Source organism: Bradyrhizobium sp. cf659 (genome assembly GCF_900113725.1).
Classification (GTDB): Bacteria; Pseudomonadota; Alphaproteobacteria; order Rhizobiales; family Xanthobacteraceae; genus Bradyrhizobium.
This window is the reverse complement of record NZ_FOQJ01000001.1, coordinates 225,252-281,483: the sequence shown is the minus strand read 5'-3', so window position 1 is coordinate 281,483 and position 56,232 is coordinate 225,252. Positions and strand designations below refer to the sequence as shown.

Annotated in this window: 55 protein-coding genes (2 of these 55 running past the window's edge); 31 read left to right on the top strand and 24 right to left on the bottom strand. The window is 65.1% G+C overall.

What is annotated here, in order from left to right; all coding sequences use genetic code 11:
• Window positions 1–258, top strand: partial view of a substrate-binding domain-containing protein gene (locus BM118_RS01370; RefSeq protein WP_092181209.1) — the final stretch only. The gene continues 540 nt to the left of window position 1, outside the view; only the last 258 of its 798 coding nucleotides appear in the window; the start codon falls outside the window, past its left edge; its stop codon occupies window positions 256–258.
• A 168-nt stretch (window positions 259–426) separates the two neighbouring features.
• Here BM118_RS01370 and glsA read toward each other — a convergent pair whose 3' ends face one another.
• The 4 genes from glsA to BM118_RS01350 form a co-directional block, all read right to left on the bottom strand.
• A complete protein-coding gene (glsA, locus tag BM118_RS01365) occupies window positions 427–2,301 on the bottom strand; it encodes a glutaminase A (protein ID WP_092181206.1) in 1,875 nt (624 codons plus the stop codon).
• A gap of 108 nt (window positions 2,302–2,409) precedes the next feature.
• On the bottom strand, window positions 2,410–3,615 hold the full coding sequence (locus BM118_RS01360) for an MFS transporter (protein WP_092181203.1): 1,206 nt from the start codon (window positions 3,613–3,615) through the stop codon (window positions 2,410–2,412).
• Window positions 3,615–4,463 (bottom strand): 3-deoxy-8-phosphooctulonate synthase, encoded by an 849-nt coding sequence (kdsA, locus tag BM118_RS01355; RefSeq protein ID WP_092181200.1) that lies wholly within the window; start codon window positions 4,461–4,463, stop codon window positions 3,615–3,617. The genes BM118_RS01360 and kdsA overlap by 1 nt, the downstream gene beginning before the upstream one ends.
• A 123-nt stretch (window positions 4,464–4,586) precedes the next feature.
• A complete protein-coding gene (locus tag BM118_RS01350; RefSeq protein ID WP_092181197.1) occupies window positions 4,587–4,913 on the bottom strand; it encodes an NIPSNAP family protein in 327 nt (108 codons plus the stop codon).
• Between the two features lie 197 nt (window positions 4,914–5,110).
• Between BM118_RS01350 and BM118_RS01345 the strand changes: the two genes are divergently transcribed.
• The 3 genes from BM118_RS01345 to BM118_RS01335 all read left to right on the top strand — a co-directional run bounded on the left by BM118_RS01345 (window position 5,111) and on the right by BM118_RS01335 (window position 7,932).
• Window positions 5,111–5,785, top strand: a complete 675-nt coding sequence (locus tag BM118_RS01345; protein ID WP_092181194.1) for a response regulator — start codon at window positions 5,111–5,113, stop codon at window positions 5,783–5,785.
• Window positions 5,782–7,158, top strand: a complete 1,377-nt coding sequence (locus BM118_RS01340; protein ID WP_092181191.1) for a sensor histidine kinase — start codon at window positions 5,782–5,784, stop codon at window positions 7,156–7,158. The genes BM118_RS01345 and BM118_RS01340 overlap by 4 nt, the downstream gene beginning before the upstream one ends.
• Before the next feature lie 111 nt (window positions 7,159–7,269).
• Window positions 7,270–7,932: a class I SAM-dependent methyltransferase gene (locus tag BM118_RS01335; RefSeq protein WP_177233927.1), complete on the top strand. Its 663-nt coding sequence runs from the start codon at window positions 7,270–7,272 to the stop codon at window positions 7,930–7,932.
• A 4-nt stretch (window positions 7,933–7,936) separates the two neighbouring features.
• On the opposite strand, the gene BM118_RS01330 is transcribed toward BM118_RS01335, so the two are convergent.
• The 3 genes from BM118_RS01330 to tpiA all read right to left on the bottom strand — a co-directional run bounded on the left by BM118_RS01330 (window position 7,937) and on the right by tpiA (window position 11,017).
• Window positions 7,937–9,568, bottom strand: coding sequence for a CTP synthase (locus BM118_RS01330; RefSeq protein WP_011087573.1), 1,632 nt, complete (start codon window positions 9,566–9,568; stop codon window positions 7,937–7,939).
• A 166-nt stretch (window positions 9,569–9,734) separates the two neighbouring features.
• Window positions 9,735–10,121 carry a preprotein translocase subunit SecG gene (secG, locus tag BM118_RS01325; protein ID WP_027545834.1) on the bottom strand — a complete coding sequence of 129 codons (387 nt, stop codon included), beginning with the start codon at window positions 10,119–10,121 and terminating at the stop codon, window positions 9,735–9,737.
• A gap of 140 nt (window positions 10,122–10,261) precedes the next feature.
• Window positions 10,262–11,017 (bottom strand): triose-phosphate isomerase, encoded by a 756-nt coding sequence (gene tpiA, locus BM118_RS01320; protein WP_092181185.1) that lies wholly within the window; start codon window positions 11,015–11,017, stop codon window positions 10,262–10,264.
• A gap of 223 nt (window positions 11,018–11,240) precedes the next feature.
• On the opposite strand from tpiA, the gene BM118_RS01310 reads away from it, so the two are divergent.
• Genes BM118_RS01310 through moaC form a run of 4 tightly spaced genes read left to right on the top strand, consistent with a single transcriptional unit; the run spans window position 11,241 to window position 15,531 of the window.
• Window positions 11,241–13,139 (top strand): SurA N-terminal domain-containing protein, encoded by a 1,899-nt coding sequence (locus BM118_RS01310; protein ID WP_092181179.1) that lies wholly within the window; start codon window positions 11,241–11,243, stop codon window positions 13,137–13,139.
• 14 nt (window positions 13,140–13,153) lie between these two features.
• Window positions 13,154–14,167: an anthranilate phosphoribosyltransferase gene (gene trpD / locus BM118_RS01305; RefSeq protein WP_092181176.1), complete on the top strand. Its 1,014-nt coding sequence runs from the start codon at window positions 13,154–13,156 to the stop codon at window positions 14,165–14,167.
• A gap of 7 nt (window positions 14,168–14,174) precedes the next feature.
• Window positions 14,175–14,996, top strand: a complete 822-nt coding sequence (gene trpC, locus BM118_RS01300; protein ID WP_092181174.1) for an indole-3-glycerol phosphate synthase TrpC — start codon at window positions 14,175–14,177, stop codon at window positions 14,994–14,996.
• Window position 14,997: 1 nt separating this feature from the next.
• The gene (gene moaC / locus BM118_RS01295) at window positions 14,998–15,531 is read left to right on the top strand and encodes a cyclic pyranopterin monophosphate synthase MoaC (protein ID WP_092181172.1); all 534 of its coding nucleotides are present in this window, start codon (window positions 14,998–15,000) and stop codon (window positions 15,529–15,531) included.
• Window positions 15,532–15,539: 8 nt separating this feature from the next.
• On the opposite strand, the gene BM118_RS01290 is transcribed toward moaC, so the two are convergent.
• Window positions 15,540–15,728 carry a Flp family type IVb pilin gene (locus BM118_RS01290; protein WP_092181169.1) on the bottom strand — a complete coding sequence of 63 codons (189 nt, stop codon included), beginning with the start codon at window positions 15,726–15,728 and terminating at the stop codon, window positions 15,540–15,542.
• A 284-nt stretch (window positions 15,729–16,012) separates the two neighbouring features.
• Here BM118_RS01290 and BM118_RS01285 point away from each other — a divergent pair, with 284 nt between their 5' ends.
• Window positions 16,013–18,733, top strand: coding sequence for a bifunctional diguanylate cyclase/phosphodiesterase (locus BM118_RS01285; protein WP_177234121.1), 2,721 nt, complete (start codon window positions 16,013–16,015; stop codon window positions 18,731–18,733).
• Here the strand turns inward: BM118_RS01285 and BM118_RS01280 are convergent.
• The 8 genes from BM118_RS01280 to BM118_RS01245 form a co-directional block, all read right to left on the bottom strand.
• The gene (locus tag BM118_RS01280; RefSeq protein WP_092181163.1) at window positions 18,730–19,341 is read right to left on the bottom strand and encodes an RNA polymerase sigma factor; all 612 of its coding nucleotides are present in this window, start codon (window positions 19,339–19,341) and stop codon (window positions 18,730–18,732) included. The genes BM118_RS01285 and BM118_RS01280 overlap by 4 nt on opposite strands.
• A 357-nt stretch (window positions 19,342–19,698) precedes the next feature.
• Window positions 19,699–20,184 carry a hypothetical protein gene (locus tag BM118_RS01275; RefSeq protein WP_143099396.1) on the bottom strand — a complete coding sequence of 162 codons (486 nt, stop codon included), beginning with the start codon at window positions 20,182–20,184 and terminating at the stop codon, window positions 19,699–19,701.
• A 167-nt stretch (window positions 20,185–20,351) separates the two neighbouring features.
• Window positions 20,352–21,128, bottom strand: coding sequence for a cytochrome c3 family protein (locus BM118_RS01270; RefSeq protein WP_441299743.1), 777 nt, complete (start codon window positions 21,126–21,128; stop codon window positions 20,352–20,354).
• A complete protein-coding gene (locus BM118_RS01265) occupies window positions 21,128–21,835 on the bottom strand; it encodes an iron reductase (RefSeq protein ID WP_092181156.1) in 708 nt (235 codons plus the stop codon). Before BM118_RS01265 ends, BM118_RS01270 begins: the two co-directional genes overlap by 1 nt.
• Window position 21,836: 1 nt before the next feature.
• The gene (locus BM118_RS01260) at window positions 21,837–23,786 is read right to left on the bottom strand and encodes a 2Fe-2S iron-sulfur cluster-binding protein (RefSeq protein ID WP_092181153.1); all 1,950 of its coding nucleotides are present in this window, start codon (window positions 23,784–23,786) and stop codon (window positions 21,837–21,839) included.
• Between the two features lie 23 nt (window positions 23,787–23,809).
• Entirely contained in the window at window positions 23,810–24,661 is an 852-nt protein-coding gene (locus tag BM118_RS01255) for a Spy/CpxP family protein refolding chaperone (protein WP_092181150.1), read from the bottom strand.
• Window positions 24,639–25,052 (bottom strand): DUF1622 domain-containing protein, encoded by a 414-nt coding sequence (locus tag BM118_RS01250; protein WP_092181147.1) that lies wholly within the window; start codon window positions 25,050–25,052, stop codon window positions 24,639–24,641. Before BM118_RS01250 ends, BM118_RS01255 begins: the two co-directional genes overlap by 23 nt.
• Window positions 25,049–26,269, bottom strand: coding sequence for an OpgC domain-containing protein (locus tag BM118_RS01245; RefSeq protein WP_244550028.1), 1,221 nt, complete (start codon window positions 26,267–26,269; stop codon window positions 25,049–25,051). The genes BM118_RS01250 and BM118_RS01245 overlap by 4 nt, the downstream gene beginning before the upstream one ends.
• 218 nt (window positions 26,270–26,487) lie before the next feature.
• On the opposite strand from BM118_RS01245, the gene BM118_RS42640 reads away from it, so the two are divergent.
• Window positions 26,488–26,988 (top strand): hypothetical protein, encoded by a 501-nt coding sequence (locus BM118_RS42640; protein WP_349527665.1) that lies wholly within the window; start codon window positions 26,488–26,490, stop codon window positions 26,986–26,988.
• A gap of 71 nt (window positions 26,989–27,059) precedes the next feature.
• Entirely contained in the window at window positions 27,060–27,203 is a 144-nt protein-coding gene (locus BM118_RS39865; RefSeq protein WP_177233925.1) for a hypothetical protein, read from the top strand.
• An 82-nt stretch (window positions 27,204–27,285) separates the two neighbouring features.
• Here the strand turns inward: BM118_RS39865 and BM118_RS01235 are convergent, their stop codons facing one another.
• Complete coding sequence (locus BM118_RS01235) at window positions 27,286–28,623, bottom strand: S41 family peptidase (RefSeq protein ID WP_092181144.1); 1,338 nt, start codon at window positions 28,621–28,623, stop codon at window positions 27,286–27,288.
• 307 nt (window positions 28,624–28,930) lie between these two features.
• Here BM118_RS01235 and BM118_RS01230 point away from each other — a divergent pair, with 307 nt between their 5' ends.
• The 8 genes from BM118_RS01230 (at window position 28,931) to BM118_RS01195 (ending at window position 35,567) form a co-directional block, all read left to right on the top strand.
• Window positions 28,931–30,064, top strand: coding sequence for an alpha-hydroxy acid oxidase (locus tag BM118_RS01230; RefSeq protein WP_092181141.1), 1,134 nt, complete (start codon window positions 28,931–28,933; stop codon window positions 30,062–30,064).
• Between the two features lie 14 nt (window positions 30,065–30,078).
• Complete coding sequence (locus BM118_RS01225; RefSeq protein WP_092181138.1) at window positions 30,079–30,705, top strand: HAD family hydrolase; 627 nt, start codon at window positions 30,079–30,081, stop codon at window positions 30,703–30,705.
• Between the two features lie 167 nt (window positions 30,706–30,872).
• A complete protein-coding gene (locus tag BM118_RS01220) occupies window positions 30,873–31,079 on the top strand; it encodes a hypothetical protein (protein ID WP_092181135.1) in 207 nt (68 codons plus the stop codon).
• Window positions 31,080–31,307: 228 nt separating this feature from the next.
• A complete protein-coding gene (locus tag BM118_RS01215) occupies window positions 31,308–32,519 on the top strand; it encodes a molybdopterin molybdotransferase MoeA (RefSeq protein ID WP_092181132.1) in 1,212 nt (403 codons plus the stop codon).
• A gap of 175 nt (window positions 32,520–32,694) precedes the next feature.
• Window positions 32,695–33,396: a transcriptional repressor LexA gene (lexA, locus tag BM118_RS01210; RefSeq protein WP_092184170.1), complete on the top strand. Its 702-nt coding sequence runs from the start codon at window positions 32,695–32,697 to the stop codon at window positions 33,394–33,396.
• 178 nt (window positions 33,397–33,574) lie between these two features.
• Window positions 33,575–33,778, top strand: coding sequence for a hypothetical protein (locus BM118_RS41060; protein ID WP_177233924.1), 204 nt, complete (start codon window positions 33,575–33,577; stop codon window positions 33,776–33,778).
• A gap of 193 nt (window positions 33,779–33,971) precedes the next feature.
• Entirely contained in the window at window positions 33,972–34,406 is a 435-nt protein-coding gene (locus tag BM118_RS41055) for a hypothetical protein (protein WP_177233923.1), read from the top strand.
• Window positions 34,407–34,625: 219 nt separating this feature from the next.
• On the top strand, window positions 34,626–35,567 hold the full coding sequence (locus tag BM118_RS01195) for a GAF domain-containing protein (protein ID WP_092181129.1): 942 nt from the start codon (window positions 34,626–34,628) through the stop codon (window positions 35,565–35,567).
• Window positions 35,568–35,576: 9 nt separating this feature from the next.
• Here BM118_RS01195 and BM118_RS01190 read toward each other — a convergent pair whose 3' ends face one another.
• Together BM118_RS01190 and BM118_RS01185 are read right to left on the bottom strand one after the other, a co-directional pair.
• Window positions 35,577–37,856 carry a ComEC/Rec2 family competence protein gene (locus tag BM118_RS01190; protein WP_177233922.1) on the bottom strand — a complete coding sequence of 760 codons (2,280 nt, stop codon included), beginning with the start codon at window positions 37,854–37,856 and terminating at the stop codon, window positions 35,577–35,579.
• Window positions 37,857–37,951: 95 nt separating this feature from the next.
• Window positions 37,952–38,185, bottom strand: coding sequence for a DUF2171 domain-containing protein (locus BM118_RS01185; RefSeq protein ID WP_092184168.1), 234 nt, complete (start codon window positions 38,183–38,185; stop codon window positions 37,952–37,954).
• Window positions 38,186–38,561: 376 nt separating this feature from the next.
• Here BM118_RS01185 and BM118_RS01180 point away from each other — a divergent pair, with 376 nt between their 5' ends.
• Entirely contained in the window at window positions 38,562–39,890 is a 1,329-nt protein-coding gene (locus BM118_RS01180; RefSeq protein ID WP_092181123.1) for an MFS transporter, read from the top strand.
• A 64-nt stretch (window positions 39,891–39,954) separates the two neighbouring features.
• On the opposite strand, the gene BM118_RS01175 is transcribed toward BM118_RS01180, so the two are convergent.
• Window positions 39,955–40,317: an SPW repeat domain-containing protein gene (locus BM118_RS01175; protein ID WP_177233921.1), complete on the bottom strand. Its 363-nt coding sequence runs from the start codon at window positions 40,315–40,317 to the stop codon at window positions 39,955–39,957.
• Window positions 40,318–40,553: 236 nt separating this feature from the next.
• Here BM118_RS01175 and BM118_RS01170 point away from each other — a divergent pair, with 236 nt between their 5' ends.
• Together BM118_RS01170 and glnA are read left to right on the top strand one after the other, a co-directional pair.
• Window positions 40,554–40,736, top strand: a complete 183-nt coding sequence (locus BM118_RS01170; RefSeq protein ID WP_028171775.1) for a hypothetical protein — start codon at window positions 40,554–40,556, stop codon at window positions 40,734–40,736.
• A gap of 126 nt (window positions 40,737–40,862) precedes the next feature.
• Entirely contained in the window at window positions 40,863–42,293 is a 1,431-nt protein-coding gene (gene glnA / locus BM118_RS01165; protein ID WP_092181114.1) for a type I glutamate--ammonia ligase, read from the top strand.
• Window positions 42,294–42,339: 46 nt separating this feature from the next.
• Here the strand turns inward: glnA and BM118_RS01160 are convergent, their stop codons facing one another.
• Both BM118_RS01160 and BM118_RS01155 read right to left on the bottom strand, forming a co-directional pair.
• Window positions 42,340–42,726, bottom strand: coding sequence for a YybH family protein (locus BM118_RS01160; protein ID WP_092181111.1), 387 nt, complete (start codon window positions 42,724–42,726; stop codon window positions 42,340–42,342).
• Window positions 42,727–42,735: 9 nt separating this feature from the next.
• Window positions 42,736–44,415, bottom strand: a complete 1,680-nt coding sequence (locus tag BM118_RS01155; RefSeq protein WP_092181108.1) for a glutamine--tRNA ligase/YqeY domain fusion protein — start codon at window positions 44,413–44,415, stop codon at window positions 42,736–42,738.
• Between the two features lie 154 nt (window positions 44,416–44,569).
• Between BM118_RS01155 and gltX the strand changes: the two genes are divergently transcribed.
• The 9 genes from gltX (at window position 44,570) to BM118_RS01110 (ending at window position 54,639) form a co-directional block, all read left to right on the top strand.
• A complete protein-coding gene (gltX, locus tag BM118_RS01150) occupies window positions 44,570–45,997 on the top strand; it encodes a glutamate--tRNA ligase (protein ID WP_092181105.1) in 1,428 nt (475 codons plus the stop codon).
• A gap of 169 nt (window positions 45,998–46,166) precedes the next feature.
• Window positions 46,167–47,471 carry a citrate synthase gene (gene gltA, locus BM118_RS01145; RefSeq protein ID WP_092181102.1) on the top strand — a complete coding sequence of 435 codons (1,305 nt, stop codon included), beginning with the start codon at window positions 46,167–46,169 and terminating at the stop codon, window positions 47,469–47,471.
• Window positions 47,472–47,512: 41 nt separating this feature from the next.
• Complete coding sequence (locus tag BM118_RS01140) at window positions 47,513–48,277, top strand: hypothetical protein (protein WP_092181099.1); 765 nt, start codon at window positions 47,513–47,515, stop codon at window positions 48,275–48,277.
• Window positions 48,278–48,449: 172 nt separating this feature from the next.
• Window positions 48,450–49,628: an ROK family transcriptional regulator gene (locus BM118_RS01135; RefSeq protein ID WP_177234117.1), complete on the top strand. Its 1,179-nt coding sequence runs from the start codon at window positions 48,450–48,452 to the stop codon at window positions 49,626–49,628.
• 58 nt (window positions 49,629–49,686) lie between these two features.
• The gene (locus tag BM118_RS01130; protein WP_092181093.1) at window positions 49,687–50,973 is read left to right on the top strand and encodes an ABC transporter substrate-binding protein; all 1,287 of its coding nucleotides are present in this window, start codon (window positions 49,687–49,689) and stop codon (window positions 50,971–50,973) included.
• Window positions 50,970–51,899, top strand: coding sequence for a carbohydrate ABC transporter permease (locus tag BM118_RS01125; protein WP_177233920.1), 930 nt, complete (start codon window positions 50,970–50,972; stop codon window positions 51,897–51,899). The genes BM118_RS01130 and BM118_RS01125 overlap by 4 nt, the downstream gene beginning before the upstream one ends.
• On the top strand, window positions 51,892–52,749 hold the full coding sequence (locus BM118_RS01120) for a carbohydrate ABC transporter permease (protein WP_177233919.1): 858 nt from the start codon (window positions 51,892–51,894) through the stop codon (window positions 52,747–52,749). Before BM118_RS01125 ends, BM118_RS01120 begins: the two co-directional genes overlap by 8 nt.
• Before the next feature lie 10 nt (window positions 52,750–52,759).
• Window positions 52,760–53,875, top strand: coding sequence for an ABC transporter ATP-binding protein (locus BM118_RS01115; protein WP_092181087.1), 1,116 nt, complete (start codon window positions 52,760–52,762; stop codon window positions 53,873–53,875).
• Window positions 53,872–54,639: an SDR family NAD(P)-dependent oxidoreductase gene (locus tag BM118_RS01110; protein WP_092181084.1), complete on the top strand. Its 768-nt coding sequence runs from the start codon at window positions 53,872–53,874 to the stop codon at window positions 54,637–54,639. Before BM118_RS01115 ends, BM118_RS01110 begins: the two co-directional genes overlap by 4 nt.
• A 119-nt stretch (window positions 54,640–54,758) precedes the next feature.
• Here BM118_RS01110 and lpxB read toward each other — a convergent pair whose 3' ends face one another.
• Window positions 54,759–55,937, bottom strand: coding sequence for a lipid-A-disaccharide synthase (gene lpxB / locus BM118_RS01105; protein WP_092181081.1), 1,179 nt, complete (start codon window positions 55,935–55,937; stop codon window positions 54,759–54,761).
• Window positions 55,934–56,232, bottom strand: the 3' end of a protein-coding gene (locus BM118_RS01100) for an LpxI family protein (RefSeq protein WP_049823630.1). 559 nt of this gene lie beyond the right edge of the window; only the last 299 of its 858 coding nucleotides appear in the window; its start codon lies off the right edge, out of view; its stop codon occupies window positions 55,934–55,936. The genes lpxB and BM118_RS01100 overlap by 4 nt, the downstream gene beginning before the upstream one ends.

The window sequence follows — 56,232 nt, the reverse complement described above, 5'->3', positions numbered from 1 at the left end:
GGCGAGATCGTCGCGCATGGTGAGGCCGAACTGGGCTTTCAGCAGATCAGCGAACTGAAGCCCGTGAAGGGCATCGATATCGTCGGACCGCTGCCGAACGAATTGCAGAAGATCACGATCTTCTCAGCCGGCATCGCCACCGGTTCGAAGGAGCCCGAGGCCGGCCGGGCCTTGATCAAGTTCCTCGCCTCCCCCGCCGCCCGCGACACGATCATCGCGAGCGGCATGGAGCCGATCCCCGCTGGTGGAGCGAATTAACGCAGGCCGGAACCTCATTCGTGTCCCGGACGCGGTGCAGCGTGAAACGCTGCTCCGCAAAGCCGGGAGCCAGCGCCACAATGGACCCCGGATCAGCAACGCACCGCGCCGCAAGTGCGGCGCGCTGCGCTGCATCCGGGGAACGAGCCGCCGATTGTCCGTGGCGGGTCAATACGCGCTCAGCAAATCCACCTTCGCATTCGCGAGCACCAGCCGCCGCGCCAGGATCGCGGCGAGGTTGCGCATGATCTTGAGCGACGTCTCCGGGTGCACGCGGCGGTAGTCGGCAAAGCTGTCGAGCGGCAGTTCGAGGCAGGCAACTGGCGTATCGGCAAACACGTCGGCGCTGCGGGTTCTCTCCAGGATGGCCATCTCGCCGAACTCCATGCCGGGGCCGAGCGAGGCCAGCCGCACGCCGCTCCGCAGCTTCACGCTGACCATGCCACTCTGGAGGAAGAACAGCGAATTGGCGGGCTCGCCGGCGGCGACGATGCGCTGGCCGGCGGTGTAGTGGCGCGTGGTCGATAGCTTCACGATGGCGGCGATCTCGTCCGCGTCGAGCTCGGCCAGCAGCGCCTGCTCGCCGAGATGCGCGCTCTCCTTCACGTCGGTGAAGCCGCCGAAGCGGTAGATCACCTGGTCCTCGGCCCATTCGATGGCATCGTCAAGCAGCGCGAAGCGGCGCAGCCGGCGCGGATCCCCGATCCGCGCGGAGATCGCGGCCCAGACCGCGGAGGTCTCCTCGAGGCCGGACAGAATCGTCGTGACGCCGGCATTGCCGAGCGCCGTCAGCGTCTCGCCGAGAAGCTCCGCACCGGCCGCGGTGATGTCGGGCACGCGGCGGAAATCGATGATCAACAGCGGCGCGTTCGGCGGCTCGCTGCTGAGTCTTCGCGTGACGTAATCGATGGTGCCGAAATTCAGCGCGCCGACGAGCTCGAGGATGCGGATGTCGCTGTGACGCTCGTCGAGAATCTGCTGCTCGTGCGGCTGGCGGCTGCGACGCGAGGAGATGCCGTAGACGTCGTAGTCCGCCATGATGCTGGTGCGGACGTCGGCGTTGCGGTTGAGCATGTGCAGATCGAACCGCGCCGACAGCGCCTCGCAGACCTTCAGGCCGCGCACGCTGTTGAAGTGATTGTCGAGCAGCGGCGAGAAGGTGCCCAGTCCCAGTTGCGAGGGCAGCGCCGCGACGATGCCGCCGCCGACGCCGCTCTTGGCGGGGATGCCGACGCGATAGGTCCACTCGCCCGCATAGTCGTACATGCCCGAGCTCGTCATCACCGACAGCGTGCGGGCGACGATGTGCGGCGTGATCACCTGCGCGCCCGTCACCGGATTGATGCCGCGATTGGCGAGAGTTGCCGCCATCACCGCCAGGTCGCGCGCCGTCACCAGGATCGCGCATTGGCGGAAATAGACGTCGAGCACTGCGTCGACGTCGTCCGGCAGCACCGCGTAGTTACGCAACAGCCACGCGATCGCGCGGTTGCGGTTGCCGGTCGCGGTCTCGGAGGCATGCACGGCCTCGTCGACGCCGAGCTCGCGCCCGGCGAACTCGCTGAGCTTTGAGCGGACGCGTTCGAAGGCGCCCTTGCCGTCCACCTCGTAGATCAGGCCCGAGCAGGCAATCGCACCGGCATTGACCATGGGATTGAAGGGACGGTTGTCGTTGGTGAGCCGGATCGAATTGAAGGCCTCGCCGCTCGGCTCGACGCCGATGGTGGCCGAGACGCGCTCCTCGCCCACCGTCTCCAGCGCCAGTGCGAACACGAAGGCCTTCGAGACCGACTGGATCGTGAACGGCACCGCGCTGTCGCCGACCTCGTAGACATGGCCGTCGATGGTGACGAGCGCGATGCCGAAATGATCGGGGTTGGCGCGCTTCAGCTCGGGAATGTAATCGGCAAGCTCGCCCGAACCGTCGCTCCTGAACTCCTCGTGGCAATCGGTCAGGAAACGCCGCAGTGGCGGCCTGGTGGGATATCCGGCCGACCGGGTCGCGCCGGCTACGCTGGGCAAACGGTTGGGCTGGGCGTCCACGGTCTCGCACCTCGATTTGCCCAGAATAAAAGCAATTCGTGTGCCATGTATACGAGGCCGACGGTGTCGTGGTGGGGGACGATCCCCCCTAAGGGACCGAATAGTGTCTCAGCGCGCGTCGGATGGTGCACGCGGCTTGAGCAACCGGGCGCAGACGATGCCGAGGACCACCATGATCGCGGCGCTCGCGAACAGCGTCGGCATCTTGCCGCCGTGCTGGAGGCCGAAGCCGTAGGCGAGCGGCCCGACCGTCTGTCCCATGAAGAAAAAGAACGAATGCAGCGACAGCGCGGTGGCGCGCGCCTCGACCGACAGCTCGCTGGCGAACACCTGGAGACAGCCATGGGCGATGTAGAAGCCCCAGCCCATGACGACGAGGTTCAGCGCCTGCACTTCCCAGCGGGGACCGAAGGCCACGGCGACGAGCTGCGAGGCCACCAGCGTCATGCCCGCGATCATCATTCCCTTCATGCCGAGCCACGGCAGCAGGCGCGACACCGTCAGCGTGTAGAACAGGCCGCCGACCGCGAAGCCCGCGATGACGATGCCGGCGATCGAGAGCGAGGTCTGGCCGAGCTCGAACAGGAACGAGGCGATGTAGGGAAACAGGCCGAGCACGCAGCAGCCTTCGACGAACACCGCCGAATAGCACACATAGGCATTGGGGTTGGTGAAGATGGTGCGATAACCGGCCTTCAGCGCCGACAGGCTCGTCTTCGGCGGATGCTTGACCTTGGCGCCGCGAAAGCCGGCGGCGACCGCGATCGAGGCAACGATCACGAGCACGCCGAGCACCGCCAGCACGCCGCGCCAGCCGAGGAAGTCGCCGATCAGGCCTGAGGCCGAGGCACCCAGCAGATTGCCGGTCATGGCGCCGGCGAGCGTGCGGCTGATCGCGACCTGCCGCTTCTCCGGCCCGACCAGATCGCTGGTCAGGCTGAGCGCCACCGGAAACACGCCGCCGGAGCCGATGCCGGCAAGGATACGGGTCGCAAACAGAACCGAGAACGAGGTCGAGAGCGCGCCGAGAATATTGGCAAGGCCGAGCAGCGCGAGGCAGCCGATCATCAGCCGCGTCTTGCCGAACAGATCGGCGGCCGCGCCGACAATCGGCTGGATGATCGAGAAGGTGAAAGCGAACACCGCGGCAAAGCCCGCGGCGGTCGCGATGCTGACGCCAAAATCCTCGGCGACATGCGGCAGCACCGGATCGAGCGCACGCGCCGACAGCGCCGCGGCGAAGCTCGCGCCGGAGATGACGTAGAGCGCGGCCGGCAGACCGTGATCGTGCGGCCGCGCCTCGCCTTGCTGCATCAGCGCAGGTTCTTTGCGAGCGCGTCGAACGCCATCAGCCTGCGGATCAGCCCTTCGAACTCGCGCAGCGGCACCATGTTGGGGCCGTCGGAAGGTGCGCTATCGGGATCGGGATGGGTCTCGATGAAGACGCCGGCGACGCCGACCGCGACCGCCGCGCGCGCAAGTACCGGCACGAATTCGCGCTCGCCGCCGGAGGACGTTCCCTTCCCGCCCGGCTGCTGCACCGAATGGGTGGCGTCGAAGATCACGGGCGCACCGGTGGTGCGCGCCAGGATCGGCAGCGCGCGCATGTCGGAGACCAGCGTGTTGTAGCCGAAGGAGGCGCCACGCTCGGTGACGAGCACGTTCGGATTGTTCGCGCTCGTGATCTTGGTCACGACGTTCGCCATGTCCCAGGGTGCCAGGAACTGGCCCTTCTTGACGTTGACGACCTTGCCGGTCGCGGCCGCCGCCAGCAGCAGATCGGTCTGCCGGCACAGGAAGGCCGGGATCTGCAGGATGTCCACGGCCTGCGCCACCTCGGCGCATTGCGTGGCCTCGTGCACGTCGGTCAGCACCGGCAGGCCGAGCGAGGATCGGATCTCCGCGAAGATCGGCAGCGACTGCGCGAGCCCGAGCCCGCGCGCCGCCGACGCGCTGGTGCGGTTGGCCTTGTCGAACGACGTCTTGTAGACGAGGCCGACGTTCAGCCGTGCGGCGATCTCCTTCAGCGCAGAGGCCACCTCCAGCGCATGCTGGCGGCTTTCGAGCTGGCAGGGTCCGGCAATGATCGAGATCGGCAGATCATTGCCGAATTTGACCCGACCAATGGTGACAACCGGCGCCGCTGACGTCGAAGAGCTCAAGGCAAATCCCTCGTTTCCGCGCGACCATAACCGCCATCGGGGTCGGATCAACCCTATTCGGCCGGGCCGTCAGAATATCAGGGTTGCGCCAGGGTTCCCCGGCGCGCCCCTTGCGGGAAGCCGCTACCTGACCGCCGAGAAGGCGGTCGGCGCCAGGAGCTGGCTGACGATATTGCCGACGATCTGGCCGTCGGCCTCCGACTTCGCCCGCGCCTCGAGCCAGTCCGGATCGGTCATGAATGCGCCCCACTTCTTCTCGCGCTCGGCGAGCGACTCCCAGGCGAGGAAATAGGTCAGCTCCTGGTTGGATTCACCGATCAGCGTGGTGAAGAATCCGGCCTGGCGGATGCCGTGCTTCTCCCAGATCTTCAGCGTTGCCGTCTCGAACCGCTTGAGCAGCGCCGGCAAGCGGCCGGGCACGCAGCGATAGATGCGCATTTCGTAGATCATTCTGACTTCCTCCCCGAACGGATGGGGCGGTTATAACGGTTGGCCATGATGGTGTCTTGCGCTCTGCCCGATCGCCCCCGTGGCGTTTCGCGCATGGCTCGACAGCCCTTCGGCAACGCACCTCATCCGGCTCTCGCAATGCTGCCGCAATGATCGGGCCGCTAGAATGGCTTTGGTTGAAGCCCAGGTGCCGGATCATGCGGATTTTGCTCGTCGAGGATGAGGCGGAGATGGCCGGCGCGCTGGCGTCAGCGCTGAAGCGCTACGACATGGTGGTAGACCATGCCCCTACACTTGCCGAGGCGGAAGAGGCCATTTCCGCCGACGTCCATGTCGCGGTCCTGCTCGACCGCCAGCTCCCCGACGGCGACGGCCTTGCACTGATTCCGAAGCTCCGGGCGCGCGCCGACGGCGTGCCGATCATCGTCCTGACCGCGCGCGGCGAGCTCGCCGACCGGATCGCCGGGCTCGACAGCGGTGCCGACGATTATCTGGCCAAGCCGTTCGCGGTCGAAGAGCTGCTCGCGCGCCTGCGCGCCGTGATGCGGCGCCCCGCGGGACTTACGCCCGATGTCGTCCGCGCAGGCCGCCTCGCCTTCGATGTCGGCCATCGCGAGGCGAGCATCGACGGCCAGCCGTTCGAGCTGCCACGTCGCGAGCTGTTGGTGCTCGAGGCGCTGATCCGCCGCCTCGGCCGCACCGTGCTACGCTCGGCGCTGGAAGAGGCCGTCTACAATTTCGACGACGAGATCCAGTCGAACGCGCTGGACACGCATATTTCGCGGCTGCGCCGCAAGCTCGCCGAGGCGGATGCCGGCATCGAGATCCACGGCATTCGCGGCGTCGGCTATCTCCTGAAGAAGCTGCCATGAGCAGGCACGACGATCCCTATTGCCTGCGCTCGCGCCTGAGCTGGCGCCTGCTCTCGCTCCAGGCCGCGCTGCTCCTGGCACTCGTTGCCGTCGTCGTCGGCGCGCTGTGCGCGTCAGGATTTGTGCTCGCCGAGCGCGACGAGGATCGCGTGATCGACGTCGTGCAGCGCGCACTCGCACGCGACGCACAGGGCGGCCTGACCGTGCGGCCGACGCCCGAGCTCAAACAATTGCGTAGCGAGACACCAGACCTCTGGTTCCTGGTCCGCGACCGGCAGGGACATTCGCTCGCCGAAGGCGCCGTGCCGGCCGAATTCGCCGCGATCGGCGGCGGCCTCGACCAGATCAGCCAGGCGCGGCTCGGCTGGCAGCTGTTCGAGGACGATCCGCGCAAGCCGGCGGCGCGGCTGAAGCGGGTCGACACCGAGGCCGGCAATGTGCAGGTCATCACGGCGACGCAGGGCCGGCTGACCGGCGCCAAGGCGCTGGTCATGACATCGCTTGCATTCCTCGGCATCGCTCTGCCCGGCCTGCTGCTGATGGGAACCGCGACCTTCATCGCGACACCGATGATCGTGCAGCGCGCCTTCAGAGGACTCGATACGACCGCGGACCAGGCGCGTCGCATCGACATCCATCAGCGCGGCGCGCGCCTGTCGGTGGAGAGAATTCCGCTGGAGGTCGTGCCGCTCGTGACTGCGGTCAATGACGCGCTGGCGCGCCTCGACCAGGGCTATGCCCGCCACAAGCGTTTCGTCGCCGACGCCGCGCACGAGCTGCGCACGCCGATCGCGATCCTCAACACGCGTCTGGAGTCGCTTGCCCCGGGGCCGGACAAGACCCGGCTGCTGGAAGATGCCGCGCGGCTGGCGACGCTTGCCGAGCAGTTGCTGGACATTCAGCGGCTCGACCGCTGCGGCCATCCGTTCACGCGCGTCGACCTTGTCCGGGTCGCGCAAGGCGCGGCTGCCGACCTCGCGCCACTGGCGATTGCCGCCGGCTACGAGCTGGCGCTCGATGCACCCACGACGCCGATCGAGACGATCGGTGACGCGGCCGCGTTGGAACGCGCGCTGACCAACCTCGTGCAAAATGCGATCCAGCACGGCCCTCGCCGCGGCACCATCGGCATTCGCGTCAGCAGCGCCGCGAGCATCGAAGTCACGGACGAAGGTGCCGGCATTCCCGCCGAACAACGCGAGCAGATCTTCGAGCCGTTCTATCGGCTGACGCCGCTCGATCGCGGTGCCGGCCTCGGCCTCAACATGGTGCGCGAGATCGTGCACCTGCATGGCGGCCACGTCTCGGTCACGGACGGGCCGGACGGCGGCGCCTGTTTCAGAATAACGCTGCGCCCAATCCCGCAGGATTGATTCAATCCGCCTGCGCCCCTCACAGCGCAATGCTGTCGCAATGCACGGCCGTGACACTGCATCCGCCTCACCTCTGATCTTTCGAGGTGCAACCAAGATGCCGGAGTGCACATGCCCAACGATTTCCTCTCCTTCTTCCTGTCCTGGATGTCGGCCCCGCGTCGGGTCGGCGCGATCGCGCCATCAGGTGCGGCACTCGCCGATCTGATCACGCGCGAGATCACCGCATCGACCGGTCCGATCCTCGAGCTCGGCCCCGGCACCGGCGCATTCACCTACAAGCTCCTGAAACGCGGCGTGCGCCAGCAGGACCTCACGCTGATCGAATACGGCTCCGACTTCATGAAGCTCCTGCAAATGCGTTTTCCCGGGGCGCGCGTCTTGTGGATGGACGCGGGGCGGCTGACCACGGAGCGCCTCTATGACGGCGCGCCCGTCGGCGCGGTCATAAGCGGCCTGCCGCTGCTCAACATGTCGACGCGCAAGGTCGTCTCGATCGTCAGTGGTGCGTTCAACTATGTCCGCCCCGGCGGCGCCTTCTACCAGTTCACCTATGGCATGAGCTGCCCGGTGCCGCGGCCCGTGCTCGACCGGCTGGGCCTGCGCGCAAAGCTCGTGGATCGCGCCTTGCTGAACGTGCCGCCCGCCGCCGTCTACAGGCTGACGCGGCGACCGCAGATGAAGCTGATCGCGGGATCGCTTGCGCCTGAACCATCAACGCGGGCCGCGTTGGAGCCGATGCATCAAGCGCGCGACTACTCCGCCGCGCGCTGAGCCATCAGACCAGCCGGCTCTGCACCATCGCCGCCTGAATGAACGAGGCGAAGAGCGGATGCGGCTCAAACGGCCGCGACTTCAGCTCGGGGTGGAACTGGACGCCGATGAACCAGGGATGATCCTCGTATTCGACGATCTCCGGCAGGACGCCGTCGGGCGACAACCCTGAGAATTTCAGGCCGTGCTGCTCGAGACGGTCCTTGTACGCGGTGTTCACCTCGTAGCGGTGGCGGTGGCGTTCGGAGATCTCGGTCGCGCCGCCATAGACCTGCGAGACGCGGCTGCCGCGGTTGAGCGCCGCCGGATAGGCGCCGAGCCGCATCGTGCCGCCGAGATCGCCGGCCTGCGAGCGCTTCTCGAGCTCGTTGCCGCGCAGCCACTCCGTCATCAGACCGACCAGCGGCTCCTTGGTCGGGCCGAATTCGGTGGAGTTGGCGTCCTCGATGCCGACGAGATTTCGCGCGGCTTCGATCACCGCCATCTGCATGCCGAAGCAGATGCCGAAATACGGCACGTCACGCTCGCGCGCGAACTGCGCCGCACGGATCTTGCCTTCCGCGCCGCGCTGGCCGAATCCGCCGGGCACCAGGATGCCGTTGACGTGCTCGAGGAACGGCGCGGGATCTTCCTTCTCGAAGATCTCGCTCTCGATCCAGTCGAGATTGACCTTCACCTTGTTGGCGATGCCGCCATGCGAGAGCGCCTCGATCAGCGACTTATACGCGTCCTTCATGCCGGTGTATTTGCCGACGATGGCGATGGTGACGTTGCCTTCGGGATTGCGCACGCGCTCGTTGATCTGCTGCCAGCTCCGCAGCTCCGGCGGAATCCGCGAGGCGATGCCGAAAGCGGCGAGCACTTCGTCGTCGAGGCCCGCATTGTGGTAAGCCTCAGGGACGGCATAGATGTTGTCGACGTCGCGCGCCTCGATCACCGCGCTTTCACGCACGTTGCAGAACAGCCCGAGCTTGCGCCGCTCTTCCTTCGGGATCTCGCGGTCGGTGCGGCAGAGCAGGATGTCCGGCTGAATGCCGATCGAGCGCAGCTCCTTCACCGAGTGCTGCGTCGGCTTCGTCTTCAATTCGCCTGCGCTCGGAATGTAGGGCAGCAGCGTGAGATGGATGTAAACGGCATGATCGCGCGGCAGATCGTTCTTGAGCTGCCGGATCGCCTCGAAGAACGGCAGGCCCTCGATGTCGCCGACGGTGCCGCCGATCTCGACCAGCACGAAATCGTAGTCGTCATTGCCGTCGAGGACGAATTCCTTGATGGCGTTGGTGACGTGCGGAACCACCTGGATGGTCGCGCCGAGATAATCGCCGCGGCGCTCCTTGGTGATGATGTCCTGGTAGATGCGCCCCGTCGTGATGTTGTCGGCCTTGGTCGCCGGCCGCCCGGTGAAGCGCTCGTAGTGACCGAGATCGAGATCGGTCTCCGCGCCGTCATCGGTCACGAACACTTCGCCATGCTGATACGGCGACATCGTTCCGGGATCGAGGTTGAGATAGGGGTCGAGCTTACGGAGGCGGACCTTGTAGCCCCGGGCCTGCAACAGTGCACCGAGTGCCGCTGAAGCCAGACCCTTGCCGAGCGAAGAAACCACGCCGCCGGTGATGAATATGTACCGCGCCATGGGACTTAACCTCTAATCCCTCGAATTCGATTCGCCAAAGCGATTCGTATTCCGCCCCAAAGATTTTGCGGGCCTGTGGGTGAACCGGAACGAAGAGTGGTGACAGTGCCTTGATGGGGATTGTTGATGCAGAACGGTAGAAGCCGCCCTGCATGGCCCCCCTGCTTTATTGCGAACGAGGCACCTGCGGGCCGCTCGGCGCTGCCGGCGCCTGCTGCTCGTCGGCCTTCTTCAGCGAATCCAGGATGCCCCCCGAGGTCGGCGGTGCAATCGGCGAGCCGCCGGCCGGCTGGCCCTGCGATGCCGGCTGGCCAATGATCGACGACGGCGCGCGGTTGTATCCGGCGTACCAGGACAGGAACAGGCTGGTCAGGAAGAAGCCGGCGGCGAGGATCGCAGTCGTCCGCGACAGAAGATTCGCGGTGCCGCGGCTCGACATGAAGCCCGCGCCGCCGCCCATGCCGAGGCCGCCGCCTTCCGACTTCTGGAGCAGGACGGCGCCGATCATGACGGCGACGATCATGAGGTGAATGACGATAACAACAGTCTGCATAGTGCCCTTCCGTCACAAGCCGACAGCGCCGAGACGGCGGCCGATCGCGCTTCGCGGGTTTTCCTGAAGTTGCGCGGTGTTACACGATCGGAAACGGCATTGCCACCCCCGATCGGGTCCGGACCAACGGTTTGGATTAGCTAGGGACAGCCCTTGGCGATCGCAAGGAAATCGGCCGCCTTGAGGCTGGCGCCACCCACCAGCGCCCCGTTGACGTTCTTCACGGCCATCAGCTCGGCCGCGTTCGACGGCTTGACCGAGCCGCCATAGAGGATCCGCATCTTCGCGCCGTCCGCCCTAAACCGGGAGGTCAGGAATTCCCGGATAAACCCATGAATCTGCTCGACATCCTGGGCCGTGGGGGTCAGGCCGGTGCCGATCGCCCAGACTGGCTCATAGGCGACGACCAGGTTGGCCGCGGTAGAGCCGTCCGGCAGCGAGCCGTCGAGCTGGCCGCGCAGGATGTCCAGGGTCTGGCCGGCATCGCGCTGGGCTTGCGTCTCGCCGATGCAGACGATCGCCGTCACCCCGGCCCGCCAGGCGGCTTCCGCCTTCTGCCGCACCAAAGCATCGCCCTCGCCATGGTCCGCGCGGCGCTCGGAATGGCCGACGATGATGGCGGTCACGCCCGCATCCGCCAGCATTTCGGCGGCGATATCGCCGGTATGGGCGCCGGAGGCCTTGGGGTGGCAATCCTGGGCCCCCACCGCGACCTTCTTGCCGCGCGCCTTGTCGGCAAAGGCGGCGATCAGGGTCGCCGGCGGGCAGACCAGCAGATCGGCCTTGGCGGCCACGTCTGCCGCGCCATTGAGCATGGCGTCGAATTCGGCAGCGGAGGCCTTCAGCCCGTTCATTTTCCAGTTGCCGGCGATCAGCGGTCGGATGGCGTCGGTCATGTCCATTTCCAGCAAAATGAGGTTTCTGCATGCGCTAGCAGAGCTGCTGCGGCAGTTCCAGAGACCAGGGGCTTTTAACCGCAGCTTCGTGAGGCCGCGTGAGCTGAGGTTGCGGGGGGAAAGCCGCCACTTTATGATGATTGATCAATTTGGTGACGCGCTTTTGCGGAATCTGCATTAAGACGCGCTCCCGTTCCCCTCCTGACCAAACAAGTTGGACCAAATGCTTCGAGGAATGCGCAAGGCCTCATCAAACTGGCTCGGCAAGACCATTATGGCCGTGGTGATGGGCGTGTTGATCGTCAGTTTCGGCATTTGGGGCATCGCCGACATCTTCAAGGGCTTCGGGCAGTCCACGGTGGCCAAGGTCGGCCACACTGAGATTTCGCTGAACGAGTTCCGCCAGATCTATACCGACCGCCTGCAACAGATCAGCCGCCAGTTCGGCCGTCCGCTGACGCCTGATCAGGCCCGCGCCTTCGGCCTCGACCGTCAGGTGCTGCAGCAGACGATCGCGGAAGCAGCTCTCGACGAAGAGGCGCGCCGGCTCGGGCTCGGCCAGTCCGACGACCAGATCCGCCAGGTCATCATGAACGACCCCAACTTCAAGGGCGTCGGCGGCAGCTTCGATCCGAACCGCTTCCAGGCCGTGATCCGCAACTTCGGCTACACCGAGCAGCGCTACGTCTCCGACCAGCGCAAGGTGTCGCTGCGCCGGCAGATCACCGGCACGATCGGCGCCGGCCTCGAGCCGCCGAAGACGATGATCGACGTCCTGACGCGCTTCCAGAACGAGCAGCGCGCCATCGAGTTCGTCAGGCTCGACGCCGCCCAGGCAGGCACCATCGATGCGCCCTCGCCCGAGGCGATCGCCGCCTATTTCGAGGATCACAAGGTCCAGTTCCGCGCGCCCGAATATCGCAAGATCGCCTTCGTCGTGATCTCGCCGGAAGAGATCGGCAAATGGACCGAAGTCTCCGACGAGGACGCGAAGAAAGTGTTCGAACAGCGCAAGGACCGGCTCGGCACGCCGGAGAAGCGCCAGATCCACCAGATCGTGTTCCCCAACGCGGCCGAGGCGCAGACCGCACGCGAGCGCCTCGCCGGCGGAATGTCGTTCGAGGATCTCGGCAAGGAGCGCGGACTGAGCGCCTCCGACGTCGATCTCGGGCTCGTCACCAAATCGTCGCTCGACCCGGCGGTGGGCGATGCCGCCTTCGCGCTTGCCGCGGGCGAGATCAGCCAGCCGATCCAGGGCCGTCTCGGCACCGCGATCGTCAAGGTCGACAAGATCGAGCCGGGCGTCGAGGCGAACTACGCCAGCCTCGTCGGCGACATCAAGCGCGAGATCGCGACCGAGCGCGCGCGCGTCAAGGTCGCCGATCTCCGCGACAAGATGGAAGACGAACGCGGCGGCGGCTCCAGCGTGATCGACGCGGCGCAGAAGCTCGGCCTCACCGCCGTGACCATCGACGCCGTCGACCGCTCCGGCCGCGCCCCGAACGGCCAGCCCGTCGCCAACATCCCGCAGGGCCTCGACGTGGTGTCGCAGGCCTTCAACACCGACGTCGGCGTCGACAACGACGCTATCTCGTTCAAGGGCGGCTATGTCTGGTACGACGTGCTCGCCATCACGCCCTCGCGCGATCGCAATCTCGACGAGGTCCGCGACCAGGTCGAGGCCCGCTGGCGCCAGGACCAGATCGCGACCAAGCTGAAGGCCAAGGCGACCGAGATGGTGCAGAAGCTCGAAGCGGGCGGCAAGCTTGCCGATGAAGCCGCAGCGATCGGCGTCAAGGTCGAGACCGCGACCGGGTTCAAGCGCGACGACTCGCCCGCCGGGGTGCCCGGCACCGTCGTGGCGGCCGCCTTCCGTACCGCCAAGGACGGCGTCGGACAGACGCCCGTGAGCGGCGGCAGCGAAGCGATCGTCTTCCGCGTCACCGACATCGTCGATCCCGCGTTCGACGCCGCCTCCGACGCGGTCAAGAAGCTGAAAGACAGCCTCGACCGGGCGCAGACCGAGGAGCAGGTCGCCGCCTACGTCAACAAGCTTGAAACCGACATCGGGACCACCATTAATCAGGCCGCCTTCGCGCAGGTGACCGGCGCGAACCAGTGAGTTGAAAGCACGCGATGGACGACCTGAAATCGATCATTGGAAAAGTGGCGACCGGCGCCAGCCTGTCGCGTGACGAAGCGGCTTCCGCCTTCGACGCCATGATGTCGGGCGAAGCCACGCCCTCGCAGATGGGCGGCCTGCTGATGGCGCTGCGGGTGCGCGGCGAGACCGTGGACGAGATCACCGGCGCGGTCGCGGCGATGCGGTCAAAGATGCTGACCGTGACGGCACCGCCCGACGCCATCGACATCGTCGGCACCGGCGGCGACGGCTCCGGCTCGGTCAACGTCTCGACCTGCGCCTCCTTCATCGTCTCGGGCGCCGGCGTGCCGGTGGCCAAGCACGGCAACCGCGCACTGTCCTCGCGCTCGGGCGCCGCCGACGTGCTGGCCTCGCTCGGGGTGAAGATCGACCTCAGGCCGGAGCACGTCGGACGTTGCGTGCGCGAATGCGGCATCGGCTTCATGTTCGCCCCTGCCCACCATCCCGCCATGAAGAACGTCGGCCCGACCCGGGTCGAGCTCGCCACCCGCACGATCTTCAATCTGCTCGGCCCCTTGTCCAATCCGGCCGGCGTGAAGCGGCAGATGGTCGGCGTGTTCTCGCGGCAATGGGTGCAGCCGCTGGCGCAGGTGCTCAAGAACCTCGGCTCCGAATCCGCCTGGGTGGTGCACGGCTCCGACGGCCTCGACGAAATCACCCTCACCGGCCCGACTTTCGTGTCCTCGCTCCACAATGGCGAGATCAGGAACTTCGAGGTGACGCCGGAGGAAGCGGGGCTGCCGCGCTGCGAGCCCGGTGCGCTCAAGGGAGGAGACGCCGACGCCAATGCGATTGCGCTGCAAAGCGTGCTCAACGGCAAGCCGAGCCCCTACCGCGACGTGGCACTGATGAACGCGGCGGCCGCGCTGGTCGTGGCCGGGCGTGCCAATGACCTCAAGGAGGGCGTCGCGATCGGCGTAAAATCGCTCGACAGCGGCGCGGCGAACGCACGGCTGAAGCACCTGATCGCGGTCTCCAACGGCTGAGCCTGACATGTCGGATATCCTGACCAAGATCGAGACGTACAAGCGCGAAGAGATCGCGGCTGCCAAGCGCGCGCAGCCGCTCTCCGTTGTCGAAGCAAGGGCCAAGGCGCAAGGAGCCCCACGCGGCTTCCTGCGCGCCATCAAGGCCAAGCATGCCGACGGCGACTTCGCGCTGATCGCCGAGGTCAAGAAGGCCTCGCCGTCGAAGGGGCTGATCCGCGCCGATTTCGATCCGCCAGAGCTAGCCAAGGCCTATGAGGCCGGCGGCGCCGCCTGCCTCTCGGTGCTGACGGACGCGCCGTCGTTCCAGGGCCATCTCGACTTCATGGTGGCCGCGCGTGCGGCGACGTCACTGCCGGTGCTGCGCAAGGACTTCATGTTCGACGCCTATCAGGTGGTCGAAGCCCGCGCGCATGGCGCCGACTGCATCCTGATCATCATGGCCGCGCTCGACGACGCCACCGCCAGGGATTTGGAAGACACGGCTATCGCCTATGGCATGGATGTGCTGATCGAGATCCATGACCGCGCCGAGCTCGACCGCGCGCTCAAGCTTCGCTCGCCGATGATCGGCGTCAACAACCGGAACCTGCGCACCTTCGAGACCACGCTCGCGACCAGCGAAGCATTGGCGCCGCTGATCCCCGGGGACCGGCTGATGGTCGGCGAGAGCGGCATCTTCACGCCCGCCGACCTCGCCCGGCTCGAGCGCGTCGGCATGTCGACCTTCCTGGTCGGCGAGAGCCTGATGCGGCAGGCTGACGTGACCGCCGCCACGCGTACGCTGCTTGCGCGCGAGACGACAGCCCGCGCGACCGGTACGCGCTGACATGGCGCGCAAGCCGGCCAAGACAGGGCCCACCAAGACCAGGCCCGCCAAGACCAAGGCCGGCCCTGCCCTCACCCATATCGGCGCCTCCGGCGAGGCGCGGATGGTGGACGTCTCGGACAAGCCCGCGACCGAACGGCTTGCGGTCGCGGAAGGCCGCGTCCTCATGACCACGGCGACGCTGGATCTCATTGTCTCGGGCAACGCCAAGAAAGGCGACGTGCTCGGCACCGCGCGCATCGCCGGCATCATGGCCGCCAAGCGCACCTCGGAGCTGATCCCGCTCTGCCATCCGCTCGCGCTGTCGAAGGTCACGGTCGATATCGAGCCCGACGCGAAGCTGCCGGGCTGCCTCGTTCGTGCCAGCGTGAAGGTGACGGGCCCGACCGGCGTCGAGATGGAGGCGCTCACGGCCGTGTCCGTCGCCTGCCTCACCATCTACGACATGATCAAGGCGGTCGAGCGCGGCGTGCGCATCGAGGGCATCCATCTCGTCGAGAAGCTCGGCGGCAAGTCCGGCCATTACCGCGCCTGAGCCCGGCGCTATTTCAGCGACGTGCTGATCGACCCGAATTTGGTGTTGAGCTTGCTGCCCATGCCGTTCACGACGGTGATGATCGCAAGCGCGATGCCGTCCGCGATCAGGCCGTATTCGATCGCGGTCGCGCCGCGCTCGTCGGCGAGGAAGTTCTTCAAGGCGTCATCGTCGTGTCCTCTCTGTGTCGTTGGCATGCGTGTTCGCAAATCACGTGCCAATGCCGCCTTGAGGATCGTCAGCACGTTAGATGGTTAAGCCTTGGTTGACCGGCGCATGACCGGCAGGAATTGATCGGCATCGCAGGAACCTTGCGGCAATTCCTGCACGTCCAGCATCCCGCGTATCGATTGCTTTTGCGTGTGGGCATTCATGTCGCATTAACCGCGCTTCCTAACTTCGCCTCCACACCGTTCCCGTAAACCGACGGATGTCTTGAGGACCAGGAATTGATCCTGGCGTGTGCGCGGCAACGATCCACATGATGACGAAATACGGCAGTCGCCTCTTTGACCAGGCTTTCGTGCGCAGCGGACCGATCCGCTGGCTGGTCGTGGGCGGCACGCTGCTGATCGCCGCGATCGCCGTCGGCGCGGTCCTGATGGCGCAGAACTTCCGCGAGCGCGCGCTGCGCAACTCCGGCCGCGAGCTCGAAAACACCGTGCTGATGCTCGCCCATCATTTCGATCAGCAGTTGCAGGATTTCGCGGTCATCCAGAAGGATTTTGTCGACCACGTCCGCGCGATCGGCATTGCCAGCGCGGAAGACTATCGCAAGCGCCTTTCCGGCCAGGACATCCACCGTCTGCTGCGCTCGAAGATCGAGGCGCTTCCCTACATGGGCGGCGTCAACGTCATCGATGCCGAGGGCAATCTGATCAACTCGTCGACGGCGTGGCCGGCTCCGAAGGTCAACGTCGCCGATCGCGCCTATTTCCGCACCTTCCGATACGCCCCCAATGCACCCGATGTCCTGATCGAGCCGGTGCATAGCCGCGTTTCGGGCGCATGGACCATCCTGATCGTCCGCAAGATCGTCGGCCCGAACGGCGAGTTCATGGGCGTGGTCGGGCGCGGCATCGAGCCGGCCAATTTCGAGAAGTTCTTCGAGTCCGTCGTGCTCGGCGAAGGCGCGACGATCTCGATGCTGCATCGTGACGGCACCCTGCTCGCCCGCTACCCGCATTCCGGCGAATTGATGGGGCGGAACTTCAAGAACGGCCCGTTCGCGCAGCAGAGAGTCTTCAGCCTCGACCATTTTGCCGGACGCTTCATCAGCCCCGTCGACGGCGAGGACCGCCTGATCTCCTCGCATGCCCTGCCCCACTTCCCGATCCTGATGATGGCCACCGCGACGCGCGCGGCGGCCCTGACGGACTGGCGCGAGCAGATCGGCATCCTGATCTCGGTCGCCGCCTCTTCCGCGCTCGCCATCGCCGGCGTGCTGATCGCGATCGTGCGCAAGCTTCTCGAGCAGCACCGCCTCTCGCGGGAACGGCTGACGCTGGAAAAGCAGCGTCTCGACCGCGCCGTCAACAACATGACCCAGGGCCTGCTGCTGTTCGACGCCGAGCAGCGGCTCGTGGTGTGCAACGAACGCTATATCGAGATGTACGGCCTGTCGCCCGAAGTGGTGAAGCCCGGCTCCAGCTTCCAAGACATCATCGCCCACCGCAGGGCGACCGGTTCGTTCGCCGGCGACGTCGACGACTATGTCGCGCGCGTGCTGGGTGACGTCCACGCGCGCAACTCCATGGTGGTCGACACCGCCGACGGGCGCTCGATCCACATCCTCAACGAACCGCTCACGGACGGCGGCTGGGTGGCGACGCACGAGGACATCACCGAGCGCCGGCGCATCGAGGAGCGCATCACCCACCTCGCCCATTACGACGCGTTGACCGACCTGCCCAACCGCGCCATGTTCCACGAGCATCTGCGGCAGGAGCTGGCCGCCATCGCCGACGGCGAACAGATCGCGGTGCATTACATCGACATCGACGAGTTCAAGGGCGTCAACGACGCGCTCGGCCACCTCGTCGGCGACGAGCTCCTGAAATCGGTCGCAGCGAGCCTCAGCCGCTGCGCGGGCCCGGCGGATTTCGTGGCGCGACTCGGCGGCGACGAATTTGCCATCGTGCAGAGCGCAGTGACGTCGCCGGACCAGGTCAACGATCTCGTCGCCCGGGTTTTCGAGACCATCCGCGCACCCTTCGACTGCATGGGCCACCACCTCACCACCGACGCCAGCATCGGCATCGCGCTGGCGCCGGGTCACGGGACCGCGCTGGACCAGCTCCTGAAGAACGCGGACATGGCGATGTACGCCGCCAAATCCGCCGGACGCCGCACCTATCGCTTCTTCGAGCCGGAGATGGACGCCAAGGTCCGCGAGCGGCGGCAGCTCGAGATCGACCTGCGCCACGCCATCGCCGATGGCGGCCTCGAGGTCTATTACCAGCCCTGCCTCGGCCTGAAGGACGATCGCATCACCGGCTGCGAGGCGCTGGTGCGCTGGCGCCACCCCGATCGCGGCATGGTTTCGCCGGCCGAGTTCATCCCGATCGCGGAGGATACCGGCCTGATCAACGAGATCGGCGAATGGGTGCTGGCGACCGCCTGCCGCGACGCCGCTACATGGCCCGACGACATCCGTCTCGCCGTCAACGTCTCGCCGGTGCAGTTCAAGAGCGGCACGCTGGCGCTGAAGATCATGGCGGCGCTCGCCGCCTCCAATTTACCGGCGAGCCGGCTCGAGCTCGAGATCACCGAGGCGGTGCTGATCCGCGACGACGACGCCGCGCTGGCGATCCTGCACCAGCTCCGCGCCATCGGCGTGCGCATCGCGCTCGACGATTTCGGCACCGGCTACTCCTCGCTGAGCTACCTGCACCGCTTCCCGTTCGACAAGATCAAGATCGACCGCTGCTTCGTCAACGACATCGCCGGCCCCGACGGCTCCGCCAGCATCGTCCAGGCCGTCGTCAACCTTGCGGCCGCGCGCCGCATGACCACCACCGCCGAGGGCGTCGAGACCGAGGAGCAGCGGCGCCTGCTCCGCACGCTCGGCTGCTCCGAGATGCAGGGCTATCTGTTCAGCGCCGCAAAGCCGGCCGGCAAGGTGCTGGAGCTGTTCGCACTGCATCGCAGCCGGCTCGCCCAGCGCGACGGCAGCGAGAGCCGCCGCCGCGAGGCGGGTTAGGTCGGACTTCTGTTGTCGGCGCAGCGGCATTCCCAGAAGCTTTCCTCCAAACACACAACGCAGGTCTGCTCAAGACGCTCCTTCAGGGCGTGTCGGGCGCGATGAAGGCGAACGGTCAGGTTGTTGACGGTCACGCCCAGATCGGCTGCAACCAGCTCCCGCGGCTCACCGGCGAGATCCACCCTTCTGATGACTTCGGCATGTTCCGGCTTCAGCAGGGATAGATGGGTATGAAGGCACTCGCAGACCGCGGCATTCGCCGCGGGATCCTGATCGGCCGCGAGACGCTCGTTCAGCTCATGCGGGAACGGCATCTCTCGCGTTCTGCTCTTTGACGTCTGACGGTGAAAGTCGGCGATGGTGGTCGCCAGGACCCTGCTCAACCAGCCTCGAACCGAGTCCGCATCACGAATGTCGCCGGACCGCTCCAGCGCGCGCAACATGAACGCCTGGAGCACCTCCTCCGCTTCCGCCTTCCCGCCAAAGCGTCGCTGTAGATAGCTGCGGAGGCGATCGTAACTGCCGACGAGGGCGGCACGAACGACTGCGTCCTGCACATCCAAGGGACCGGCTGTCTGCTCCGGCAGACTCTCGTTCGGCGATTTCATGACGCATCGTCCTTGCATGACATTCGGTAGATCGCTTCGTTGGAGCGGAAACGCGTCAAATCCGGCACGACTGCGATCCGCGGATGCAGCAGGCCCCGAACAAGGGTCGCGAGAGATCACCGCTCCAGCGGCGTTCGCGCGGTGACCTTGCCTTCCGCAAGCCGGTGATCGCCATGTCGGCGTTCTTCCGCTCAACACGCAGCGCGCGCGAGCAACAACCGAGACCGGTCCTGTCGCTTCGCCATGTGCGAGGTCTTGGCGCGCACCGCCATCATCCGCTGGGGCTTAGCGCCCTTCGCAGACGTGTCGATCCGCGCTCAAACCTGGAGCGAGGCAGTTCGATCTTCGGGAGCTATCTCAGACGATGGGGGGCCGGTAGTGACGACGGAACGCACCTTCGTCGCCGATCACATCAGGCTTCGCCTCACAGCGCGCGTGCGGCACGACAAACTCCGCAATCGCCGGCGCTTGAGGCGACACGGCGCTGAAGCACAGCACCGAGCCGCAGCAGGTGGCATGCCGGTCGCCAGGGCGGTCCTGATCGTCGTCACAATCCCCGGCCATCGCAACGTCATGCGAATGTACCGTCGATCCGGCACCTTCATCGTGCTGGTGCTCATGCGCATGCGCGGGCTGATCGGCCGGATGCGCGCACTGAACCGATGCATCCAGAGCGGTCGAGAACGCAAGCGACGGGGTCATCGACGCAAGCAGATAAGCGATGGCGACAAGCCATCCCCACCACCTTCGCCTTGGCTTTCTCAAGCCAATCATCTGTGCACCCACTGCCTCGATCCGGAACATATAGCTCTGGTTGCAGGTACGGCCAACAGAAAACGACACTCCCGGCATCGACAATGCGAGAGCGACAATGAGCCTCGTCCACTATGCGGGAGTTCCGGGCTCCACATCCCTATCCGGCCGCGCGATGCGGCGTGAAATCGGCCTCCGATTTTTTTCGTCGAGCCCTGTAATATGCGGCATCCATCTCCGTCGCACGGCCAGGCCAGTCAATGATGCTTCATCCAGCCGGCGCCCTTGATGTCGTTGAACGAGTCGGTTCTGTGACAGAGAAAGCATTGATCGACTGACGCGTGCTCCTGTCCCGTGATCATCCGATCCATCATGACGAAGTGGCCCATATAGTGGCTCGGCGGCGCCTGATGGCATTGGGCGCAGTCCCTCGACGTTGGCGAGGGGTGCAGGAAATCGACGATTTTCCAAGACGCGAGCCCATGGCACTCCGCGCAGTTCCGTCCAAACAATTCGCGGTGCGGCTCCCGGTTGCTGTGGCAGCTGGCGCAATCGAGCTCCGCCCTTTCCCGCCGGTCTGACTTTGGCAGGCCGAGAAACTCCTTCAGGTCCGCAGTTAGTTGATCGGCCGCGGCCCGGTCAAACAACTTCCTGCCGGAGGGAGACGTTGCGACTTGAAGCAGTGACGCGTGGTCCATCCTGATCGGCCGCAGTTCACCCATGTGCTCGAGATGGCAGCCGGAACATTGATTGCCCGCCGTAGCATGAAAGGCCGTCGACTGCTTTGCGAGATCCCCGGCGGAAGGCGCATGACAGGAGATGCAGGCCGCTGCATCGACGCCCTTGACTGGCGTGTGGCAGCTCTCGCATCTGTCGGACAGAAATGCATGCTTCCCGGAAAGTGGCCCGGGCGTCACAAACCTTGCCCACCCTGGAACGACCTCGGAGCCGCCCCGATACAGAGCGATCGACACGACGGCCACGCTTGCGACGGCCAGTGTCGCGATCACGGCGTAGAGCATGCCCTTGATCATCACGCGAGCCACCGCAGCCCGTAATGGACCTCGGCCGCCACATGCACCGCGAGCAGCGCATACATGACGATCGCCGCCATGACATGCAGCCCGATCCATTGCAGGAAGATCTTCTTGATCGCTTCGCTCGATCCGATCGCCGATTCGAGATCGGAAATGCCATCGACGAGCTGCAGCAGGGGCACATTCCGCAACGCCGATGCAGGCACGGCGGTCCCGTCACGCACCACCCGATCGGGCGACGACATGGCCGACGCAATGTGCTCATAGGCCGACCTCAAGGTCGCCAGGTGCGACTGCTGCTGGCGGAGCTCCATCGCGGTTTGCGGCAGGTAGTAGCGTCCGACAAATCCGGTGACGACAACGATCAGCATGCTGGTCACCAGGGCGATCCCGAGCGGACTTTGAAACTTGTGCCCCGTGTGCAGAAGCGCGAAAAATGCCGCGACGATTCCGGCATAGGCGTGAAACGCCAGGAGCGTCGGCATCGACACGCATCGCGTGACCAGGGCCTTCAGACCCGCGCTGTATTTCGTCATCGGATAGACGAGAAGAAGAATCATCAGCACGGCCGCGCCGGCCCCGAGGACGAAGCCGGCGAGGCTTCCTGCGAACCGGCTATCGGAGTGCAGCAGGAACGCCGGCACCAGCAACAACAGGGCCGCCAGTGCGACGTCGGCGATCAGGCGCCCTCTCCGATCCATCATGTCAGGCCTCGACGACCAGATCTCCGACCGATCTCGCCTGGCAGGCCAGGATCAGACCGTTCGCCTTGTCGTCTGCGGTCAAGGCGTCCTGGACTTCCATCGTGACGTTTCCTTGCAGCAGATGCGTCTTGCAGACGCCGCAGACCCCAGCCCTACAGGAATAATCGATCGAAACGCCCGCGCTCTCGGCCACCTCCAGGACGCTCTTGTCCGGAGGCAGCGCCACGACCTTGCCGGATCTCGCAAAGCGAATGGTGGCCGTTGCAGGGCCGGCCACCGCGTCCCCTTGATTGCGCGCTTCAACTCCCGGCATCGGCGCTTCGGCGCCGGCCTTGCCGGGAGGTGGGACGGCTCCGCGGGCGGGCCCGAAGGCCTCCGTCTTGATCTGCTCACGGGGCACGCCGAGCCCGATCAATGTCTTCCTGAGCGCGTCCATCATTCCGGGCGGACCGCACAAGTGAACGCGTCGTCTGGTGAGATCAGGCACAGCCTGTGTCAGGAGCTCGGCCGTGATCTGCCCCTCGCTTCCCATCCACGACGTGCCCGCGGCCCGCACCATCGTGGCCGCGACGTGCAAATTGTTCATCCTGCGTTGAAGATATTCCAGCTCGTCCCGGAAAATGAACTGCTCGGTCGTCTGCGCGCCATAGACGAGGTAGATCTGGCCGGGCCATGCAATATCCGAGAGATATCGGATCGCTGCCATCAGCGGCGTGATGCCGACACCGCCACCGATCAGGACGACGCTATCGGCTTCCGTGCCGGTGAACGTGAAGGCGCCGGAGGGGCCTGCAACCTCGATGAGGTCTCCCGCCTTCAGGTGGCCATGCATGTAGTCGGACAGAAGCCCGCCGTCTTCGCGCTTGATCGTGGTCTCGACGTAGGCGGTCTGGGCCGCCGACGACGCGATCGTGTAGGAGCGCCTGACGGTCTTTCCGTCGATCTCGATGGTATAGGTCAGGAATTGCCCCGGCACGAACGCAAACGGAATCGCGCCGCCGTCTGGTGCTTGCAGACGGAAGGTCTTCACGTTCGGCGTCTCCTGATAGATCGCGCAGATCTTCAGCCTGCCCTTCCAGGAGCGGCCCGGTTCGACTCGCGCAGTATCGCGATTTGTCTGTTGCGCAGGTGTCACCGCGGCCTTCTCGTCCGGCGAGCTGACGGCCGTCGCGGATGGGACGGCCGCAGCAACAGCCGGAACGGCCGCAGCCCGCGTCAGCCGATCGACCAGCGCGTTCGCCCGGCGCATGCGCGCGACATAGACGGCAAGCAGCGTGAGCGAGAACAGCACCAGCAGCGCCATGGTCGTGACGTGAAACCAGGAGATTCCCTGCGTGCCGTCATCCGCAGCCATGGTGCCGCGCTGAGGCAGCAGGTTCATCTGCGACTTGAACCACGCCTGCGCGATCTGCTGCGGCGGCTTGCCCTCGTGCAGCGAACGCAGCGCGACCACGCCGCTCTGAACCGCGTTCAGGGACTCGCGAAGCCGCCGCGACGCCTGATCTGCCGCGACGATATCGCCTCCGGCGATAGCGTGCCGCAGATCCATTTCGGCAGTCGCCAGGCGATCGGCCTCCGCGCTGATCCGCTCGCGCGCCTGGACCTCCAGCCTGCTCCGCTGCTCGGCGGACAGCGCCGGCATGTCCATCAATGCCGGGTAGAACTCCTTGCGCGGCCGGCCCATCATGCCGTCCATTCCACCCATCATCCCCGGCGTGGCGCCGCTGGGCGGCACATCGGCCGCACCGCCTGCCGAGCCGGACGCTGCGGGATGATGTGCGGCGTGGTCGTCCTCTGCCTGCGCCAGCTCCCAACGCTGAGCGACCTGCCCTGTCGGATGCGCGCGGCCGAGGCCGAAGTCCGATGCGAGCACGGCATTCGCCACAAGCTGGCTCGTCAGGACGACGAGCGCAGACAGGCCGGCTCGACATCGAAGGGGCAGACCGAACATGATCTCGCTCTCGATTCCAGAGCTCAGAACGATGCAATCAGAGGCAGCAGGATCGTGTCTGCGGTCTGCTTCTGGCTCTCGTTCAACGACGCGTAGAGCCGCGTGAAGGCCAGGCGGGCCGATTTGATCGCCTCCAGACGCTCGGACAAATGCCGCTCGTAATGCTCCAGACGGTCGGCGCTTCCCGACCTGTCATCCATCGCGAGCATCTTGCGCGCTTCCAGCAGGTGCTGCCGGCTCGAACGCAAGGCGTCGGCGACACTGTTCCAGTCGGCGGCCTGCTTGTCGCTGATCTGCAGTTCGGCCTTCAGGAAGGCGATCCGCCCCTCGACCCGCTCTGTCACATCCACCGGGCCGCTCATCGCACCGCTGCTGCCGGACGAACTCATCTGGCCGCGCATCATCTTCTCCATCATTTGCATCATTTGCATCATGCCGGAGCTCTCCTGACAGCCGGCGCCCTGGCAGTCCCGCATCTGGCTTTGTGGCGGCATCTTCATCTTGTCATCGTTCATTCGACCGCCGCTCATGTTCTGCGGCTGCCCCGCTGGCTGGCCCATGTTCATCTTGTCGCTGGAATCCGATGGGGCCGGCATCTTCGACATCTTGTCGTCATCCATCATGGCGGTCCGGGCAAGACCGGCGGCGATTGCGGGCGACAGCCCAACCGGCCCCAGGGCGAGGACGGCAAAGGCGGCTGCGCTCACGACGAATTTTCTCGAACGGTTCATGGTCACTCTCCGGGTGTTGATTTGGATGGTCATCTGCTCATCGAGGTCGGCGATGAGGACAGCGTGGGGCGGGTCAGGCCATATAGACGCGATGCGCCGGCAACTCTTACGCAGGGAAGTGTCAAAGGCCGCCGCGGGCTGCATCGCTTACCTCCCTGTCATGCCTTCGCCACGGCCATCGCCCCTCGATTTCAATCTGGAGCGAGAAGCTCAGGAACGTGCGGATCACGATGATCAGCGCCAGGATGCCGAGCCGGTCGAACGACGGCACGATCGCGACCATTCCGATGATGTCGGCGGCAATCAGGAATTCGAGGCCAAGCAGGATGCCGCGACCAAGATTGGCGCGATAGGAACGAAATGCATCGGCTGGCGCGCCGCGCCGCATCTCGTTCAGCGACCAGACCGTTGCAGCAAGCACTCCGCAGACGATGACCACCACGCCGAGCAGCTCGATGGTCGAGGCGGCCCAATGCAGGCCGTGCAGAATGAGGCCGCGGATCTCTTCGGTGAAGATCAGCCCGGACGTCATCATCCGCCGCCCTCCTCGGTCGAGCGGCTCCTGTCGATGCCCTTCGACCACGTCCGGTAGTAGGCGACGATCGTCATGATCCACAGGCCGGCGGCACCGACGAGCAGCTGGGCCCATAACCCCTCGGATCCGGACTCGAGCACGAAATGTGCGACGAACGACAGAAAGAGGCCGACACAGAACACGGACAGCGACTGCTGACCGCATCTGATCAAGGGTTGGAGCACCGGCGACTTCAGACCGGGCCAGTCGATCGGAATGAGCGAGACGACGATGAACACCAGGCTCGCCAGATGGATGACGCGATAAGGACCCAGATTGGTCTTGTCGTTTGGAATGAAGACGGCGGCGAGCCCCTCGGGAATGTAGTCCCGCAGCCCCGGAATTCGTTCCGCCAGCGTCATCGCGAGCGCAAGGATCAGGAAGCCGCTACTGAGGACGAGCAGCGTGCGGGACGACAGCAGCCAGCGGCTTGCCGCCGCCCCTCCCAACGCCAGCCAGGCTCCGAATACGAAAAGCAGCTGCCAGGCGAACGGATTGAAATACCAGACTCCGGCCGGATAGGACGGCAGATTCAATTCGTAATGTCGGGCGGCCAGATAGAGGCCGAGCGAGCCGATCATCACTGCATTGCGCCATCGCAGCATGAACCAGAGCACGACGGGAAACGCGGCCATCAGCACGATGTAGAGCGGCAGAACGTCGAGATTGAGCGGCTTGAACTTGAGGACCGGGCCCTGCGAGAGCGTCTCGACGGGAAAGTCCATGAGCGGCGCGACGTTGAACTGATCCATCAGGTGAAGGTCGTCGAACCTGTGCGCGAGGTAATGCACGGCGGTGAGATAGACGAAGAACAGCAGCAGGTGGGCGACATAGAGCTGCCACACCCGCCGCAGCAGCCGGGTTGCGCCGATGACGAAGCCACGTTCCATCATCATCGAGCCGAATACGAACGTTGCGGTGTATCCGGAGATCAGCACGAACAGATCGGCGCCATCACTGAAGCCGTAGTTTCGCGTCGTGAACCAGGCGAGCGCAGAATCCGGAATGTGTCCGAGAAAGATCAGCCAGTTCGCCAGACCGCGAAACAGATCCAGGCGCACATCGCGCCGCGGCTTGATCAGCACCGACCTGATCGTGATCGTCTCCCACAACCGGCGGTGCAAGAGAAACGCAACTTGCAAGGGCCGACTGGGGGCGTGAATGGTCTCGTCAGTCAACGGTGCGTTCTCCATCTCTGCGGTCAACTCTTTGTCGGATCGCAACCGTTGTCGCCGCTCATTCGCGCGGCACGCTAGGTTGCGTCATTGATGCCGGTTTGACGGACATCAAACTCGATCGACGCACCAGCCAAATCTTTTTGTGATTCAATCGCGTAAGGAATCGAGGCGCCCGTCGTCCTCAACCGGAAGAGTTATCGGTCACGACATCTCTCGGCATGATCGAGGGCTTTGCGCGCGACCTGCGATTTCTCGCAGCGGCAAGAATTTTTTTCTGTAAGGAGATCGATGTTTCTCGTCGCCTGCGGCAACACGACGATCCGCGCAACGACGCACGCGAGCGCGCGCGTCGACATTTGATCTTGCTCAACCTACACAATCAAGCTCCGGGTTTGGTTGTTGCTCGATCGAGCCACCGGGACTTGATTGACACCAACTCGAAGAGATCAACAGGAGAAACCAGAATGAGTCACCGCAAGCTGATCGTCGCCGCGGCGATCATGTCGTTCGTTGCGTTGCCCGCCATGGCGCAGACGAACACGACCGATGAGAAGAACGGCCATCACTACTCGGGCGGACCGAAGACCGAGGTCCCGCACCACATGGGCAAGAAGGAGAGCGACGGCGGGACGACCAGCGGATCCGGCGGCAGCCACCATTACGGCGGCGGACCGAAGTCCGAAGTCCCGCATCACACGGGTCCGAAGAAGCAGCAATGACGATCGGGCGGTGATCCCGCCGCTCGCGAAGATGCGGGTTCACCGCCTGCCGAGCGAGCGACGCACGCGCCATGCCGCTCGACGCCTATGTCGCGGAGGTCATGCAATTGCTGGAGCTGCGGGTTCATCCCCGCGACGAAGTGCTGGTCGACGCGACCGCGCCCGCCGCTGCGCCGAGCGCGACGGGCGCTACGAGGCGACCTTTGCCGCCATGAACCCGAGCTGACGCGAAGTCCCAAAACGAATTCGCCCGGGAGCGGTCATCCACTCCCGGGCGATATCTGGACGTCGCGACGTTTAGTTCGGCACCGCAGCCTTCGGCGCGGGCTTCGCGGCGACCGCATTCGCGGTGACGCCGTGCAGGAAGTCGTAGGCCGCGTGCAGGGCCTTGTCGTCCTTCTCTTCCGGCGGGACGTAGGACTGCGATCCCGTCTGCTCGGTGCCGTCGGAGGCCGACAGATGGCCGCGCATCTGGGACTCCGCCATGGTATCCATCCGGCCCTTCAGCTCGGGCGGCACGTCCTGGAGGATCTCGATATCGGGCGCAATGCCCTGGGCCTGGATCGATCGGCCCGACGGCGTGTAGTAGCGCGCCGTGGTCAGCGCCAGCGCGCCATTGCCGGCGCCGAGCGGAATGATGGTCTGCACCGAGCCCTTGCCGAACGAGCGCGTGCCGATGATCGTGGCACGCTTGTGGTCATGCAGCGCGCCGGCGACGATCTCCGAGGCCGAAGCCGAGCCGCCGTTGACCAGAATCACCAGCGGCTTGCCCTTGGTGAGGTCGCCGCCGTGCGCGGTGAAGCGCTGGGTTTCCTCCGGATTGCGGCCGCGGGTCGAGACCACCTCGCCGCGCTGAAGGAATGCGCTCGACACTGACACGGCCTGGTCGAGCAAGCCGCCGGGATTGTTGCGCAGGTCCATCACATAGCCCGCGAGCTTCTCCTGCGGGATCTCCCTGGAGATCGCCGCGATCGCCTTCTTCAGGCCGTCGGTAGTCTGCTCGTTGAACGAGGTGACGCGGATATAGCCGATGTCGCCGTTCTCGACGTGGAAGCGGACGGGCCGCACATGGATGATCTCGCGAGTGATCGCAATGTCGAGTGGCGCGTCGGCGCCCTTGCGCACGATGGTGAGCTTGGTCTTGGTGTCGACCGGGCCCTTCATCTTGTTGACGGCCTGCTCGAGCGTCATGCCCTGCACGGCATCGCCATCGATCTTGCTGATGAGATCGCCGGACATGATGCCGGCCTTGGACGCCGGCGTGTCGTCGATCGGCGAGACGACCTTGACCAGGCCCTCCTCCATCGTGACCTCGATGCCGAGCCCACCGAACTCGCCGGAGGTGGTCTCCTGCATCTCGGTCCAGGCCTTGTCGTTCATGTAGCGCGAATGCGGATCGAGCGAGGTCACCATGCCGGTGATTGCGCCTTCGATCAGCTTGGCATTGTCGGGCTTCTCGACATAGCTTGCCTTCACGCGCTCGAAGACTTCGCCGAACAAGTTGAGCTGGGAATAGGCATCATCCGCGTTCGCTGCCGCCCGTGCCGCCCACACGCCGCCGTGCGGACTGGCTACCAGAAGGGTCAAACACGCTCCGGTGAGCGCGCCCAGGGGGAACAGCAGGGTTTTCCGCATGGATAGGCTGGCCTTTTTGCTTTAGCGGTTCTCTTGGGGCTTGGGAGGCGCCATGCAAATGGCGATCCAGCCCGCTTCTCACAATACCATTCTGGTTTCTTCAAGGCCGGGCTGCCACGCCGGCGGGTACACCGTAGAAATCCCTTCGCCCGGACCTAAACTTTTGGCAACGTTCCGAAACCGTTTCGCGCAAATCGGCAACCGGTCGACCGACCCACGCCCCGCAGCTATGCGATTTTAGGATGGTTTTGGAGAGCTGGACGGGTTAGGCGATGAAACAAGGCTTCAAATTCTCGGGAGGATAATAATGAACGAAGCACCCCGCATCCGGCCGGAAAGGAACGTCGAACTCGGCGCCAGCAGCGAGCCGTTCCAGAATCTGCACGAATTCATCCGGAAGGCACGCGCCAACCTCAACCAGAATGCCTGGGACTATATCGTCGGCGCCGCCGAGACCGAGACCACGATGCGCCGCAACCGGATGGCGCTGGACGAGATCGCCTTTCGCCCGCGTGTGCTGCGCGACGTGCGCAAGGTCGATGGCTCCGTCGAGCAATTCGGCCGCAGGATGCGCCTGCCGGTGGTGCTCGCGCCAGTCGGCGCGCTCGAGATCTTCGACCCGGATGGCGCGGCGAGCGTCGCCCGTGCTGCGGGCACCTTCGGTGCGGCGCACATGCTGAGCTCGGTGTCCGAGCCGGGCCTCGAGAAGACCGCCGAGGCCGCTCCCGATGCGCTGCGCCTGTTCCAGCTCTATGTGCGCGGCGACGACGCCTTCGTCGCCGATGTCGTCAGCCGGGCCGAAAAGCACGCCTACGCCGCCTTCTGCCTGACCGTCGACACCGCCCATTACAGCCGTCGCGAACGTGACATCGCCAAGCGCTACGTTCGCGAGAGCCGCCTGCGCGCCACCGGCGGCGATTTCCAGAAGGGCCTGGAGTGGCGGACCGTGAAGATGATCAAGGACAAGTTCAAGATTCCGCTGATCCTCAAAGGTATCGCCACCGCCGAGGACGCGCTGATCGCGATCGATCACGGCGTCGAATGGATCTACGTCTCCAACCATGGCGGCCGCCAGCTCGATCACGGCCGCGGCGCCATGCATGTGCTGCCTGAGATCGTCGAGGCCGTGAAGGGCCGCGCCAAGATCATGGTCGACGGCGGCTTCGGCCGCGGCACCGACATCGTCAAGGCGATCGCGGCGGGCGCCGACCTCGTCGGCATCGGCCGGTTGCAATGCTGGGCGCTGGCGGCGGCCGGCGAGGCCGGCGTGGCGCGGATGCTGGAGCTTCTGGAAGACGAGGTGCTGCGCTGCCTCGGCCTGTTGGGCGCCACCTCGTTCGCCGAGGTCAACAAGTCCTGCCTGCATCAGGCAACCGCAACGAATGCGCCGAGCGTGTTCAGCGCGTTCCCGCTGTTCGACCACGAACCTTACCGATACTGATCTGAAAGGATGCAATGACCTCGCTCTCTCCCGGCAGCGCGGATGCGCTTTTGTTCGATCTCGGGCGCGTCGTGCTCGACATCGACTTCTCCAAGGCGATCGCCTGCTGGGCGGGACATGCCGGCTGCAAGCCGGAGGCGATCGTTGGCCGCTATGTGCGCGACAGCGAGGCCTATCGGCTGCACGAGGTCGGCAAGATCAGCGACGAAGACTATTTCGCCTCGCTGCGCGCCTCGCTCGGGATCGGCATCTCGGATGCGCAATTCCTCGAGGGCTGGAACGCGATCTTCGCGGGCGAGATGCCTGATATCGCGGAGCTATTGCCGCGTGCGGCGAAGCAGATGCCGCTCTACGCCTTCTCCAACACCAACCGGCCGCATGTGGACCATTTCTCGAAGGAGTATGCCGGCCTGCTCGGCCATTTCCGCGAATTGTATCTGTCGTCCAGCATCGGCCTGCGCAAACCGGACGCGGCGGCTTTCGACCATGTCGTGGCGGCCATCGGCGTGCCCGCCAGGCGCATCGTGTTCTTCGACGACCTCGCCGAAAACGTCGAGGGCGCGCGGGCGCGCGGATTGACCGCGGTGCATGTGACCTCGCCCCGCGACGTCGGCGATGCACTCAAAGCGCTGGGAATCTGATCGAGAGACACCGGCCGGCGGGTGAAACCGGGGAGTTCCCCGGATCCGATCTGGGCCGGGATGAGGAAACAAATCACTTTGTATATTTTTATACAGAGTTCCGGGAACGGAATGCCCGCTTCCGGACTCTTGAGTCCGTTGGGACTTCTACGGACGGACGCATCATCGTGTTGGGCAAGACCTACCTCACCAAACAGGCCTCTCTTCTGCTCGAATTCGCCAGAACGACGTCGGATTCTGACCTTTCCGCCAAGCTGATCAGCAAGGCCGCCGACCTGAAATCCCAGGCCGATCCGCTGCCCGACAAGGATCAAGGCCCCAAAGCTCCCGATGTGGCGCCGGACGCCCGTCCGGGCCGGCAGTCCGGTCGTTGACCGATGCTGGCCGTGGCTCTCGTCACTATCGTCCTTGCCATGGCCACACTCGTACCGGTCTTTCCGATCGTCCGGATGATGCCGCGCCGCACTTGGCGTTCTCCATAGAAGAGCGGCCGAGCGACGGGATGAATTATCCTGCCTCGTCGCTGTTTTGCCTCCGCGCCCGCACTCGGATAGAACGTTCGCCGTTCATTCACCCGAACGTGCCTTGCAGGAGTCTTCCCCGTGGCCTTGATGCCGGTTTCTGACGCGCTCGCCGCGGTGCTGGCCGGCGTGGAGCCGTTGCCTGAAGAGATGATTCCACTCGACGAGGCCTACCACCGGGTGCTCGCGCGCGACGTCGCGGCGCGGCGTACGCAGCCGCCGGAGGCGATGTCGGCGATGGACGGCTACGCCGTGCGCGCGGCCGATGCAGCCAAGGTCGACGCACAGCTCACCGTGATCGGCGAGATCGCGGCGGGCCGGCCGTTTGCGGGATCGGTCGGCGTCGGCGAAGCGATGCGAATCTTCACCGGCGGCGTCGTTCCGGCTGGCGCGGACGCGGTCGTGATCCAGGAGGACACGGTCGCCGACGGCAGGCGCATCACGATCAAGCAAGCCGCCGTCACGGGGCGGCACATCCGTCCCGCCGGCGTCGACTTCTCCGAGGGCGACGTGCTCCTGCGCAAGGGAACCCGGCTCACCGAGCGCGACCTCGCACTCGCCGCCGGGATGAATCACCCGCACCTCCCCATCCGCCGCCGCCCAAAGGTCGCGATCCTCGCCACCGGCGACGAGCTGGTGATGCCAGGCACCACACCGGGTGCCGGCCAGATCGTCTATTCCAACGGCTACGCCCTGCACGCGCTCGCCCGCCAGGAGGGCGCAGATACCGTCGACCTCGGTGTTGCCGCTGATACGCTGGAGGCCACCACCGCCGGCATCCGCCGTGCCCGCGAAAGCGGCGCCGATATCCTGATTACGACCGGCGGCGCCTCGGTCGGCGACCACGATCTGGTCCAGCAGGCGCTGAGGGACGAAGGCATCGCGATGGCGTTCTGGAAGATCGCGATGCGGCCGGGCAAGCCGATGATGCACGGCCGGTTAGGAACGATGGGTGTGATCGGCCTGCCCGGCAATCCCGTGTCGTCCTATGTGTGCGCCTTCCTGTTCATGGTGCCGTTGATTCGCGCTCTGTCGGGCCGCGCCGTGATTCATCATCGTCGCGAGCGCGCCGTGCTCGGCCGCGACCTCGGTGCCAATGACCAGCGCGAAGATTATCTGCGCGCACGTCTGGAGCGGCGCGACGACGGCACGCTTGTCGCCCTTCCCGTCGATCATCAGGATTCCTCACTGCTTGCGAATCTCGCTGCGGCACAGGCACTTCTCGTGCGCGCGCCGTTCGCACCCAAGGCCGAGGCCGGCACGCCTTGCGAGGTGCTGCGACTGCCCGCCTGAACCCGCTGGTCATGCGCGTTCCGCGAACTTTGTCGCGTTCACGGTAAATTAAGCAGTTGCGGAACACATATCGAACATATAGTGTCCGTTCATGATTTGTTTCGAGCATCTGGCGGCTCGCCGCTGAATTCACCGTCTCGGAATCGAACGACATCAACCGGGGGATTTGGTCGAGATGTTAACGCGCAAACAATACGAGCTTCTGCGATTCATCAGCGAGCGTTTGAAGGAAAGCGGCGTGCCGCCCTCCTTCGACGAGATGAAGGACGCGCTCGACCTGCGCTCGAAGTCAGGCATCCATCGCCTGATCACCGCATTGGAGGAGCGCGGCTTCATCCGGCGTCTGCCCAACCGGGCCCGCGCGATCGAGGTGATCAAGCTGCCCGAGCTCCAGGCCGCCGCCGGCAGCCGGCGTGGCTTCACGCCGAGCGTCATCGAGGGCAATCTCGGCAAGGTGCGAGCGAGCTCCAGCGCGTCCGTGGAAGAGGGCGAGCGCCCCGTCGCGGTGCCGGTGATGGGCCGCATCGCGGCCGGCACGCCGATCGAAGCGCTGCAGACCCGCAGCCACACCATCAGCGTACCGCCTGACATGCTCGGTTCGGGCGAGCACTACGCGCTCGAAGTGCGCGGCGACTCGATGGTCGAAGCCGGCATCCTCGACGGCGATATGGCGCTGATCCAGCGCAACGAGAGCGCCGACACCGGCGACATCGTGGTGGCGCTGATCGACGACGAGGAAGCGACGCTGAAGCGCTTCCGCCGCCGCGGTGCCTCGATCGCGCTCGAGCCCGCCAATGCGGCCTATGAGGTCCGCATCCTGCCGCCCAACCGGGTGAAGATTCAGGGCAAGCTGATCGGCCTGTACCGCAAGTACTGAGCGCGCCCCGCCGGTTGGCGACCCGCGCGTTGACGATTGGAGCGGACGATTGTCCGCTCCGGCTGGATAGTCTTTCTGGTTTTGCACAGATTATCCGGCCCCTTCTCCAGCGCTACATCCTCGGCACGCCGCACGAAGCCCTCATCGCTTCGCGGCGCTGGAAATCGAGGAGACCATCATGCGCAAGATCGTTTTGAGCGCCGTCACGATGACGCTGATCGCAGCATCGGCGTCGCAAGCCTTCGCCGCACAGTCACACCAAGTCCGCAAGGCAACGCCGCCGACGACGAGCGAGCAATTGCGCAATGCCCGCAACGCCGTCGCGCAGCCGTCGCAACCCGCCTGGCAATATTCGGGCTGGTCGGCACCTGCTGGTCGCTGACGGAGACGCACGCCAAATGCACGAGAGCGGACTTTGTTCCTCGTGCATTTGAAAAAGATATTGTGATGGCAGCGCGCGGACCTAAGCCGCAGATTTGCCTACAACCGAGAAGACGCTAACATGCTTCCACTCTGATAGAGGCCTGTGCCTCCGAAGGAGGTGCGGGTTGCTATCTTCGAATGAGGAGCACCCGATGTGTGACTACAGCCTGCATGCCGTCGCGACGCGTCCCGCGGAAGTCGGCGAGACGATCGTCACGACCACCTTCCGAGGCACCTCGACGCGCGGCTTCGCCTCCGAAGCCGACATGTCCGTCGCGGTCTGCCTGCTGCCGGGGACGGAGCTCGCCTTCGCCGACAACGTCCGCTACGACAATCGCTGGATCTGGACGCGCACCATCAACTCGCGTGTCGGCAAGTTCGGCAAGATCGATCCGCACATTCCCGATCGCCATCACGACGCGATCGAATTCCCCGACGGCAAATACGTACTGGTGACGCAGCTCGTCGAAGGCCAGCGCGCGACCGTGCTGCAGTTGCCGGTGACCCAGCCCGTCGGCGAACGCGAGCACAAGCCGCAGGTCACCGCCGATGGTCGGCCGACCGTCACCCGCCTGCCGATCGGCTGACGTAGCAACCCCGGCTCGCGGGTCGGGGCCAGGATTGAAATCGCCATCGCCGGCCGTGGCCGGCGACCCGGTATGGTTTGCGTCCTGAGAATCCAATCTGCCGAGCCCCCCGCGGCTCCCCGTCGCACGAAGTTTGCGCGGCCCTGCCTGAATTTTGAACGTCCGTTCCGCGGCCAGATCGCCGATGCTGTCATTGGCTCGAGGCGGCGGACACGGTCGATGAAAACCTTCATTCGCGTCGTTGAACTCTGGGTGCCCGACCGGACGCGCATGCGGCTGGAATTCGGCGGCGGCCTCTATGGCGAAGGGCTGTCCGCGTTCAAGGCGGTGAGCGAGAACTTGCGCTTCGGATACGACGAGGGCCTTCCCGGCAAGGCCTGGGCCAGCGGCCATCCCGTGATCCTCACCAAATTCGCCAACTCCTATTTCAAGCGGACCGATCAGGCGCTCGCGGCCGGCCTCACCTGCGGCGTGGCGGTGCCGGTGTTTTCAGGCGAATTCTTGCAGGCCGTCATGGTGCTGTTCTGCGGCGACGACGAGGCGCATGTCGGCGCGATCGAGCTCTGGCACAATGATCCCGATATCTCCCACGAGATGGGGCTCGTCGACGGCTACTATGGCACCGCCGACATGTTCGAATTCAACTCCCGCCACACCAGGTTTCCCCGCGGCTTCGGCCTGCCCGGACGCACCTGGAAAGCGGGTCTGCCGCTGATCATCAAGGATCTGCACAACGCCAAAAGTTTTCTGCGCTGGGAAGAGGCTGCCGAAGTCGGAATCAATCTCGGCGTCGGCGTGCCCTACCGGACCGGCACCGACCAGACCTGGGTGCTGACCTTCCTCTCCGCGCAGGCGACGCCGATTGCGCGGCGCTTCGAGATCTGGGTGCCGAACGAGGCCCGCTCAGCGCTGGTCTTTCGCGCCGGCGATTGCAGCGCGCAGACCGACCTCGCCGCGCTCTACGCGGACAAATCCATCGCCAGGGGTGAAGGCAGCATCGGCGGAGCCTGGGCCACCGGCATGCCCGCACTCAACGACGATCTCGCGCATGACCGCTCAGCCGCGGCCGCGGAGGCCCGCGCGTCTGGACTGAGCCAGATGGTGGCCCTGCCGGTGATCGGGGCCACAGGGCTCGACGCCGTGCTGGCCTGGTACCTGTAGCCCGTCCGCTCAATCCTCGGCCTGCATGTCCGCCTCGGACGGTGTCGCGTCCCGGCTGCGGGGAGCCGCCGCCTGCGGCGCAAGGCTCGTACCGAAATCGCCCTCGCCGGCGGTCGCCGGCGACCACGGACGGTCGGTGCCTCTCGCTTTCACCGACTGAACCACAAAGCCGTCGCCGCGCCGTGTCAGCGCGAGCGCACCTTGCGCGGCGAGACGCTGCCGGTCGACCACCATCGCCGCACAATCCGGTGGCGCCGGCCGCGCCGTCACCACCAGCGCGGCGCGGCTGCAATCATCCGCCAGCGCGTCGATGCGCATGGCCAGCGCGACCAGGCGCCCGTCGGCGAGCGGTGTCACGCAGCCGGCCTCGTCGCACGACACGCCGGCGGCGAGCGAGGGACTAGCGGCATCGCGCGGATCGGCGTCTGCAGCGAGCCACTCCTTCAGCAGAAAGCCGTCCTTGCTGGCCCGGATCATTTGCAGGCGCCCGTCCCTGCCCCGGACCGCGACGCTCTGGCCGTCCCCGGCGATCAGGATATCCGGCTGCCGCCCCGACAGCCCCCAGAGGACCGCCACCAGCAGCACCAGCGCGCCGGACCAGCGCAAGGGCGTGCGCAGCAGGCCCATCACGATGATCCCCAGGCTGGCCGCGATCAGCGGCGCGATGCCGAAAGCCGGGATGCGGCCGACGGCGCCCGGCAGTGCCGCCACCCAGCGCGAGACCGCGACCATCCAGTCGATGCCGATCCCCATCAGCCACCAGAACACGCCGTCGAGCCCGAACGGCGCCGCGAGCAATCCGAGCAGTCCGGCAGGCATCACCAGCGCAGAGACCACCGGCATCGCGCCGAGATTGGCGAGCACGCCGTAGGGCGTGACGCGATGGAAATGGAAGGCGGCATAGGGCGTGGTCGCAAGCCCCGCGATCAGCGAGGCCAGAAACAGCATCGCGATCTCGCGGCCGCCCCACATCGCGATGCGCGCGGTCGCCGAATGATCGGGCGACGCAAACAGGTTCGGCATGCCGATCTGCACCAGCGCAACGAGCCCCAGCGTTGCCGCAAACGACATCTGGAAGCTCGGATGCACCAGCGCTTCCGGCGCGACCGCGAGCACGATCAGCGCCGCCACCGCCAGGGTGCGGAACGTGATGGCGCGGCGGTCGACCATGACGGCGATCAGCACCACGGCGGTCATGAAGAACGAGCGTTGTGTCGCGACCTCCGCGCCCGAGAGCAGCAGATAGAACGCGGCGGCAACCAGCGCCGCAGCCGCGGACCATTTCTTGATGGGGAAACCGACCGCCAGTCCCGGAATCAGAGCAAGCAGCGCGCGGACCGCGAAGAACACGACGCCGGCGACCACCGCCATGTGATAACCGGAGATCGAGAGCACATGGCCGAGCCCTGAAATGAACATGGCATCGTTGACGGGCGTGGTGATCGCGTCGCGCCGCCCGGTCAGCAGCGCCGTCGCGATCGCGCGATTGTCACCTTCGAGTGTTGCCCGGATGCGCGCGTCGATCCCATCGCGCAGGCCCTGCATGAAGGCGGCATAGCGCAGCCGCAGGCCACCGGCATCGGGCGGCACTGCCGCCGTGATCGCCCCCATCACAAAGCCGGAGGCGCCGATGCCCTGGAAAAACATGTCGCGGGAGAAATCGTAGCTGCCGGGGCGCACCGGCGAGATCGGCGGCATCAGCCGCGCCTTCAGCTGCACGAAGCTGCCGACCTCCGGCGCAGTCCCCTTGCGCACCGAGAGGCGCACGCGCTCCAGCTTGACGTCGCTCCGCTGCGCCTCCATCGCGGTGACGCGCAGCACGAAGCGGTCTGTGCGCTCGCGGATGTCGCGCGTCTCGACGAAGCCCGACAGCGACACCGAATAGAGCGGCTTTGCCAGCACGGTATGGCCGATGCGCGCCGTCTTCCAGGTCGCCATGGCAAAGCCGGCCGCGACCGCCGCGATCATGATCGCAGGGGCGAACAACCGGCTCCGCCGCAACAGAACCGCGCCGAGCATCAGCGCGATCGCCGTCGCGACGACGATGGAAAGCACCGGCTCGTGATCGGCGGCAAAGTAGAGCGCGATGCCGCTGCCGAAGGCCACAGGCACCCAGGGCAACAGCCGCCCGGCACCGGCCTCGGCGCGCATCCATTCGCGCAGCGTCCCGGCGAGCGCGGGCCAGGCGCCAAAGCCCGCCGGCACAAAGCCGCCGGCCGGAGCAGTCCGGCCGACGGGCCAGGTCCCCGCAATACCTTGGGACCGTATTGGCCGGCCCGGCTCCGCCATTTCCTGCACCTTGCGATACGCGACGGAGGCCGAGGCTACCGGAACGTGCAGGCAGACGAATAGCGGTACGGATCAGGAACGAGCCACGGCGGGCGCTACTTTTCCTCTTCCATCGTCACGGCCACCGCCGCCTTGGCCGAGAGCCGGACCTTGTTGCCTTCGACGTCGGCGACGAGGCCCTTGTCGATGAAGTGATGATGGCCCCTGTGGCTGCCCTCGCCGCTGTCCTTCCTGGTCAGCTTGATGCGGTTGCCCTCGATACGGTCGACAGTTCCGATGTGGACGCCGTCGGCGCCGATGACTTCCATATGCTCTGCGATGTTCTGCATGATGGGCTCCTCGTTGAGGACCCACACAACGCCCGAGAGGTCCTTTCCGTTCATTCGTGACCCGACCGCCCGGCGCGATGAGCGACCGGGGCAGCTTCGGTTCGGGTCGATTGAGCCGAAAGTCTCATAAGGGGCCGGCCTTGGCAGGATTAAACTGCTCTCAACGCCTCCCCGCACAGACGGGCCAGGTCGTGACAGCTCGCGGTACCGAAGGCCGCCGAAGCTCTTCTTAGGTGGTTCAAGGTTCCTCTGAGACCAGGCGTTGCGGACGCAACTCGCAATTCTCGCCTGTAGCGTCGCACACCAAACGCACTCCGCGAGCGAACTGGCGCTGAAATGCGCGAGGAGTGGCGTTTGAATTTGATAGGAGCAGCACATGGCAGTTCAAGTACCGCACGATTTCCGCCGCGTGATCGTTGCTGCATCAGTGGGAAACGTCATCGAATGGTATGATTTCTATATCTTCGGCAGCCTGGCCGCCGTTCTGTCGGTCAAGTTCTTCGAGCAATCCCACCCGGTTGCAGCCCTCCTCAGCACGATCGCCCTGTTCACTGCGGGCTTCCTGATCCGCCCGTTGGGAGCCTTCCTCTTTGGATGGATGGGTGACAGGGTCGGACGAAAATATACATTCCTCATCACGCTGAGCGGAATGGGACTGGGTACGGGGGCAATCGGGTTGATCCCGACCTACCAGTCCATCGGTCTAACGGCGGCGTTCCTTCTGTTCGGCTTGCGCATGATCCAGGGTCTGTGCCTCGGCGGCGAATATGGCGGCGCCATCACCTATGTCGCGGAGCATGTGCCGGACGACAGGCGCGGCTACTACACCGGCTGGCTACAGACCTCTCCGACTCTCGGCATCGTGGTGTCACTGGCAGTGATCATCCTGACACGGACCTACGCCGGCAATCAGGCCTTCGACGAATGGGCCTGGCGCGTTCCGTTCCTGGTGTCTTTCCTGCTGGTGGCCATCGCGATCTACATTCGGCTCCAGCTCCAGGAGACACCGATCTTCCAGGAGATCAGGGCTCGCGGCCAAATGACGACGAATCCGTGGAAAGAGGCCTTCCTCAGCTCCAACATCAAATACATCGGGATCGCGATCGTGGTCCTGATCGGACAGGGCGTGGTCTGGTACAGCGGCCAGTTCTGGGCGCTGTACTTCCTGCAGCAGGTCTCCAAGGTGGATGCGCTGACCTCGGCCTACATCGTGGGAGCCGCGCTGCTGATCGCAACACCGAGCCTGATCTTCTTCGGCTGGCTGTCGGATCAGATCGGCCGCAAGCCGGTGATCCTGGGCGGCATGCTGCTCGCCGCGATCACGTACTATCCGCTCTATCTGTGGCTGGGAACGGTCACGCAGCCCGGCAACATCAACTATCCGACCGCGATCTTCATCATCTTCATCCTCGTTTGCTACGTCGGGATGGTCTACGGGCCGGTCGGCGCATTCCTGGCGGAATACTTTCCGGCCAGGATCAGGTACACGTCGGTATCGGTGCCGTACCACATCGGCAACGGCTGGGGTGGCGGATTGGTGCCGTTCATCACATCGGCGGCCTTCGCGGCGACCGGCAGCATCGGCTACGCGCTGATCTACCCGATTGCGGTGCCTGCGGTGTGCTTCGTGCTTGCGGTCTTCCTGATGCCGGAGACGCGCAAGATCAGCATCTGGCAACCGATCGAGCCCAGAACAGCATCGTAACGTAATCACCTCTCCTCCGGCCGCCAGCCGATGGCGGTCGGAGAGGAGCCGGCAACCTCTCGTCTCAGCCGGCGCGGTGAGGCCAGTGATCGTGCCACCAGGTACTGAAGTCGCGATCGGTTATCAATTCCCAAGCAGCGAGCAGGATCACCAATAGGCCCGACAATACGCTGCTGACCGTGGCCGATACGGGCTCATAGCCGATGGACCAAGGCGCCAGCAGCAGAGCCAAGCCCAGCAGCATTTCGCCCCACTCTTCCAGGTAGGACGGGACGACAAAGGCTTCCACGGCAAACAGCATGACGCCGAGCCCGAGTGCGATGGTGATCCAGAGAGCAGCCCCGGATAAGCCGAGGACAAAGGACGACAGGACCAGCCACACGCCCACCAACAGGCTACCAGCGTCTTGCCAATGTTGGATGCGCATTATGCTCACCTCCCTTCTCGTATTGATGTGGGGGCGCACCGATGAAGAAACATCCCTCCGACCTGCGCTGTGTTGCCGCGACCGGGAGCCGGCGCCCCATCCGGCCGCCCATGCCCCGGAAAGGGCCCTTGCAAGTGCGGCGCACCAGGATGCAGACTATCGGCGCTTGACAGGTGTCAATGTCTGCCGTTCTCGGCCCACCCCGTTTGCGCCCAGAACAAGAGGGAGATGACGCCATGCGAGAAATGGAAATCCACGACTATGCGCGGCAGTTGCTGGAAGCCCATGGCCCCAAGGCCATTGCGGAAGCCGCTCAAAACGCCATCGACCTCGAGCAGAAGGGCGAGCTCGAATTGGCAAAAACCTGGCGGCACATCGAAGACGCGATGAAGCTGATGCGCGGGCCACATCAAAGCTGACTGCCGTCGCGCGAAGCTTGCCTGACTGCGGCGACAACGCCGAACGTGGACCACAGTCCGTCGCGAGCCGCTAGGTTGCGGCCGAACGGCTACGCGATCTCGGGACGCTGACCTGGGAGCGAAGCCATGGTTGCGAAATGTACGACAGCCGAAGACCTCGTGAAGGCGATCACGGACGAGAAAGTTCAGATGATCGATTTGCGGTTCACCGACCTGCCGGGGGTGTGGCAACATTTTTCCATCCCGCCGAGCGCGGTGAATGCCGATGCACTCAATGAGGGCATTGGATTCGATGGCTCATCGATCCGAGGCTTCCAGGAGATCCAGGAAAGCGACATGCTGGTCGTCGCCGATCCGACGACGGCATTCGTCGACCCCTATAGTCCGGCCAAAACGCTGGTTCTCATCTGCAACATCCGCGACCCCGTGACCGGCCAGTCCTATAGCCGGGATGCCCGCTACATCGCCCAGAAAGCCGAAATCTACCTCAAGGGCACCGGGCGCGCCGATACGAGCTATTTCGGCCCGGAAGCGGAGTTCTTCGTCTTCGACGAAGTGCGCTACGCACAGGGCATCAACTACGCCATGCACGCAGTCGACTCCAGCGAAGGCAGCTGGAACACCGGCTCTGAGGAAGGGCCGAACCTCGGCCACAAACCGCGCCCGAAGGAGGGATACTTTCCCGTTCCCCCGACCGACAGCATGCAGGCGCTACGCACCGAAATGGTGCTGACGATGGAATCTCTGGGGATCCAGATCGAGGCCCATCACCATGAAGTCGCAACCGGCGGCCAGAACGAGATCGACATGCGCTTCACCACCCTCACCCGCATGGCCGACAACCTGATGATCTACAAATACGTGGTGAAGAACACCGCGCATCAGCACGGCAAGACCGCGACCTTCATGCCGAAGCCGCTGTTCGAGGACAACGCTTCGGGCATGCACGTTCACCAATCGCTCTGGAAGGGTGAAACCAATCTGTTCTACGACAAAGGTGACTACGCCGAGTTGAGCCAGCTCGGCCGCTACTACATCGGCGGGCTATTGAGCCACGCCTGGGCGTTGTGCGGGCTTTGCGCCCCCACGACGAATTCCTATCGGCGTCTGGTGCCGGGCTATGAAGCTCCGATCAACCTCGTCTACTCCCAGCGCAATCGCTCCGCCTGCTGCCGGATTCCGATGTATTCGCCGAATCCGCGCGCCAAGCGCGTCGAGTTTCGTTCGCCTGATCCGTCCTGCAATCCCTATCTGGCCTTCGCGGCAATGCTGATGGCTGGCCTCGACGGTATCGACAAGCGGATCGACCCCGGCAGCCCGATCGACAAGAATCTCTACGACCTCCCGCCTGCGGAGGCGAAGGAGGTGAAGTCCACGCCAGGATCGCTGGACCAGGCGCTCGACGCGCTCGAGCGCGATCACGCATTCCTGCTGCGCGGCGATGTCTTCACCGCCGACGTGATCGAAACCTGGCTCGACTACAAGCGCAAGAAGGAGGTCGACCCGATCCGCCTGCGACCTCATCCTTACGAGTTCCATCTCTACTACGACATCTAGCGGGCGGCGACCGCGCACCTGGCGGAACGGGCAGAGGCCTCCACCGCTAGATCATCGGGACCCTCGACGAGACGTGATGATTGACGATCTTCCAATCGGCGTCCTCGCGAATGATCACCCAGGTGATCTTCACCGACAGCGGCGGACCTTCCTCGCCGAGGTCGAACGAGGCGATGGCGGCCATGTTGATCACGTCAGAGGCGACCCACGCGGATATCACCTCGGAGAAGGTGACGCTGGGCGAATGCCAGCGCGGCAAACCATTGAAATAGGCCGCGACGCCTTCCCGGCCGCGGTAAAGCCTTGGATTCGAGCCGAAGAAGAAGGCGTTCCGTGAGTAGAGCGCAGCAATGTCGGCTGCGTCGAGCTTCCCAAAGCCGACGGACCACTTCGCCATGATGGCGGAGACAATATCGTCGGCTTCCCCCTGCATCCCGTGCCCCTACCCCTTCGCGACTTCCTTCGCAAAGGTGTCCCGGAGCCCGATGGTGCGTGAAAACACCGGCTTGCCGGGCGTCGAGTCCTTGTCGCGCACGAAATAGCCCTGGCGCTCGAACTGCATCGGCTCGGTCGCATTGCTCTCGGCGACCGATGCCTCGATCCGCGCGTCGGAGAGAATCTCCAGCGACTGCGGATTGAGGTCGGCGGCGAAGTACGAGGCGTCCGGGCTCGGGTTGGAGAACAGCTGGTTATAGATTCGGATCTCCGCCGGCTTCGAGGTCGCCGCCGGCAGCCAGTGCATGGTCGCCTTGACCTTGCGGCCGTCGGGTGCGTTGCCGCCCCTGGTCGCGGGATCGTAGGTGCAGCGCAGCTCCACCACCTCGCCGGCATCGTTCTTGATCACGCCGGTGCATTTGACGAAATAGGCGTAGCGCAGCCGGACCTCGTTGCCCGGCGACAGGCGGAAGAACTTCTTGGGCGGGTTCTCCATGAAGTCGTCCTGCTCGATATAGAGCTCGCGCCCGAACGTGATCTTCCGCGTCCCGGCGGAGGGATCGTCGGGATGGTTGATCGCGTCGAGCTCCTCGGTCTGCCCTTCCGGATAGTTCTCGATCACGACCTTGAGCGGCTTCAGCACCGCCATGCGGCGCTGCGCGGTGCGGTTGAGCTCCTCGCGGATGCAGAATTCGAGCATGCCGACATCGACCACGCTGTTGGCCTTGGCGACGCCAATACGCTTGACGAATTCTCGCAGCGCCGCCGGCGGCACACCGCGGCGGCGCATGCCCGCCATGGTCGGCATGCGCGGATCGTCCCAGCCCGCGACATGGCCCTCGCGCACGAGCTGGGTCAGCACGCGCTTCGAGAGCAGCGTGTAGGTCAGGTTCAGCCGCGCGAACTCGTACTGGTGCGGCTTCGACGGCACCGGCAGTTTTTCGATGAACCAGTCGTAGAGCGGCCGGTGGTCCTCGAACTCCAGCGTGCAGATCGAATGCGTGATGCCCTCGATCGCGTCCGACTGGCCGTGGGCATAGTCGTAGCTCGGATAGATGCACCATGCGTTGCCGGTGCGCGGATGGTGCGCATGCAGGATGCGGTACAGCACGGGGTCGCGCAGATTGATGTTGCCCGCTTCCATGTCGATCTTGGCCCGCAGCACCCGCGCGCCGTTGGGGAATTCGCCCGCCTTCATGCGGCGGAACAGGTCGAGATTCTCGTCCACGCTGCGGTCGCGGAACGGCGAGTTCTTGCCGGGCTCGGTCAGCGTGCCGCGGGAGGTGCGGATCTCCTCCTGTGTCTGGTCGTCGACATAGGCGAGCCCGTCGCGGATCAACTGCTCCGCCCATTCGTACAGGCGATCGAAATAATCCGAGGCGAAGAACAGGTTCTTGCCCCAGTCGAAGCCGAGCCAGTGCACGTCGGCCTGGATGGAATCGATATATTCCTGCTCTTCCTTGACCGGATTGGTGTCGTCGAAGCGCAGGTGGCAGCGGCCCGGAAACTCCTGGGCGATGCCGAAATTGAGCGCGATCGACTTGGCGTGGCCGATATGCAGGTAGCCGTTCGGCTCCGGCGGGAACCGGGTCACGATTTCCTTGTACTTGGCCTGGTCGAGATCGGCCTGGATGATGTCACGAATGAAATCGCGCCCAACCTCAGTCGCCACCGGTTCTGTGCTCATCCGAAAATCCTGTAGGGAAATCAGCGGTCCTTCTGCCAAATTCGAGAGGCTGAGCCAAGAGCTTAAGCAAGGCCTGGCAGGTCCGCCGTCGGGCTTTAGTTATGCTCTGGTCCTGCTATACACCACCGCTTCCAATGCATAGGCCCTGCCAAGAATGACCGATTCCGTCGTCACCCGCTTTGCTCCCTCCCCGACCGGCTTCCTCCATATCGGGGGCGCCCGCACGGCGCTGTTCAACTGGCTTTATGCCAAGAAGCATGGCGGCAAGATGCTGCTCCGGATCGAGGACACCGACCGGGAGCGCTCCACCGAGGCCGCGATCGGCGCCATCCTCGACGGGTTGAAGTGGCTCGAGCTCGGCTGGGATGGCGACGTCATCTACCAGTTCAACCGCGCCGCCCGCCACCGCGAGGTCGCCGAGCAGCTGCTCGCCGACGGCAAGGCCTACCGCTGCTACGCCACCGCAGAGGAGCTCACCGCCATGCGCGAGAAGGCGCGCGCGGAGGGCCGCACCCGCCTTTATGACGGCATGTGGCGGGATCGCGACCCGGCCACGGCGCCAGCCGACGTCAAGCCCACCATCCGCCTGCGCGCGCCGCAGACCGGCGAGACCGTGATCGAGGACCAGGTCCAGGGCCGCGTGGTCTGGCAGAACGAGAACCTCGACGACCTCGTGCTTTTGCGCGGCGATGGCAACCCGACCTACATGCTCGCAGTGGTGGTCGACGACCACGACATGGGCGTCACCCACGTCATCCGCGGCGACGACCATCTGATCAACGCCGCCCGCCAGAAGCAGATCTATGACGCGATGGGCTGGGCGCTGCCGAGCATGTCCCACATCCCCCTGATCCACGGCCCGGACGGCTCGAAACTGTCGAAGCGCCACGGCGCGCTCGGCGTCGATGCCTACCGCGCCATGGGATACCTCCCGGCCGCGCTCCGCAACTACCTCGTCCGCCTCGGCTGGAGCCATGGCGACCAGGAGATCTTCTCGACCGAGGAGATGATCGCCGCCTTCGACCTCGCCAGCGTCGGCCGCGCCGCGGCTCGCTTCGACTTTGCCAAGCTGGAAAACCTCAACGGCCATTATATCCGCCACGCCGACGATCAATCACTCGTGAAGATGTTCGAGGACGTGCTGGACCACGTCGTGCCCAGCCGCGACGACCTTAAGGCCAAGTTAAACGACACCACGCGCGCGCAGCTTCTCAAGGCCATGCCGGCCCTGAAGGAGCGCGCCAAGACGCTGATCGAGCTGATCGACAGCGCCTATTTCATCTTCGCCGACCGTCCGCTGGAGCTCGATCCCAAGGCACAGGCGCTGCTGACGCCCGAGAACCGCAAGCTGATCGGCCAGCTTCATTCCGCGCTGGAGAATGTCGAGACGTGGAGCGGCGCCACGACGGAAGCCGCGCTGCGCGCCTTTGCCGAGGAAAATAGTCTCAAGCTTGGCGCGGTCGCACAACCCTTGCGGGCGGCGCTGACCGGACGGACCACGTCGCCTGGCATATTTGAGGTTTTGGACGTGCTGGGACGCCAGGAAAGTTTGGGCCGGCTTCAGGATCAGGCCAAGGCCTAGGTCAGGGCCTAGGCTAGACGTAAGTCGAGCATGCGCGGCGCCATCTTGCAGCGCACACAGCAATAATATACCCATCTCCCCCGTACCTTCTGGAACATCCGGCCTGCCCCCACCATGTCATCGGGGCCTTCCGGGTCCGGCCCGTTTCACCATACATCGGGGACCTACGATGGACGCAAAAGCAAGCAATAAGACCGCCACGCTGACGGTCGGAAACAAGAACTACGATCTCCCGATCCACAGCGGCAGCGTCGGGCCTGATGTCATCGATATCGGCAAGCTCTACGGCCAGTCGGGCCTGTTCACCTACGACCCGGGCTTCACCTCCACCGCGAGCTGCCAGTCCAAGATCACCTATATCGACGGTGACGCGGGCGTGCTGGAATACCGCGGTTATCCGATCGAGCAGCTCGCCGAGAACGGCGACTTCCTGGAGACCTGCTACCTGCTGCTCTACGGGAACCTGCCGACCGCCGCGCAGAAGAAGGATTTCGACGACCGCGTGATCCATCACACGATGGTGCACGAGCAGATGGCCCGCTTCTTCCAGGGCTTCCGCCGCGACGCCCATCCGATGGCCGTGATGGTGGCCTCCGTCGGCGCGCTCGCCGCGTTCTACCACGACTCCACCGACATCAACGATCCGAAGCAGCGCATGATCGCCTCCATGCGCATGATCGCCAAGATCCCGACGCTGGCGGCGATGGCCTACAAATACACGATCGGCCAGCCCTTCGTGTATCCGAAGAACTCGCTGAAGTTCGCCGAGAACTTCTTGCACATGTGCTTCGCCGTGCCGTGCGAGGAGTACAAGATCAACCCGGTGCTCGCTGACGCGCTGGACAAGATCTTCATCCTGCACGCCGACCACGAGCAGAACGCCTCGACCTCGACGGTGCGCATCGCCGGCTCCTCCGGCGCCAACCCGTTCGCCTGCATCGCCGCCGGCATCGCCTGCCTCTGGGGCCCGGCGCATGGCGGCGCCAACGAAGCCGCGCTCGCGATGCTCGCCGAGATCGGCAGCGTGGACAATATCCCCGAGTTCATCGCCAAGGTGAAGGACAAGAACAGCGAAGTCCGCCTGATGGGCTTCGGTCATCGCGTCTACAAGAACTACGATCCGCGCGCCAAGATCATGCAGAAGATGTGTCACGCCGTGCTCAAGGAGACCGGCCATGGCGACGATCCGATGCTGAAGGTGGCGATGGAGCTCGAGAAGATCGCGCTCAGCGACCAGTACTTCATCGACCGCAAGCTCTACCCGAACGTCGACTTCTATTCGGGCATCACGCTGAAGGCGATGGGCTTCCCCGTCTCGATGTTCACCGTGCTGTTCGCGGTCGCCCGCACCGTCGGCTGGATCAGCCAGTGGAGCGAGATGATCGAGGATCCGCAGCAGAAGATCGGCCGTCCGCGCCAGCTCTACACCGGCGTCACCCGCCGCGACTACGTCGCGATCAAGGATCGCAAGTAAGGCTTTAGCCAACACGGCTTTCGAGACGGCGCCATCTCACGATGGCGCCGTTTTTGTTTGGCAGGATACCGAGAACAGCGAGCAAGGCGCAGGGCGAGCGGATGCGGATCACGAACCCGGTGGATGGATGGTTGCAGGTCGTGGCCTGTTCGCCGTTCCCCGATGCGGCCGGCGAGATGGTGCTTCATCCCCGGTGCGACATTGACGGGGTCGTCACCGCGGAGCGCGTCGCGGCGACTGCGGTGCGGTACAGCGGTTATGACGTTCCCAAGCCGAAATGGCCGCATCCCGGGACGGTGCTCCCTGTTACCGTGGACCTCGCTGATCCCACACGGTTCAGGATCGAGTGGGATCTGGTGCCGACCGGGCGAGAAGCCGCCGAAAGTCTCGCGGAGCATTTGCGCGGCGAGCAGCAGGCCGACACGTCCGGCCAGCGGCGGTTTCCCCGCGTCTGGCGCGAGGTGGAGCCCTCGGCATCGTCGCCGGCGCTGGTCAATGGCCTGACGCCGCAGCAGATGGAGATTGCGCTTGCCGGTGGCGCCGCATCCCTCGGCCTGGTCCCGACCACGGCGAAGGTGTTGACGGCGCACGAGGTGCAACCGAGCAGCGCGCCGGGCGGGACGTGGGACATCGCGGTCGCGGTGAACGACCCGAACGGCGGACCTGGTTGGGAAGCGGTCACGCGCATGTCATTCAGCAGCGTGAGCCGCCGCGAGAACCGAACCGCCGTCGGGAACGAGTTGCCTGTCCTGGTCGACCCGGACAACCGCAAACGGATCATCGTCGACGTCGCGCGTCTTGCCTGAGCGGTGCCGCTCCCCTGCGCCGCCGACGACCAAAGCAGCGACGTCGAGCGTGGATTGCGATCCGATCGTGCTGCCGCGCACAACAACAAGTCGATGTACCGCGCACCAAGCGCCTTGACAGTTGAAACGCTCCGCGCGCAAATTCTTACACTAAGTAAGAATGACGACAGGGATGGAAATGCCGGAGCAGCCGAGAAGTCGGCGGCAGACGCGCGCTGCCATTTTGACTCATCTGCTTCAGTCGGGCGGTTCGTTTCGCCCGCCTCTGGCCAAGGCCGTGCGCCTGTCGGAAGCGAGCCTGTCGCGCATCCTGTTTGATCTGAAGGCTGAAGGCTTGATCGAGGAGGTGCGGCGCCCTGCCCCTTACGTCGGCGGCCCGACGGGCCTCGTGTCGCTCGATGGTTCGGTGGCGCTTGCGGCCGTCGAGCTGACCGGCCAGTGGCTCAGCGTCGGCGTTGGGACCTTGTCGGGCGAGTTGCACTATACCGAGCGCGTGGCGCTGCCGAAAAAGCCTACGGTCGAGTCCGTCGGCCGGGTGTTTCGCGAGGCGCTGACATTGCTGCGTGACTGGACGCGGCGCCGCCGCATCACGCTTGCACAAATCGGCGTCTCCATTCCGGGCCTCGGCCGGCTGAGCATATCGACCAATCCAATCATCCCCTGCGACGTCGGGCGCATCAGCGCCATGCTCGGCCAGATGTTTGCCGGCGTGCCGGTCGAGTTCACCAATTCGGTCGTCGCGCACGCCACCTTTCACAGCTGCCGCAGGGAGAACTATCCGTTCAGCGGTGCGCATCTGTTCGTCTTCGTCGGCCAGGGCGTCGCAGGCACCTGGGTGGACGATCCGACCGAGGCCGATGCCCTCCAGCCGGTCGAACTCGGCCACATGGTGTTCGGCACCGACGGACCGCGTTGCCGCTGCGGCCATCACGGCTGCGTCGAAGCCTATACGTCGCTTCCCGCCCTGGCCGAGCTCCTTGGTGTTTCCGAAGCCGAACTGCTTCAGCTCGGCAACGATTGGGTGACTGCGATCCCGCTCTCAGCGCGCGTTCGCCAGGAACTGCGCCGCCGGCTGTTCCGGCTCGGGCTTGCGATCGGCAACACGCTGAACGTCAAGCCATGCCGCGGCGTTGCAATCAGCGGCTGGCCGTCACTCCTTGCCGAGGACGATCGGAAGGCGCTGGTCGACGGCGTCGACGCCAGCCTGCTCGGCGGCCCTCAGCATGCGCAGGTCTCGCTCGCTTTCGTGCCGCCGTCGAACGGCAATGATCCGCGGGCCGCGCTGGCGTTCGCTGCTTTCTGCCTCGCTTGCCGCGGCGGTATGCCGGCCGCATCGACGGAGGCCGCCTGAGATGCACTGAAGCTGCGCGGCTCTCGCGCAAAAGAGTTCACACCGGGAGGAACTTGCCATGCCGATCACAACAACAAGGCGCCGTCTGCTCGCTGGATCTGCTGCCGCGCTCGCGCTGCCGGCATTTGCCCGGGCGCAAGGCGCGGTCAAGCCGCGCCTGACCGCGATCTCGCAATGGTCCGCCGGCAGCGACGGGGCGGCCATTACGGCGCTCGGCAAGAAATTCGAGGAGAAAGGCGGGGTCTGGCAACACTCGCCCGTCCCCGGGTTCACCACCGAGATGATGAACAAGCTGCGCGCTCAGATCATTGCCGGCGATCCGCCGGCCTGCTCGCAGCTCAAGGGCCCCGAGATTGCGGCCTGGTCGAAGATTGCCCCGACAGTCGACCTCGACGCTGTCGTCGCTGCGGCAGGTTACGAGAAGGTTGTCGCGCCAGACCTCGCGAAATTGCACAAGCCGGGCGGCAAGTGGATCGCGCTGCCGTTGCAGATCTACAGCACCAACATGCTGTTTCTCTCCAAACGCGCGATGGACAAAGCCAAGGCCGACAAGCCCCCCGTCACCTGGGCTGACTTCAACGATCTCGCCGAGAAGATGAAGGCTGGCGGCGTCACCTATCCCATCGCCAACGGTGGCACCCGCCCGGACGACGGGCAAAAATTCGAGGCCTCTCTGGCGGGCATCAGCCCCGCCGCATACCGCGCAGCCATCATGAATCTCGACAAGAAGGCCCTGGAGGGTCCCGAGGTCAAAGCCGCCTTTGCACAGATGCGCAAGATCACCCAGTGGATGGACCCCAATGTCGGCGCCCAGCCCTATGCCACCAACCTGAAGCGCTTCATCGACGGCGACATGGGCATGATGATCATGGGCGGGTGGGCGCAGGGCGTGTTGCGCAACGCCGGTTTCAAGTTCGACGACTTCATGATCGCGCCGGGCCCGAGCGACAATAGCAAGCCGGTCTTCCTGCTGAATGCCGATGCCTTCATATTCTGGCAGCGCAAGGAGCCCGACCTGCAGGCCGGTCAGACACTGATGGCCCAGCTCGTCATGGATCCGGCGATCCAGACCATGTATTCGCAGATCACGGGATCGATCCCCGTGCGCACCGATGTCGATCTTTCCGGTGAGGGCTGGTCGGACGGTCAACGGCGGACTGCTGCAGCCCTGAAAGACGCCGTCTCCAACAATCAGGCCGTCCTGAGCCTCGCGCACAACATGGCGCAGGAAAATGGCCTGACCGCCGCGATGATCGACGTGCTCACCGAATACGCCAAGAACAAGACGATTACGCCGGAGCAGGCGGTCACCCGCCTTGCCGAAGCCGTCGAGGGTTCGCGTTGACCGACGTCGTCTCCACAGAAGTGCGGTCCGGCCGGCCGGCGATTTCCGGCGCGGTCGGCCGGCTGCCAGAGTATCTGATGATCTGGGTGCCGCTGCTATTGTCGGCCGCGCATCTCATTTCGTTTTCGCTTTGGACGATCTGGATTTCGTTCACGCCTTCCACTCTTGTCCCGGTCTCGGGTTGGGTGGGTCTACGTAACTACACGGCCGTCATGTCGTCGCGAAACTGGCAGATTGCCTTCGACAATCTGCTGCTGTTTGGCAGCGCTTTCGTGCTGCTGAGTTTGATCACCGGCCTCATGCTTGCGATCCTGCTCGATCAGCGCATTCGCGGCGAGAACGTGCTGCGATCCATCTTCCTGTACCCCCTGGCGGTGTCGTTCGTCGTCACCGGCACGGTCTGGAGCTGGCTGCTCAATCCCGGCATCGGGATCCAGAAGCTCGTCCACGATCTCGGCTGGACCTCCTTCCGGTTCGACTGGCTGGTCGACCGCGACATGGCGATCTGGACGATTGTGATCGCTGCGATCTGGCAATCCTCGGGCTTCGCCATGGCGCTCTTCCTCGCCGGCCTTCGCTCCGTCGACGCCGACATCATCAAGGCCGCGCAGATCGACGGCGCCGGACCGATCCGGACCTATTGGCGCGTCATCCTGCCGACGCTCTGGCCGATCACCATCACCGTCATCGTCGTCCAATTGCAGTTCGCGATCTCGGCCTTCGACCTCGTCCGCGCGCTCACCAATGGCGGGCCCGGAATTGCGACCCAGCTGCCGGCCCTTGTCGTCTACGATCTCATGTTCCAGCGCGGCCAGCTCGGCCGGGGCGCGGCGGCGGCGGTGCTCATGCTGCTAATTCTTCTCGCGGTGCTGCTGCCCTATGCAGCGTGGCGTTATGTCCAGCGACGGCGGGCGACCCATGCGTGACCGAACCTTCGCGCCGGGCCGGATTCTGATCTATCTCCTCGTGTCATTGATGGCGGCTGCCTATCTCGCGCCCCTGGCTGTTGTCGTGCTGAACTCGCTCCGCACGAACGAGGAGATCGCCCAGGCCTCGATGATCGGCTGGCCGAAACAATGGGCCTGGCGCAACTATCTCACGGCCTGGAGCGGTTTCTGCGTCGCCGAGACCTGCGCCGGCATCCGGCCATACGTGCTGAACTCCGCGCTCGTCACGATCCCGGCGACGATTTTCTCGACCATGCTGGGTGCGATTGCCGGTTACGCCGTGTCGCTCTGGCGCTTTCGCGGCGACAACTGGATCTACGGCATCGTGACCCTTGGCCTCTTCCTGCCCCAGCAGATGCGCCTGCTTCCCTGGACCATCGTGCTGCGAGACACCGGCCTCATCAACACGCTGACGGGTCTCGTGCTGATTCACACGATCCAGGGGCTCTCCTTCACCACGCTGTTCTGCCGGAACTACTATGTCGCCATTCCCCATGAATTGATCAGGGCCGCGCGCATCGATGGCGCCGGGTTCTTTCGTATTTTCTGGCGGATCATTCTGCCGCTCTCGGCGCCCATCCTGATCGTCACCGTGATCTGGCAGTTCACGCATATCTGGAACGAGTTCCTCTATGGCGTGACATTCACGACCGGCCAGCAGCAGCCCGTCACGGCCGCTCTGATCGCACTCTCCGCCGCAATCGCCGATATCCCGCAGCATGGCGTGCAGAGCGCCGCGGTGATCATCGCAGCCCTGCCCACCTTGTTGATCTATCTGTTCGGCGGCAGGTATTTCGTACGCGGCCTTACCGCCGGGGCTGTGAAATGATGGATTTGTCATGGCAGCACTAAGCATTCGCGCCCTGTCGAAGCGTTACGCCAACCTGGAAGTGCTGAAGGGCATCGACCTCGACATCGAGAGCGGCGAGTTCACGGTGCTGGTCGGGCCATCCGGCTGCGGCAAGTCCACGCTGCTCAACATCGTCGCCGGGCTCGACCGTGCGAGCGCGGGAACGATCGAGATCGGCGGGCGCGTCGTCAACGACGTCCCGCCAAAGGACCGCGACATCGCCATGGTGTTCCAGTCCTATGCGCTCTATCCGTCGATGACGGTGCGCCAGAACATCACCTTCGGCATGGAATGCCGCCACGTGCCGAAGGCGGAGCAGGAGAAGGCACTGACGAACGTGGCCCGGCTGCTCCAGATCGAGCCGCTGCTCGGCCGCAGGCCGTCGCAACTGTCCGGCGGCCAGCGCCAGCGCGTGGCGATGGGCCGGGCGCTGGTGCGCGATCCCCTGCTCTTCCTGTTCGACGAGCCGCTCTCCAACCTCGATGCCAAGCTGCGCGTCGAGATGCGGATGGAGATCAAGCGCCTGCACCAGCGCATCGGCGCCACCATCGTCTACGTCACCCACGACCAGATCGAAGCGATGACGATGGCGACCCGGATCGCGGTGATGCATCAGGGCAGCGTGCAGCAGTTTGCCGACCCTGATACCGTGTACCGTTATCCCGCCAATCTGTTCGTCGCCCGCTTCATGGGCTCGCCGCCGATGAACACGATGCCCGCACGGCTCGAGGCCGACGGCGACGGGCCGGTGGTCGTGATCGGCGCGGGGCGACCGGACGAGGTTCGTCTGCGCCTCCAGGGATACGATGCCGCGGCGTCCTATGTCGGCCGTGAGGTGGTGCTTGGGATCAGGCCGGAATGCATCGCCGAGGGGGACCGCGTGTTCTCTGGTGCAACCGGAGCACCCGTGGTCGTCACCGCGCCAGTCGAGATGGTTGAGCCCACCGGCGCCGAAACCATCGTCCTGCTGCGGCTTGGCGGCGAGCCGGCGCAGGCGCGCATCTCGCCGGACGTCCGCCCCACGCCGGGCGCCCCTGTCCCCTTCGCGCTCGACACCCGCCGCATCTGCCTGTTCGACCCCGTGACGGAGCGACTGATCGCATGACCCAGACGAGCTATGCCGGCCTCGCGGACCGCGTGGTGCTGATCACCGGTGGCGCCAGCGGCATCGGCGCCGCCTTCGTGCACGCCTTCGCGGCCCAGGGCGCCCGCGTCGCGTTCCTCGATATCGACGAAGCAGCCGGCGGATCGCTGGCCGCGGAGGTGGCGACCGCGTCCGGCACCGCACCACTGTTCGTGCCCTGCGATCTCCTGGACATCGACGCCATGCGGGACGCGATCGCGCAGGTCCACCGGACGCTCGGCGATGCCGCGGTCCTCGTCAACAACGCCGCCAACGACCAGCGCCAGGTGCTGGCCGAGGTGACGCCATCCGAGTTCGACTGGATGATCGGCGTCAACCTCAAGCACGTCTTCTTCGCCGCACAAGCCGTCGTGCCGCAGATGCAGGCGCGCGGCGGTGGCTCGATCATCAACATGTCGTCGATCGCCTGGATGCGCGGCGGGCCGGCGCTGCCGGTCTACGCCGCGGCCAAGGCGGCGATCGTCGGCTTCACCAACTCGCTGGCGCGGCTGGTCGGTCCCGACCGCATCCGCGTCAACGCGATTGCGCCCGGCATGGTGATCACCGAACGCCAGCGCCGGCTGTGGTATCCCGACGAGCAGACCATCGCCGAAATTCGCACGCGTCAGGCCATTCCCGATGCAGTGACGCCCGACGACATCGCCAACATGGCGCTGTACCTCGCCTCCGATGAGAGCCAGCGCATCACGCGCCAGTGTTTTCAGGTCGACGGCGGCTTGGGTTAGAGCGTGATCCGGAAGAGTATCGTAGGGTGGGCAAAGCGAAAGCGTGCCCACCATCTCTCCGCCACCGAGAAAGGCACGGTGGGCACGCTTTCGCTTTGCCCACCCTACAAGACCGTCGTCTACCGCCGCCCCTTTCGCATCGTCGCGAGCACGACGTCGGCGGCGAGTACGCTCGGCGACTTGTTGCCGGTCGACATGGTGGTGTCGAGCCGGGCGAAGGCTTCGACTTGCCGCTTGCGCAGCGGCGTCTCCGTCAGCACGTCGGCGAGCGCCGGAGCGAGTTTCTCCGGCGTGCAGTCTTCCTGCAAAAACTCCGGAATGACGTCCTCACCGATCACGAGATTGGCAAGGATCACCGAGGAGACGCGGACCGCGCGGCGCAGGATGAAGGCCTCGATGGCGCCGACGCGATAGGCCGTCACCATCGGAATGCCCGACAGCGCCAGCTCCAGCGTCACAGTGCCGGATTTCGCCAGCGCAGCGTGCGCGATCCGGAAGGCGGTGCGTCTCTCTGCCTCGCCGATCACGATCTGCGGCTTGACCGGCCAGCTCGCGATGGCTTCGCGGACGGTGGCTTCGAGATGCGGCATGGTCGGCAGCATCAGCTCGAACGCGCGCCCCTCCGCCTGCAACCGGCCGAGCACCGCGCCGAACACCTCGATATGATGCCGGATCTCGCTACGGCGGCTGCCGGGCAGCACCAGCAGCACCGGCGGCTCGCCGTCGCGGCGCTTCTGCTCCTCCGCATTCGGCCGCAGCGAGCCCAATTGCTCGATCAGGGGATGGCCGACATAGCTGCATGGCGGCCCGCCGAGCTTGCGGTATTCCTCCGGCTCGAACGGCAACAGGCCGAGGACATGATCGACATAGCCGAGCATGGTCCGCGCCCGTCCCGGCCGCCAGGCCCAGAGCTGCGGCGATACGTAGTCGACGATCGGAATCGCAGGATTGCGCGCCCGCACGCGGCGAGCGACACGATGGGTGAAATCCGGGCTGTCGATGATGACGAGCGCATCGGGCGCAGCCTCCAGCACGGCGTCCGCGGTCTCGCGGATCAAGCGTAGGATCTTCGGCAATTGCTGCACCACCGCGGCGAAACCGACGATCGACAGCTCCTCGATCGGAAACAGGGTCTCGAGCCCCTCGCGCGCCATGGTGCGGCCGCCGACGCCCTCGAACTCCACGCCGTCGCCGAGGCGCTGGCGCAGCACCTTCATCAAGGCGCTGCCGAGCCGGTCGCCGGATTCCTCCGTGGCGATCAGGAAGATCTTCCGCTTGGGATCGCGCCCCTGCATCACGCCGGCAGGCCGATGATGAATAGATATTTGGCGTCGGCGAGCGCGATCATCGCCTGCGGCTCGGCGGCGATGGTGTTGCCGGCGATCACGGCGATGCCGGCAAGGCCGGCTCTCGCGACACCCTCGATGGTACGCGGGCCAATCGTCGGCAGGTCGAAACGCAGATCCTGGCTGCTCTTTGGCGCCTTCACCAGCACGCCGCGGCCCGTCGCCGCGCGAATGCGGCCCTCCTCGCGCAGCCGCGCGACGCGCGCGAGCAGCGCGTCGGTGCCCTCGATATCCTCGACCGCCACCA

What these genes read in the sequence shown, in the direction of transcription:
- BM118_RS01340 (WP_092181191.1), top strand. Translation starts at nt 5,782, where the DNA reads ATGAGCAGGCACGACGATCCCTATTGCCTGCGCTCGCGCCTGAGCTGG.
- BM118_RS01290 (WP_092181169.1), bottom strand. Translation starts at nt 15,728, where the DNA reads ATGCCAACGACACAGAGAGGACACGACGATGACGCCTTGAAGAACTTC.
- BM118_RS01160 (WP_092181111.1), bottom strand. Translation starts at nt 42,726, where the DNA reads ATGCAGGGGGAAGCCGACGATATTGTCTCCGCCATCATGGCGAAGTGG.
- BM118_RS01190 (WP_177233922.1), bottom strand. Translation starts at nt 37,856, where the DNA reads ATGGCGGAGCCGGGCCGGCCAATACGGTCCCAAGGTATTGCGGGGACC.
- BM118_RS01225 (WP_092181138.1), top strand. Translation starts at nt 30,079, where the DNA reads ATGACCTCGCTCTCTCCCGGCAGCGCGGATGCGCTTTTGTTCGATCTC.
- BM118_RS01270 (WP_441299743.1), bottom strand. Translation starts at nt 21,128, where the DNA reads ATGATCAAGGGCATGCTCTACGCCGTGATCGCGACACTGGCCGTCGCA.
- tpiA (WP_092181185.1), bottom strand. Translation starts at nt 11,017, where the DNA reads ATGACCGACGCCATCCGACCGCTGATCGCCGGCAACTGGAAAATGAAC.
- BM118_RS41055 (WP_177233923.1), top strand. Translation starts at nt 33,972, where the DNA reads ATGTGTGACTACAGCCTGCATGCCGTCGCGACGCGTCCCGCGGAAGTC.
- BM118_RS01155 (WP_092181108.1), bottom strand. Translation starts at nt 44,415, where the DNA reads ATGAGCACAGAACCGGTGGCGACTGAGGTTGGGCGCGATTTCATTCGT.
- secG (WP_027545834.1), bottom strand. Translation starts at nt 10,121, where the DNA reads ATGCAGACTGTTGTTATCGTCATTCACCTCATGATCGTCGCCGTCATG.
- BM118_RS01130 (WP_092181093.1), top strand. Translation starts at nt 49,687, where the DNA reads ATGCCGATCACAACAACAAGGCGCCGTCTGCTCGCTGGATCTGCTGCC.
- BM118_RS01175 (WP_177233921.1), bottom strand. Translation starts at nt 40,317, where the DNA reads ATGCGCATCCAACATTGGCAAGACGCTGGTAGCCTGTTGGTGGGCGTG.
- lexA (WP_092184170.1), top strand. Translation starts at nt 32,695, where the DNA reads ATGTTAACGCGCAAACAATACGAGCTTCTGCGATTCATCAGCGAGCGT.
- BM118_RS01280 (WP_092181163.1), bottom strand. Translation starts at nt 19,341, where the DNA reads ATGAAATCGCCGAACGAGAGTCTGCCGGAGCAGACAGCCGGTCCCTTG.
- BM118_RS01265 (WP_092181156.1), bottom strand. Translation starts at nt 21,835, where the DNA reads ATGATGGATCGGAGAGGGCGCCTGATCGCCGACGTCGCACTGGCGGCC.
- BM118_RS01120 (WP_177233919.1), top strand. Translation starts at nt 51,892, where the DNA reads ATGCGTGACCGAACCTTCGCGCCGGGCCGGATTCTGATCTATCTCCTC.
- BM118_RS42640 (WP_349527665.1), top strand. Translation starts at nt 26,488, where the DNA reads ATGATCGAGGGCTTTGCGCGCGACCTGCGATTTCTCGCAGCGGCAAGA.
- BM118_RS01345 (WP_092181194.1), top strand. Translation starts at nt 5,111, where the DNA reads ATGCGGATTTTGCTCGTCGAGGATGAGGCGGAGATGGCCGGCGCGCTG.
- BM118_RS01255 (WP_092181150.1), bottom strand. Translation starts at nt 24,661, where the DNA reads ATGCAGCCCGCGGCGGCCTTTGACACTTCCCTGCGTAAGAGTTGCCGG.
- trpC (WP_092181174.1), top strand. Translation starts at nt 14,175, where the DNA reads ATGTCGGATATCCTGACCAAGATCGAGACGTACAAGCGCGAAGAGATC.
- BM118_RS01230 (WP_092181141.1), top strand. Translation starts at nt 28,931, where the DNA reads ATGAACGAAGCACCCCGCATCCGGCCGGAAAGGAACGTCGAACTCGGC.
- BM118_RS01235 (WP_092181144.1), bottom strand. Translation starts at nt 28,623, where the DNA reads ATGCGGAAAACCCTGCTGTTCCCCCTGGGCGCGCTCACCGGAGCGTGT.
- BM118_RS01310 (WP_092181179.1), top strand. Translation starts at nt 11,241, where the DNA reads ATGCTTCGAGGAATGCGCAAGGCCTCATCAAACTGGCTCGGCAAGACC.
- BM118_RS01135 (WP_177234117.1), top strand. Translation starts at nt 48,450, where the DNA reads ATGGAAATGCCGGAGCAGCCGAGAAGTCGGCGGCAGACGCGCGCTGCC.
- BM118_RS01285 (WP_177234121.1), top strand. Translation starts at nt 16,013, where the DNA reads ATGATGACGAAATACGGCAGTCGCCTCTTTGACCAGGCTTTCGTGCGC.
- BM118_RS01110 (WP_092181084.1), top strand. Translation starts at nt 53,872, where the DNA reads ATGACCCAGACGAGCTATGCCGGCCTCGCGGACCGCGTGGTGCTGATC.
- glnA (WP_092181114.1), top strand. Translation starts at nt 40,863, where the DNA reads ATGGTTGCGAAATGTACGACAGCCGAAGACCTCGTGAAGGCGATCACG.
- BM118_RS01195 (WP_092181129.1), top strand. Translation starts at nt 34,626, where the DNA reads ATGAAAACCTTCATTCGCGTCGTTGAACTCTGGGTGCCCGACCGGACG.
- BM118_RS01180 (WP_092181123.1), top strand. Translation starts at nt 38,562, where the DNA reads ATGGCAGTTCAAGTACCGCACGATTTCCGCCGCGTGATCGTTGCTGCA.
- BM118_RS01350 (WP_092181197.1), bottom strand. Translation starts at nt 4,913, where the DNA reads ATGATCTACGAAATGCGCATCTATCGCTGCGTGCCCGGCCGCTTGCCG.
- BM118_RS39865 (WP_177233925.1), top strand. Translation starts at nt 27,060, where the DNA reads ATGCCGCTCGACGCCTATGTCGCGGAGGTCATGCAATTGCTGGAGCTG.
- trpD (WP_092181176.1), top strand. Translation starts at nt 13,154, where the DNA reads ATGGACGACCTGAAATCGATCATTGGAAAAGTGGCGACCGGCGCCAGC.
- BM118_RS01260 (WP_092181153.1), bottom strand. Translation starts at nt 23,786, where the DNA reads ATGTTCGGTCTGCCCCTTCGATGTCGAGCCGGCCTGTCTGCGCTCGTC.
- BM118_RS01185 (WP_092184168.1), bottom strand. Translation starts at nt 38,185, where the DNA reads ATGCAGAACATCGCAGAGCATATGGAAGTCATCGGCGCCGACGGCGTC.
- BM118_RS01170 (WP_028171775.1), top strand. Translation starts at nt 40,554, where the DNA reads ATGCGAGAAATGGAAATCCACGACTATGCGCGGCAGTTGCTGGAAGCC.
- moaC (WP_092181172.1), top strand. Translation starts at nt 14,998, where the DNA reads ATGGCGCGCAAGCCGGCCAAGACAGGGCCCACCAAGACCAGGCCCGCC.
- BM118_RS01330 (WP_011087573.1), bottom strand. Translation starts at nt 9,568, where the DNA reads ATGGCGCGGTACATATTCATCACCGGCGGCGTGGTTTCTTCGCTCGGC.
- BM118_RS01335 (WP_177233927.1), top strand. Translation starts at nt 7,270, where the DNA reads ATGCCCAACGATTTCCTCTCCTTCTTCCTGTCCTGGATGTCGGCCCCG.
- gltX (WP_092181105.1), top strand. Translation starts at nt 44,570, where the DNA reads ATGACCGATTCCGTCGTCACCCGCTTTGCTCCCTCCCCGACCGGCTTC.
- gltA (WP_092181102.1), top strand. Translation starts at nt 46,167, where the DNA reads ATGGACGCAAAAGCAAGCAATAAGACCGCCACGCTGACGGTCGGAAAC.
- BM118_RS01140 (WP_092181099.1), top strand. Translation starts at nt 47,513, where the DNA reads ATGGCGCCGTTTTTGTTTGGCAGGATACCGAGAACAGCGAGCAAGGCG.
- BM118_RS41060 (WP_177233924.1), top strand. Translation starts at nt 33,575, where the DNA reads ATGCGCAAGATCGTTTTGAGCGCCGTCACGATGACGCTGATCGCAGCA.
- BM118_RS01115 (WP_092181087.1), top strand. Translation starts at nt 52,760, where the DNA reads ATGGCAGCACTAAGCATTCGCGCCCTGTCGAAGCGTTACGCCAACCTG.
- BM118_RS01250 (WP_092181147.1), bottom strand. Translation starts at nt 25,052, where the DNA reads ATGATGACGTCCGGGCTGATCTTCACCGAAGAGATCCGCGGCCTCATT.
- BM118_RS01360 (WP_092181203.1), bottom strand. Translation starts at nt 3,615, where the DNA reads ATGCAGCAAGGCGAGGCGCGGCCGCACGATCACGGTCTGCCGGCCGCG.